We start from the raw sequence: 54,293 nt of genomic DNA, 5'->3' as shown, positions 1-54,293 counted from the left end.
GTCACGTCGTCCTCGGCGGTGTCGACGGTGAGGTTGAGTTCGCCGAGCCACTCGGCACGGGCCTCAGCCTCCGAGATTATCGTCCCCGACGTCTCGGCGGGCGGGTAGTACTGCTCGTCGTCGCCGACGAGGATGACGTCGATGTTGCCGTCGTCCGCGCGGGCGACGCGCTCGGCGTCACCGATGCCGGTGTGAGCCAGCGCGACGACCACGTCGACGTTCTCCTCGGCTCTCAGCCGCGCCGCGGCCTCGGGGCCGGCCTCGCTGACGTTGCGGACCGTGACGCCGTTGCCCGCGAAGTCGATGTTCGTCTTGCCGTACGTCGCGCCCCGGTCGACGAGGCCGATGACGCCGATGCGCACGCCGTCGCGCTCGACGACGACGTGGTCCTCGGCGCCCTGGAACGGCTCGCCGGTGTCGTTTCTCACGACGTTGGTCGCCAGCCACGGGAACTCCGAGTCGTTGCGGAACTCGGAGACGGCGTCGTAGCCGAAGTCGAGTTCGTGGTTGCCGACGACGTCGGCGGCGGGGTCGAGGTGGTTGAGCACGCTCGTCGCCACCCGCCACTGGCTCACCGGTGCGAGCGCGTGGGGGCTCACCTGGTCGCCGGCACCGAGCACCACGGTCGGGTTGTCGTGGGCCTGCCGGCGCTCGTGGACGAGTTCGACCAGCCGCGAGAAGTCGCCGTCCTGCGCGGCGGCGGTCTGTACGTCGTTGTACGACAGGACCGTCACCGTCGCGGTCCCGTCGGCCGTCTCCGTGGCGTTCTCGGTGGCCACGGCGGCCTGCTGTCCACCCCCCGCGGGCGCGGCGACGGCCGACGCGGGCACGCCGGCGGTCACCACGCACGCGAGCACCAGAAGGGTCAGGATGCGTCGCATCGGGCGTTTCTGCCGACAGGAATCTCTTAATTCTATCCCTTCCGGATTGAATAGAGAACCGTTCACGCCCCTGTCAACTGTTCACGAACGGACGCCTCCGGAGCGTCGCCCGCCCGCGTTCAGAACCGCACCGAGAAGTCACTGCCGCCCGAGTCACCGGTCGAGTTCGACGCCGTGGTGCCGGTGGGGAGCCTGCTCGACAGCCACGCGACGAACGCGTCGGGCGAGCGGGTCTGCACCCAGACGGTGCCGGGGCCGGTGAACTCGGAGACGAGTCCCTCGCCGGAGAACAGCGTCGACTTCAGACCGCCGACGCGGCGGACGTCCCACTCGACGTCACGGAACCCGACGACGTGGCCGGTGTCGACGGTGAGCGTCTCGCCGGCCGGCACCGCCCGCTCCTCGATGGCGCCGTAGCTGGAGAGCCACACGGGGCCGTCGCCCGACAGTCGCAGGAGGAACAGCCCCTCCCCGCCGAGAAACGAGCGGGCGCCGCCGAACGTGGTGTCCACCTCGACGCCGCCGCCGGCCGCGAGGAACGACCCCGACTGCGCGAACAACTCGCCCTGCCCGTCGCCGACGTGTTCGGTGACGACGTCGCCCGGGAGCGCCGACGCGAACGACACCGTCGCCTCCCGGTCAGGCGAGCGGAACGTGTTGACGAAGAAGCTCTCGCCGCCGACCAGCCGCTTCAGGGAGCCGAACACGCCGCCGCGGGCGCCCGTCTCCATCTCGATGCCCGTCTCGTGAGCGACCAGCGCCCCCGCCTCCGCGACGACCCGCTCGCCGGGCGCCAGCGCGATGGTGACCATCGCCTCCGAGGGCCGGTGGTGTATCTCGTGGTCCATGCACCCCGTTCGACGTGTCGGAGCAAAAACACCGCCGTGGCACGTGCTGGTCCGGAACTACCAGTCCCAGCACCACTATCAGGGTCGGCGTCGAAGCGCGGGCATGGACCCCGACCTCGACGGCCGCGTCGCGCTCGTCACGGGGAGCGCGAAGGGACTCGGACGTGCGTTCGCGCTGGCGCTCGCCGACTGCGGCGCCGACGTGTGCGTCCACTACAACACCAGCGACGACGCCGCCGCGGAGACGGCCGACGACGCCCGCGAGAAGGGCGTCGCCGCGATGGCCGCCAGCGCCGACGTGACCGACCCCGCCGACGTGGACGGGCTGTTCGACCGCGTCGAATCGCGGCTCGGCGGCGTCGACGTGCTCGTCAACAACGTCGGCAACTTCGCGCCCACCCACTGGGAGGACATCGAGTGGTCGCGCTGGCAGACCGTCGTCGAGACGAACTACTACGGGACGGTGCTGTGTGCGAAACGCGCCCTCCCGGGGATGCGCGACCGTGAGTGGGGGCGGGTCGTCAACGTCGGCTACGCCTCCGCGGAGAAGGGGCTGGTCTCGCCGAAGAACTTCCCGTACTTCGCGGCGAAGAACTCCGTGCTGATGTTCACGCGGATGCTCGCGGCCGACACGCAAGACGACGGCGTCACGGTCAACGCCGTCTCGCCGTACGTCGTCGAGAGCTCCGACGAGTTCCCCGAGGAGGCGCCGCGGGGCCGGTGGGCGCGCTACGAGGACGTGGTCGCACCGTTGCTGTTCTTCTGCTCCGAGGAAGCGGCGTACGTCTCCGGCGAGAACGTCGAGGTGGACGGCGGCTGGCTCCCCGAGGACGTGTAGCTCACACGACGCCGGCCGTCGCGAGCAGTATCCACCCGCTCACGACGACGAGCAGGACGCCGACGACGAAGGCGAGGACGCCGCCGCCGACGTTCCGGAGCGCCGTCCGCGTCTCCGAGTTCGCCGAGACGACGAACCGCTCGCCGCGGTGGTTCTCGACGGCGACGCCCCGGCCGGTGTCGACGGCGTGGCCGAGCACGTACACCTCCGTGCCGTCCTCGAGTCGCCGCTCGGTGAACCGGCGCTTCTCGTCGTGGACGCGGTCTCGGTTCTCCCGGCCGGCGAGGAACGCGGCGACGCGCTCGGGGGGGTCCTCGCCGGCCTCGACGACTATCTCGTCGGTCGCCGGCAGGTCGAGGTCCGTCGGCAGGCCCGACGAGAGCCAGCCCTCCGATTCGGTGGACGCGTCGCGGGGCGGTTCCGCGTCGACGCCGTCGCCGCGTTCGACGGGGTCGACAAGCGCCTCCCCGGTACCGTCGCCGACGGCGAACGGCACCGTCACGCCCCCCTGCGCGAGCGTGTCCCAGTCGCGCAAGGCGTCGCCGGGGTCGCGGTCGTGCTCCTCGACCTGCCACTCGTAGGCGACACAGTCGGTGCCGGTGAACGGCGTCTCGACGGTGTCGCGCGCGTCGACGGCGCCCTCCAGTTCGACCCGGCCGGTCGAGACGAACCCCGCGTCGCTCGTCGGCGTCGAGAGGATGGCGCGGACGTTCCGCACCCGGTCGACGGCGTACGCGACGAGACCCACCCCGAGGAGCAACAACACGACCCAGAACAGGCTCCCGACGAGCGTATCGAGGACGCTCATCGACCACCTCCGACGGCCATCAGTTGCCCTGGATGGCGTCGATGACCATGGCGGCGGCGACGACGGGTTCCTTCGGCACGTCGCTGGTGTCGTCGAGCGTTATCTCGTAGGTGTCGCGCAGGGAGAACTGGCCCTCGATGGACCCGACGTGGTCGCCGTCCGTGTCGGTTATCTCGTACTTGTGGGGGATGAGATAGCCGAACGGCAGGAGGTTGCGCGCCAGCGTCATCATCGCACCCCGGGAGTCTATCTTGGCGAGCGCACGCTCGTCGTCGGCGTCGCGGATGGTCCAGGTGTCCTGTAGTAGCGAGTAGTCGTTGTCGAGGATGACGAGTTCCTCGCCCGTCTGAGCGTCCGAGAGGACGTAATCGCCCGCCACGTCGATGATGCCGCCGGCCTTGACGGTGAACACGTCGGTGTCGTCGCCGTCCGTGAACGGGAACTCCTCTTTCAGTTTGAACATCTTCTGTTTCCCGCGGAGAACGACGTTGCCGGCCGAGTCGGTCGCCTTGTACTTGTTGCGTATCAGCGACTGGTCGACGGTGTAGCTGTCGTCCGTCAGTTCGATGCCGCTGATGTCGTACTGGTCGCTCATGCCTCCGCGTCCTCCCGGGTTGTTGATAAGTCCCCCGGCCTACCGGCCCGCGTAGTCCTTCTGTGGCACGTCGACGGTCGGCTTGTCTGCGTCCTGCCACGCGGTGAACCCCCCCTCTAGATGGGCCACGTCGGGGTAGCCCATCGCTTCGAGGCGCTCGGCGGCGAGCGCCGAGCGGCCGCCCTCGTTGCAGTAGAGCACGTAGCGGTTCTCGGGGTGGAAAAAATCCTTGTAGTACGTCGTCTCCGGGTCGGCCCAGAACTCCACCATTCCGCGAGGCGCATGCTCGACGTCGGGAATCGAGCCCTCTATCCACACCTCGCGGATGTCGCGGATGTCGAGCACGACTACGTCGTCGCGGCCGCGTTCGGCGTCCAACACGTCGACGGTGACGGACTCCACGGCCGCGTCGGCCGCCTCCGCGAGTCCCCACGCACGCTGGTCGAGGTCGAAGTCGGCGTCTGTCACGGCGCGTCGGTACGACGCCACCCATCCTGAACCCATCGCCCGGCGCGTCAGTCGGCCGCTCGTACCCCCTCGACCATGTCGGCGTACGCGGCGACGAACTCGGGCACGTCGTCGTGGTCGTGGAGTTCGCCGTGGGTGAGCCAGCGGACCGCCGCCACCTCGTCGGTCGCGCGGGGGTGGGCCTCGCCGCCGACGTGCTCACAACGGACGACGACGTTGAGACACGGCGTGCCGTCGTCGGCCTCGAACGTGCTGGCGTGGACGTACTCGACCGCACCGACTTCGATGCCGACCTCCTCCGCGAGTTCGCGCCGGGCCGTCGCCGCGATGGCGTCGCCATCGGTCGATTCCAGTTTCCCGCCGGGGAACGCGAGCACGCCGGCGGCGTGGTCCTTCTGTGCGCTCCGTTCGACGAGCAGGTACTCGCCGTCGCGGACGACGACGCCGTCGACGTTGACGACGCGGCCGTACTCTGCCATCATGGGTCGGCGTTCGCGGCGAGCGGCAAACCGCTATCGGTGGTGTGAGTCAGTGTGACACGGCCGGAGAACCCACCGCGTTCACCGGCGCTCGCGGTTCCCGATGGTCACCGGTCGCGTGGTCCGGATGCTTCCGGTAGTTGCGTCCCCTAACCGACAGGGTTTCCCGACCCCGAACCGTGGCACGCCTAATGACGAAGGAGCACATCGAGGTCCGGGGTGCAGAGGAGCACAACCTCAAGGACGTCGACGTCCGCATCCCGCGCGAGGAGTTCACCGTCGTCACGGGGCTGTCCGGCTCCGGCAAATCCTCGCTGGCCTTCGAGACGGTGTACGCGGAGGGCCAGCGCCGCTACATCGAGTCGCTGTCGGCGTACGCCCGCAACTTCCTCGGCCAGATGGACAAACCGCAGGTCGAGAACGTCGAGGGGCTCTCTCCGGCCATCTCCATCGACCAGAAGAACGCCGCCAACAACCCCCGCTCGACGGTCGGTACCGTCACCGAACTCCACGACTACCTCCGTCTCCTCTATGCGCGCGTCGGCACCCCCCACTGCCCGGAGTGTGGCCGCGAGGTGGGCGAGCAGTCCGCCCAGAACATGGTCTCGCGGGTGCTCGAGTTGCCCGAAGACACCCGCGCCAAACTCGCGGCGCCCGTCGTCCGCGACCAGAAGGGAGCCTTCGAGGACCTGTTCGACGACCTGGCGGGCGAGGGGTACGCCCGCGTCGAAGTGGACGGCGAGGAGTACGACCTCTCCCACGAGCGGCCCGACCTCGACGAGAACTACAACCACACCGTCGACGTAATCGTCGACCGCGTGACGGTCAGCGAGGAGGCCCGCTCGCGCATCACCGACTCGGTGGAGACCGCCCTCGAGGAAGCCGACGGCGCGCTGAAGGTCATCCTGCCGGACCCGCCCGAGGACGTCGACCTCGGGACGGAGACGCGGTCGACTGGCGACCTCGCGGGCGACGACCGCGACCGTCTCGTCGTCACCTTCTCGGAGGAACTCGCCTGCACGCACTGCGGCATCGACCTCCCCGAAATCGAGACGCGGTCGTTCTCGTTCAACTCCCCGCACGGCGCCTGCCCCGCCTGCGAGGGCATCGGCGAGACGAAGGAGGTCGACGAAGACCTCGTGGTGCAGGACCCCTCGAAGCCGCTGAAGGACGTGTTCGAGCCGTGGAGCTACAACCGGTCGTACTACCGGACGCGCATCGACAGCGTGGCCGCGCACTTCGGCCTGAGCGTCGACACGCCGTTCGAACAACTGGACGAGGACGTCCAGGAGGCGTTCCTCTACGGCACCGACGACGAGGTGGTGTTCAAACGGCAGACGAAGAACGGCACCCGCCGGAAGGAGAAGCAGTTCGAGGGCGTCATCCCGAACCTCGACCGCCGGTACGTCGAGACGGACTCGGAGAGCACCCGCGAGCACATCGAGGACTACATGGCGACGACGACCTGTCCCGACTGTGAGGGGACGCGTCTCCGGCCGGAGTCGCGGGCGGTCCTCGTGGCCGACACCGCCATCACCGAAATCAACCGCATGAGCATCGGCGACGCCCTGGAGCATTTCGAGGGGCTCGAATCCGACCTCTCGGAGCGCGAACGGACCATCGCCGAGGAGATATTCAAGGAGATACGTGCGCGCCTCGGATTCATGGAGGAGGTCGGGCTGGAGTATCTCACGCTCGACCGCGAGGCCTCGACGCTGTCTGGCGGCGAGAGCCAGCGCATCCGGCTGGCCACCCAGGTCGGCTCCGGGCTCGTCGGCGTGCTGTACGTGCTCGACGAACCCTCCATCGGCCTCCACCAGCGCGACAACGACAAACTGCTCGACACGCTGGAGGGCCTGCGCGATTTGGGCAACACGCTGGTCGTCGTCGAACACGACGAGGAGACGATGTGGCGCGCGGACAACGTCATCGACATGGGTCCCGGTCCCGGGAAGCGGGGCGGCGACGTGGTCGTCAACGGCGACGTTGCCGACGTGATGGCCGCCGACGCGTCCGTCACCGGCGACTACCTCGCCGGGCGCAAGGTCATCGACGTGCCCGACGACCGGCGCGACGCCGACGGCCACCTCACCGTTCGAGGTGCTCGCCAACATAACCTCAAGGACCTCGACGTGACGGTCCCGCTGGGCAACTTCACCGCCATCACGGGCGTCTCCGGGTCGGGGAAGTCGACGCTACTGCACGAGATTCTCTACAAGGGGCTCGTCCGGCGGATGAACGACACCGACGTGTTCCCTGGCGACCACGACGACATCGAGGGCATCGACGAGATAGAGAGCGTGCGGCTCATCGACCAGTCGCCCATCGGCCGGACGCCCCGTTCCAACCCGGCGACGTACACGGGCGTGTTCGACCACATCCGCGAACTGTTCGCGGAGACGAAGCTCGCCAAACAGCGCGGCTACGAGCGCGGCCGGTTCTCGTTCAACGTGAAGGGTGGCCGCTGTGAGGCCTGCGGGGGACAGGGCACCGTCAAAATCGACATGAACTTCCTGTCTGACGTGTACGTCCCCTGCGAGGAATGTGGCGGCTCCCGCTACAACGACGAGACGCTCGACGTTACCTACAAGGGCGCGACCATCGCGGACGTACTGGAGATGGAGGTCGACGAGGCCCACGAGTTCTTCGAGTCTCACTCCGGCATCCGGCGGCGTCTCCAGCTTCTGAAGGACGTCGGGCTCGGCTACATGCGACTCGGTCAGCCGTCGACCACCCTGTCGGGCGGAGAAGCCCAGCGCATCAAGCTCGCGGAGGAACTCGGCAAGAAGGACTCCGGCGACACGCTCTACCTGCTGGACGAGCCGACGACCGGCCTCCACTCCGAGGACGAGCGGAAGCTCATCGACGTGCTCCAGCGGCTGACCGACGACGGCAACACCGTCGTCGTCGTCGAGCACGAACTCGACCTGGTGAAGAACGCCGACCACATCATCGACCTCGGGCCGGAGGGCGGCGAACACGGCGGCGACCTCGTCGCCGAGGGCACGCCCGAGGCCGTCGCCCGGCAGGACGACTCGCACACCGGTCGCTACCTCCGGGACCTGCTCCCCGACGTGGAGATGGACGGGCCGCGGGCCGAGCGGTGGGAGAAGCGCGAAGCACTGGCCGAGGAGACCGACGCCGAGGAGGCGGAGGCCCGAGCCGCGGGTGACGACTGACTGCGGTCGCCGTAATGCCAATCGGCGACGACTGACCGATGTCGCCGTAATGCCAATCGGCGACGACTGACGGAGCGGCCGGGGCGATAGCGAACAGGCGACACCGTTCCACTCTCCGGGGTGTGGTGTCGCACAATCGCTGACCACCCCGGAGCGGGCGTCACGTCACGGCGAGGGTGGCCGTGCTTCCGTACTTGAACCCTCGCACGGTCGGGTGTCCTTAAGTTCGCGGGCGACGAATCGCCGTGCATGTCCACCTCCGTCGACGACGAGACCATCCTCGAGATACTGCGCTCGAACGACGCACCCCGGATGACGACTACCGAGGTCGCCGGACAGCTCCCGGTCACGCGGGGGACGACCCGCAATCGGCTCCAGCAACTCGTCGACGAGGGGCTACTCGAACGGACCACCGAGGGGAACAACGTCGTCTGGTGGCTCCCCGAACGCGAAGACGAGATAGCCGAGAGCGAGGCCGATGCCGAGAGCGAGGCTGAAGACGACGCGGAAACCGACGCCGAGGAACGTGAACAGAGCGAGGGCGACGAGACGAGCGACGAGAACGACGTCGACGTCGAAGCGGCCGAGCAGGCGAAGGCCGAGACCGACGACGGCCCGACCGAGGTCGAAGTCGAGGCCGTCGACGGCGACGACGATGACGGTGATGAGGAGAAAGAGGAGGAGGAGGCCGACGTGGAGACGCCCGACTCGGAGACTGAGACCCGCACCGCCGCCGACCGGCCGGAGCTCTCGGACGACGAGGAGGGACTGCGTACCGTCGCGGTCGTGGCGGCGGTCATCGTCCTCGTCCTGTTGCTCCGGAAACTGCTCGGGGGCGGCGACACCGAGGAGTAGATGACCGTCCACGCCGCGTTCCCCGACCGGGTGCTCGCCGTCGACGAGGGGACGGCGACCGACCTCGCCGATGTCGAGTGTCTCGCCGCCGGCGGCGGCGACGTGTACGCGGGAACGTGGGACGGGCTGTACCGCCGGACAGGTGAGGGGTTCGAGCGCGTGCTCGACGGCCACGTCACCGCCGTCACGCGCGGCGACGGCGCGTGGTGGGCCGGCACGGAACCGAGCGCCGTCTACCGCTCGACCGACGGCCGGGAGTGGGAGCGACTGCCGGAGTTGACGACGCTTCCCTCGTCGAACGAGTGGTCGTTCCCGCCGCGGCCCGACACCCATCACGTCCGCTGGCTGGAGCCCGACCCGAACCGCGCGGGCCGGTGGTACGTGGCCATCGAGGCCGGCGCGCTCGTGCGGACCGACGACGGCGGGGAGACCTGGCGCGACCGGGTGGCCGGCGCCCGGCGCGACACCCACGAACTCGCCACCCACCCCGACGCGCCCGGCCGCCTCTACTGTGCGGCGGGCGACGGCTACGCCGAGTCGACCGACGGGGGCGACTCGTGGACGTACCCGCAGTCCGGGCTGGAGGAGCGCTACTGCTGGAGCGTCGCCGTCGACCCCGCGGACCCCGACGTGCGCGTGCTGTCGAGCGCGCGGTCGGCGACCCAGGCCCACCGGCAGGGCGTCTCCTCGGTGTACCGGCGCGCCGACGACGACTGGACGCGAATCGACGACCTGCCGCACGGCGACGGCTGTTACCGCGCCGTCGTCCGCGCGCCGGAGCCGGGGCGGTTCCTCGCGCTGTCGAACCGCGGGCTGTTCGAGAGCGACGACGCCGGCGGGACGTGGGAGGAGGTGGTCGCCGGCGACCGACTGCCGGACGCGCCGCCGGCCGGCCTCGCCGTTCAGGTGTAGAACTCGAAGCGGGCGCCACCCGCCTCGCTTTCGGTGACCGACACGTCCCAGCCGTGCGCGTCGGCGACCCGCCGGACGATGGCGAGGCCGATGCCCGTCCCCTGCGCGTCGGTGGTGTACCCCTGGTCGAACACGTCCTCGCGCTCGTCGGGCGGGATTCCCGGCCCGTCGTCGGCGACGTAGAACCCCGCGCCGTCCGGGAACGCGCCGACGGTCACCGTCGGCTCCGAGCCGGCGTGTTCGCCGGCGTTGCGAAACAGGTTCTCGAACACGGCCGCGAGCCGCTCGGGGTCCGCGCGCAGTTTCGTGTCGTCGGGGAACCGGAACGCGATGTCGGCTTGCAGGTCCGCGGCGACCGTCTCGCTCGCCCCCTCGGCCACCTCGCGGAGCGAGACGGGTTCGAGGTCAGAGAGGTCCGCGCCCTGCCGGGAGAGCTTCAGCAGTTCCGCTATCATCCGGTCCATCCGCTCGTGGGCCTGCTTGACCCGCTCGAAGTCCTCCTCACGACCCGTCTGCTTGGCGAGGTCCATCCCGCTGGCCGCGACGCTGAGCGGGTTCCGCAGGTCGTGGCTGAGAATGCTGGCGAACTCGTCGAGCCGCATGTTCTGCCGCTGGAGCTGGGACGCGGTCTCCCGGAGCTGTGCGTGGTAGTAGCCCGCCGCGCCGCCGAACGTCGCCCCCACGGTGGCGGAGCTAGCGACGACGTAGGAGGGGTCGGATATCACCTCGCCCTGGAGTGTGATGACCGCCAGCAACCAGACCGCGAGCGCGCCCGTAACGAGGCCGCCAGCGAACGCCCACGCCGTGATGACGACCATCGCCTCCGGCGATTCGCCGCGCTCGTAGAGGTGGACCGCGAACACCAGGAAGAACAGCGCAAGCCCGATGGGGAGCCCCGACTCCACCAGCCGGAGCCAGAGGTCAGCGTCGCTGACGAGCACGTTGACCGCCGACAGCGCCAGGAGCCCCACACCGAGCAGTAGAAGCGAGGCTCGCTGGAGCGTCTCGTTCGATGCCGTCATCTGGTCCGTACCCATCTCGTTTCCCCGGAGGCCGCGACTCGTCGTGTCCCGGCCTCCGGACCCCCCGGCCTAATACTTACTGGCCCGGCGACGAACTGGAAGGTTCTTGGCCCACGGCGCCGTGCCACCGGTAATGCGCGACTTCGTCGTCGTGGGGGCCGGCCCCGCTGGCTCGCGGTTCGCCCGCTCCGCGGCCGAGTGCGGCCGGGACGTGCTCGTGCTCGAACAGGGCGAAGTCGGGAAGCCGCTGGCCTGCTCGGGCCACGTCTCGCTCGACGTCTGGGAGTACGTCCCCGACGCGGCCCGCGACGAACTGTTCCAGAACGCGATTCACGGCGCCCGCTTCCACCTCGGCGACGCCGACTCGCGGGCCTACCCGTTCTACCGCGACGACCCCATATCGAACGCCATCGACCGCGTCGGCCTCGACAAGACGCTGGCCCGGGCCGCCAGCGACGCCGGCGCGGACGTCCGCGACCGCCACACCGTCACCCGCGTCGAGGAGCACCGCGATTCGGTGACCGTCACCGCCCGCGGCCCCGACGGCACCGAGCGGTTCGAGACCCGCCTCGTCGTCGGGGCCGACGGCCCCCGCTCGCGGGTGCGCGACCAGTGTGGCCTCCCCGAACCCGACGAGTTCCTGCACGGCGTGCTCGGCTTCGACCCCGACCCGGACCACCAGGAGTTCGTCGACGTCCACCTCTCTGTGCCGACGTTCTTCGCGTGGCGCATCCCGCGCGGCGAGGCGGGCGTCGAGTACGGTCTCGCCGTCAGGCCGGGCGACGACGAGCGGGCCCGCTTCCGCGCGTTCTGTGACGACTACGGCGCCGACGTCGACGAGCGGTGCTCGGGGCTCATCCCGGTCGGCCCGCCCAAGCGCGTCACCGGCCGGCGCTCCCTGCTGGTGGGCGATGCCGCCGCCCAGACCAAGCCGTTCACCGGCGGCGGCATCCTCTACGGGATGCGCGCCGCGGACCACGCCGCCCGCACCGTCGACCCCGCTCGACCCGAAACGCTGGGCGACTACGAGGACGCCTGGCGCTCCGAGTTGCGGCGCGAACAGCAACTCGGCCACCTCGTCCGCGCCGGCTACTCCATGCCAGAACCCGTCCAGCGCGTCGGCCTCCGGGCGTTCTCCGGCGAGATCGGCGTCCACATGGACGAGCCCTCGACGCTGTTCTCCCGCGAGCAACTGAAGGCGCTTCTGTCGTGGGGCTGAGCTACCACGTCCGCGTCGGGAGCAGGTCCATCGCCCGCGCGACCCGCCGCTTGCCGTCGACGGGGACGACGACGCGAAGGTCGGGGTCGTAGTCGGCCAGCAGTTCCCGACACGACCCACACGGCGGGACGACGCTCGGTTCGGTCTCGTCCTCGCCGCGGGGGTACGCCACGGCGACGCAGGTGCGGAGGTCGTCGTGCCCGTAGCCGTCGGCGATGGCCGACCCGACGGCGACCGGTTCCGCACACATCGACGCCCGGCCGACCGACGCCGGCAGGCTCACCCCCTCGTGGACCGTGCCGTCCGCGAGTCTCACCCCGCCCGCGACGATGTGGGCACCGTCGAAGAACTCGGGGTCGTACGTCCGGTCGTTCGTCGCGGCGACCTGTGCTATCAGGTCCTCGTCGTCGTCGGTGAGTGGCGCCGTCTCCATACCCGAGTCTCGTCCGCGGCCGGCAGGTAGTTTCCGGTCGGGCGTGGACCGGTGTCACTCCCACCGAAGACTTATTCCGACGACCGGAAACCGCCGAGTATGCAGCGGTGGTTCCCGTGAGCGACGAACTCCCGGCCGAGCGCAGCGACGAACCAATCACGCCCGACCGCATCGCCGCGGACTGTCGGGACCTGGGCGTCGAGGCGGGCGACGTCCTGCTCGTCCACTCGTCGCTGTCGTCGCTCGGGCGGGTGCCCGGCGGCCCGCAGGGCGCAGTCGAGGGGTTCCGGGACGCGGTCGGACCCGACGGGACGGTCGTCGTCCCGACCCACTCGCCGCAGTTGATGGACCCCTCGCAGTTCTCGAATCCGCCGGTGCCGGAGTCGTGGTACGAGCCTATCCGGGAGTCGCGTCCCCCCTTCCGCCCGGACGCGACCCCCACCCGGGGGATGGGTGCCATCCCCGAGTGTCTCCGCGACTACGACGAGGCGGTCCGGAGCGACCACCCCATCTACTCGTTCGCGGCCATCGGCGCCGACGCCGAGCGACTCGTCGAGACGCACCCGCTGGAGACGGGACTCGGCCCCGGGTCGCCGCTGGAGGCGGTGTACGACCTCGGCGGCTCCGTCCTCATGGTTGGCGTCGACCCCGGACGGAACACTTCGCTACATCTCGCGGAGCACCGCGCCGACTGGGCGAAACCGACCGTGGAATCGGGCGCGGCGATGCGCGTGGACGGCGAGACGCGGTGGGTCGCGTTCGAGGAACTCGCGTACGACGACGGCGCGTTCGCCGACTGCGCGGCCGCCTTCGAGGCGGCACGCCCCGACGCGGTCGAGACGGGCGAGGTCGGCATCGCGTCGGCGACGCTGTTCGACCAACGGGCCCTCGTCGACTTCGCCGCCGAGTGGATAGGCGAACGGCGGGACTGACTACAGGTCCCGCTCGTGTTTCACGGCCGCGCGGTCGATGGCCTCGACGTCGTCGATGCCCGCGAGCCCCATCGTCAGGTCCAGTTGCGAGATGTGGTTCCTGAGGACGTTCTCGACGCCCGACTGGCCGGAGTGGGCCAGCCCGTAGGCGAACGGCCGGCCGAGCAACACCGTGTCCGCGCCGAGCGCGAGCGCCTTGAACGTGTGCTCGCCGCGCCGGATGCCCGAATCGAAGAAGACGGGCACCTCGCCGTCGACCTCGTCGGCCACGTCCGGGAGCGCCTCGAACGCGGTGATGGAGCCGTCGACCTGCCGGCCGCCGTGGGTAGAGACGCCGACGCCGTCCGCGCCGTGCTCGATAGCGAGACGCGCGTCGTCGGGGTGGAGGATACCCTTCACGATGACGGGGAGGTCGGTGCTGTCGTGGAGGAACTGCAAATCGTCCCACGTCAGCGAGGCGTCGCCGAAGATTTCGAGGAACAGGTCGACGGCCGCCTGCGGGTCCTCCTCGGGGGGTGCGTCGAGTTTCGAGCGGAACGCGGGGTCCGAGAAGTAGTTGGCGACGCCCTCGCCGTCGAGGAACGGGTAGTACCCCCGCTCCAGGAGGCGCTCGCGCCAGCCGAGCGTCGGCGCGTCGACCGTGAGGACGATGGCGTCGTACCCCGACTCCTCCGCGCGGTCGAGGAACGAGGCGGCGACGTCGCGGTCGGTCGACCAGTAGAACTGGAACCACTTCGGCGTGTCACCCAACTCCTCGGCCACCTCCTCCATCGGCGTCGAGGAGAGCGAACTCAGGATGAACGGCACGTCCATCTCCTTGCAGGCGCGGGCCGTCCCGCCCTCGGCCTCCTCGTGGAGCAGGCTCTGGACGCCCAGCGGCGTTATCATCACGGGGTACTCGTGGGTCCGACCGTACAGCTCGACGGAGAGGTCGCGGTCCGCGACGCCGCGCAACATCCGGGGGACGATGCGCCACGCCGAGAAGTCCTTGTTGCGCTCGAACGTCTCCTCGCTACCGGCGCCGCCGTGAACGTACGCCTTCGCGGTCTCGTCCATGCGCTCGAACGCCTCGGCCCGGAGCTCCTCGAACGAGACGGGGAAGTCGGGGGTCTCGCCCTCGTACATCCCCTTGCGGTACACCTCGCGGATATGCTTGACGCCGAACTGCTCGCCGTGCGTGTCCTCCGGCATGTCCGTCCCTGGACCACGCACACACATAGGTCTGTGTCTCACGGCACGCCCGGTCGATTTCACGGTTGGAAACGCGTGAAAACTTCAAGTCAGTTCACCCGAACACGTCGACCGATGACACGGTGTGCGTCCTGTGGCGCTGAGGAGGAACTGCTGTTCACCTGCAGTCACTGTAGCAAGCAGTTCTGTGCGACCCACCAGTTCCCACACCACGCCTGCGACCGGTTCACCACGGACGACGGCGGCCCGGTCGGATTCGAGTTCGGCGACGGCACGGTCATCGCCGACGACCCGGCCGGGGTGACCGACGGGACGACCGACGGCCCAGAGGCGGCGGGCGAGGACGACGGGACGCGCGTGCCCGGGCCGCGGGTCGAGGTCGCCCGGGACGCCGCCCGTGAGACCCGGCCGGACCGCGACGGCGGCGACGACCTCCCGCCGAACCGCGGGATGCCGTGGGAACGCGGGCCGAACTCCGTGCTCGAGTGGATGGAGGAGCAGAGCTATCCGACGTATCTGGCGAAGGTCGGCGGCCTCTCGCTGCTTCTCACCGCGGCGTACTACGCGGGCCTCGCGGCGACCCTGTACGGCTACGTCTGACCGTCGCCGTCCGCGTCCTCGACGTCCGGGCCCCGACCGTTCTCCGACCCCTCGACCTCCGGGAACAGCCGTTCGTACGGGGTGTGGCCACCGAGCCGCCGCACCTCCTCGAACGCGCTCTCGGCGCGGCGGCGGGCGGCCGCGACCGCCTCGTCGTCGGGGGTGAGCGACTCGCCGGCGGCGGCACGCTCCCGGCACCGCTCGTACAGGTCGTCGACGGCCGTCCGGTAGGCGTCCGCCTGCCGGGCGAGCCGGACCGTCCCGACCAGCGCGTCCTCGTACGGGGGCTCGACCGCGTACTCGAAGTCGGGGGCCGTACCGAGACGAACGACGGGCGTGGCGGCGCCGGCCTCCCGGAGCGCGCCCCGAAGGTCACGCGCCGTGGCGTCGGCCAACTCGCCCGCGACGACCACGTCGGCGGTGGCGCCGCGGACCCGCGCGTCGGCCAGCGTCGTCACCCGTTCGACGTCGAAGCCGGCCGTCGAGAGGGCGTCGTGGGCCGCCGTCCCCGCGTCGTCGGCGGCCGCGATGAGGACCGTCACGTCCTCCGGATAGCGCCGATAGCTATAGAAGGTTCGCCTCCCCGGAACCAGGTCGGCGGTAGGCGTGGCATACTGATCGTGCCACACCGCGTGGAGGAGATATGATTCCGATGTTCGTCGGCATCCCGGGCGGTCCCGAACTGCTTGTCATCCTGCTGGTCGCGGTCCTGCTGTTCGGAGCCGACCGCCTGCCGAAACTCGCGCGGTCCAGCGGCGAGGCGATGGGTGAGTTCAAGAAAGGTCGTGCGGCCGTCGAGGCCGAGATACGGGAGGCCGCCGCCGAACGCTCCGAGGCGGCCGACGCCGAGACGGCCGAGACGGCCGAGACGGCGACCGACAGCGCCTGACGACGGACCCTCTTTCTGTACGTTCGACTGCGGACGGACCGACTCCGCGTAGCCACTGGCTCCCTATCAGGGCGCGTCGCCGTCCCGCTCCGGCGGCGGGTCGATGGAGCGTGGCGACCCCCCGGTGCCGAGACGCGTGCGCCGGTCGTGGACGGCGTGGTAGCCCCCGACAGCGAGGAAGGCGACGGCGACGAACAGCGCGTAGCCGAACCCACCGACGGCGTCGAACGGGTAGACGCCGACGGCCGCGACGCTGACGAGCGCCGTCAGCACCGCCGCCAGGCCGACGTACACCTGCCCCCACGAGAGGTCGTCCGCGGGCACGACGTCGAGGTAGACGTCGAACTCGCGGACGTGGTCGGTGAGGCTGACGACCCCCCGGTCGCGGTCGTAGACGGCTACCCCGAGCTTGTCCATCTTCGGGAGATGCGTCTGGTGGAGCGCCGTGTACACGCGCTTGCGCTGTTTCGGCGTCACCGCGGCCAGTTCGACGTCGTTCTCCCACGCGGCCAACTGCATCGACAGGTCGCGGATGGTGACCGACTCGTCGACCTGCTTCAGGTAGTGGAGCGCGTAGCGACGGCGACGGCTCCCGAGCGTCTCGAAGACGGCGTCCGTCGACAGCCGGCCGGTGGTGCCCGCACCGGCCGCCCGCACTACTCCCCCCTCACCGGAGCCTGCCGCCCGGTCGTCCGCGCTTACGTCCTGCTGTGTAGACACGTGTTCACCCCCATAACAGCCTCTCAGAGGCGATATGGGAGCATATACGATTCCGTATTAACTCTGTCAGGAACGACTGGCCTGCACAATCGGTACCGCGACCTTACCGACGGTCGCGGGGGTCGCGGACCCGGACCCGGCGGGCGGCCCACAGCTGACAGCCGGAGGTCACGGCGAACGCGGCCAGCGTCGCCGTCGCCCACACCAGCGGGTCGACGGCGTCGACGAGCGGCGCGCCCGCGAGCGTGGCGACGACGAGACAGAGCCCGAGGATGCCGAGCGCGCGGTACAACTCGGCCCACGAGACGCCGAACAGCGCGACGGGCGTCGCGTAGCGGGCGACGTGTCGGCTGGCCGCAAGCGGCCGCACCACGCCGTCCTCGTGAGCGACCAGCCCGAGGTCGGTGAGCCGCGGGAGATGCGTCTGCCGGAGCGAGTTGTAGACGCTGTCGCGGAGCGAGCCTGGCGGCTCGCCGCCGGCCTCGACGGCGGCGACGGCGTCCGCCAACTCCCCCACGGGCATCGCTCCCTCGCGTCTGAGCAGGCGCAACGCGGTGGCGCGGCGGGGACTGCTCAACACGCGGTGGACCGTCGTCGGCGGAAGCCGGCGACGGGCGTACCTCAGCACGGCTCCTCGCACTCCATTACGTTAGGCAGTGACTTCTCCGGGGGATTTAGACATGGTTCGCGTACCGGAACGGAACCCCGCGTTTCGACCGACGGGAGCGCGTCGGCACGAACACCGTACCGGTCCCGACGGCCGCGTACGGGGAGCGTACCGCCCCGGCCAACGGCCCGATGAGCGCGACCGAACGCCGGGTTCGCCGACCGGTCCGCTCTCTTTACCTAACACCCCTGCAGTCCGAGAGGTCTCCAACCCGAGGACGCTGGGGGACCGGCCCGCACGGCCCGGGGGGAGACCACCATGACCGACGACCAACAGAACCTGTACGACCTCTCGCGCCGCAAGATGATCGCCGGACTCGGGGCCATCGGCCTCGCCTCCGCGGGGGCCGGCCTCGGCACCTCCGCGCTGTTCAGCGACCGCGAGGAGTTCAGCGACAACAGCATCACCGCGGGTACGCTCGACCTGAGCGTCACCGCGACCGTCGTGGGCGCGAACGCGTACTGGGCCGACCAGCCCGGCGTGCTCGGCCTCTCGGGAACGGCCGACGACAGCGAGGCCGTGGTCGGCCTCACGGTCGACGACGTGAAGCCCGGCGACTGGGCCATCATCTGCTTCGAAATCGAGAACGAGACCAACCCGGGCTACGTCCAGGTCTCGGTGACCGACCTCGAAAACGGCGAGGGCGCGAACCCGGAACCCGAGGGCGACACGACCGGTGACGGCGAACTGGGCGACGCCATCCTCGCGTCGCTCTGGCAGGCGTACGGCGGCCCGACCGACGGCACCTCCAGCGGCCAGAAGAGCGACCTCTCGGTGCTCGATGCGTGGACCAACGACGAGCCCGACGGGACGGTCAACAAGCCGTACGCGGCCGTCAGCGACGACGACTACACCAGCGCGGAGTACGGCCAGACCGTGGAGTCCGACATGGACTACCCCACGCTCAACCAGTTCGCCTCCTTCCTGGGAGGCGGCCAACTCATCAGGAAGAACGACGGCACGCCGTTCTACGTGACCAACGACGGCGCGGACCGCGGCGACGGGGCCGCGGAGTTCTGCCTGCTGCTGGAGATTCCGACGGCGGTCGGCAACGACATTCAGGGCGACACGGTGTCGTTCGACCTCGTGTTCGAGACCGAACAGGTCCGCAACAACGACGACCCGTTCAACGGCACGCAGGTGACCCCCTCGGGCACGCCGACCCCGAGCTAATCCGCGGCATCGCCATCTGACCGCGTTCACCCGCGGGCGTGACGCCCACGCGCCGCGGAGAATCATCATACCCACCAAACACCGACATGACCCAAGACACGGAACCACAACCGAAACTGTACGACCTCTCCCGGCGCAAGATGCTGGCCGGCCTCGGCGCCGTCGGCCTTGCCTCCGCGGGCGCGGGGTTCGGCACCTCCGCGCTGTTCAGCGACCGCGAGGAGTTCGCCGGCAACAGCATCACCGCCGGCGAACTCGACCTGCTGGTCGACTGGCAACAGCACTACAGCTACACGATGGGCGGCGACCCGGTCGTCACCTACGTCAACGCCCACCCGGACCACGACGGCGACGGCGAGCAGTCCATCGTCGATGACGGCGTGGTGGTCCGCTACAGCGACGAGGACCGGAACCTCCAGGGGCTGGACTGCGAGAACATCCCGCCGCTCGACCAGGCCGACTTCGGCTCCGACCCCGTCACGGGCGACGCGATGGACACGCTCGTCCAGTTCAGCGACGTGAAGCCCGGCGACGAGGGCGAGATAACGTTCTCGCTGCATCTCTGTGACAACCCCGGCTACATCTGGATGCAGGCGGCCAACGTCACCGAAAGCGGCGGCGCGACCAACGACGCCGAGGCGCTCGTCGACCCGGACAACCTCCCGGACCTCGCGGACGCCATCGAGGCGACGCTGTGGTACGACGAGGACTGCGACAACGTCCGCGACGGGGCCGACCCCGCGGACATCATGCTGACGCTCGACTTCTCGGGGTCGATGCTGTACGACCAGTACGGCGGCGTCGTCAGCACCGACTCGATCCAGGTCAACGGGACCACCTACGACGAGACGACGAAGATAGACCTCGTCGAACTCGGCGCGAAGGAGTTCATCGACTACCTGCAACTGCAGGGCTCCGACGTGCAGGTCGGCGTGGCCTACTTCGACGGCGAGGGGTCCTCGGACACCGAACCGCGGGTCGGCATCTTACAGGAGTTGACCGCTGACCTCTCCGTGGTCGACGCGGCGCTGTCCGACCTCCGGCAGAAGCTCGCCAACGTCGTCACCGGCGTCGCGGCCGACGGCGTCGGCTCCGACCCGAACGCGAGCGACCCGGCCGACGGCGACGGCGACCCGGACCCGTACTCGAACGCGAACGGCATCGCCACCGGCACCTACATCGGCGAGGGCGTCGACGCGGCGCAGGCCGAGTTGGCTAGCGTGCGCGCCCGTAGCGGCGTCGACTACGCCAACATCGTGCTCTCTGACGGCGAATCGTTCAACGGCACCGGTAGCACCACGTTCAGTTCGCCCGAGGACGCCGCCGACGACGCGCGTGCGACCGCCCCGGCCCCCGCGACGGACGTGTACACCATCTCGGTCGGCAGTGCCAACGACGCCGTCCTCCAGGAGATGGCCGGCGAGGCCGGCGACTCTGTCGGCGACGACCCGGCGTACTTCTACGACGTCGACGACCCCGTCAACGTCCCGAGCGTCTTCGGGAACATCGCGGCGCGGTTCGGCGGCGAGAAGATCATCATGCAGGACACGCTCGGCAACGTCATCGCGGAACTGGCCGACGGGAACGGCATCCCGCTGGACGGGAACCGCGCGACGGCCTACGACGAACTGAGCGACCCCGCGACCGACCCGGACCGCGACCCGTTCCGGGGCGACGGCGTGATGCACTGCGTCGCGCTCGCGTGGGAACTGCCCGTCGAGGTGGGCAACGAAATCCAGGGCGACAGCCTCGGGTTCGACCTCGGCTTCTACACCGAGCAGGCCCGCAACAACGACGGTAGCGGCCCGGTCGCTACCTGAGTGCGGCGACCACCGGCCCGCCCCACCCGCGGCGGACGGGGGTTCGACTCCCCCAGTGGGGTCTCCCCGGGGCGTCGTCCACCACCGGTACGGAGACCGTACCCTCGGTGAACCGACGGCCCGCTCCCCATACCTATCGGGGTTGCTCGCCACCCGAACAGTCAGAGACCGGCGGACGACGACGGACGCCGGGCGACCGCCCGACACGGGCGACCCACACCCATGCATTTCACACGACGACAACTGTTGGCCGGCGTCGGCGGCGCGGCGCTTGCAGGCGGCGGCCTCACCGCCGCCCGCGGCCGCACGCCGGCGTTCAGCCGCTACACGTACGCCGCCCCCGACGACGACACCGACGACGGCCGCCTCCGCGTCGCGTGGTACGAGACGTACAACGGGGCGTTCCTCGAACACCAGACCGGTACGGGTGCGACGTTCACGGACGCGCTCGACCCCGACGCCACCCCCGAGTACGTCACGGAGGCGAGCGGCCCCGTGGTGTCGCTGTCGAACGTCGCCCCCGGCGACGGCGGCACGCTCGTCGTCGGCCTCCAGGTGGTCGACCGCGACGACGCCGAACCGCTCGACGTCTACGTGCGCGGACGCGTCACGGCCGACGACGAGAACACGGTGAACGAACCGGAGCGCGCCGCCGGCGACGACGGAGGCACCGACGGAGAACTGGACAGTGCCGTCGAGATACGGCTCTGGAAAGACGGGATGCCGTTCGGCTCCTGCAACGGGAGCCTCGACGCCGGCGAGACGGTCGTCCGTGACGGACCGCTGGCGACGGCGTTCGACCCGGCGAGTCAGTTCGGCATCGGCGGCGAACTGCTGGTGGACTGTCTCGCCGTCGATTCGGTCCGCTGTGTGGCGTTCGACTGGTCGCTCCCGTCGACGGTCGGCAACGTCGTCCAGACCGACGGCGTCGCGTTCGATATCGAGTTCGGCGGCGTCCCGTGTGGCGGCAACAGCCCGTTCGCCGCGGAGGACGCGCGATGACCGACCTGAGTCGGCGGCGCGTGCTCGCGGCGCTGGCGACGGCCGGCGGGGCGGGAGCGTTCGCCGGCGGCGGCACGGCCGCGATGTTCGGCGACCGCGAGACGCTCGCGGCGACCGTGCAGGCGGGCGCGGTCGACCTCGCCATCGGCTACCGGGTGCTGTCGGGGCCGAACGCAGACCCCGGCGTCGAACGGGTGGTCGACGGGCCCGCGGTCAGGCTCCCCGTCTCGGAACTGTCGGCCGGTACCGACGCCGGGAGCGTCCTCCTCCAGGTGATGCTCCCCGCGGTCCCGGGCGGAGTCAACAACCCGACCGTGCCGTGGCTCCGGACCCTGTGTCCGCCCGCGTCGACGCTCGGGGAACTGCTGTTCGTCCGCGTGTCGTACGCCGACTGCGAGACGGGCGCCCGCGGAGGGCAACTCGTCTCCGGGTCGCTCCGGGAGGTGGCGGACGCGCTCCGGAACGGCGTCCCGCTGGACGCCGACCCTGCGACGGCGGCGTTCGACTGTCTCACCGACGAACTCTGTCTGCTCGTCGAGTACGAACTCGACGGCTATCTCGGGAGCGACGCGACCGACCTCTCCCTGGAGCTGTACGGGTACCAGTGTCGCCACACCGACCCGACCGTCTCGCCGTTCGCGCCCACGGAGCCGTGTCCCGCCGGCGACCCCTGCCCGTGCTGTGTGTACGTCGGCAAGGTCGAGTTCGACGACGACATCGCGGTCGGGACGTACCCGATGACGGAGGGCGAGACGGCGTACGCGCTCGACGTGTACGCCGTCGACGACCCGACCGACACGTCGGCGCTGGCGTTCCGCGTCCGCGGTCCGGGCGGACTCCGACCCACCCTCTGCCGGGTCGACGTGAAGGGCGCGAACCCGAACGCGACCGGCCTCGCGGACGACACGGCGACGTACGAGCCTGCGGGCGCGTACAGCGACGACACCGCCTCGCTCGAATCGGTCGACGACGAGGGCGCACCCGTGACCGGCGGCCTGCTGACCGCGCCCGGGGGGAAAGGCGTCAGCCACGTGAAGCTGTACGTCTGTGCCGCCTGCGACGACGGCGGAGACTGCGTGGAGTGTGGCGAGGGGGCCGACGACGCGAACCGCGTCGGCTCGCTGACGTTCCGCTACGACGGCGCGGCGACCGCCGGCGTCCGGGTCGAGGACCGCGATCGCGGCCAGGACATCATCGTCTACGACGCAGTCGTCGCGCCGGGCGAGACGTTCACCGTGACGCCGGCCGCCGGCGACCGCTTCCACCCGAACATCGGCCTGTACGTCGACCACGGCCGGCACGCGACGCTCCACACTAGCTGTTCGCAACCGCTGTACGTCGGCCAGCCGGTGGGCGAGTTCGTCATCGTCGCCGCGAGCGACGCCGACGGGCGGCCGCTGTGTGACGGAGGGGACCGATGACCGACGACGGCGGGCGCGCCCGTGAGTCGCGCCGGGAGACAGCAATGAATCAGACACGCATCCGCCGCGTGGCCGGCGTCCTCGGGACGCTACTGCTCGTGGCCATCGTCGTACCGTTCGTGGTGTTCGCCGTGCCCCAGCTCGTGGGCGCGGACCACGCGTTCGTCGTGCTCTCGGGGAGCATGGAGCCGAGCATCGCCCCGGGCGACGTGGTCGTCGTGGCCGGCGGCCCCGTCGCCGTCGGCGACGTCATCACCTTCCGGCGGGGCGGCGACGTGCCGACGACCCACCGGGTCGTCGAGGTGGTCGACGGCGCCTACCGGACGAAGGGCGACGCCAACGAGAACGTCGACGCCGGTCTCGTCCAGCCGGAACAGGTGCTCGGCCGGGTGGCGTTCGTCCTGCCGTTCGTGGGCCACGTCGTCCTCTGGGCGAACACACAGACCGGATTCCTGCTGTTGGTCGCGCTCCCGCTGGCCGCGCTCGTCGCGCTGGAGCTGTGGGAGCTCCGACCGGGAACGGGCGACCCCTCGAGCGCCGACAGTAGCGCGGACGACGCGAGCAACACGGCCGGCGCGGAGCCGCCGGCCACCGTCGCCGTCGCGCCGCTGGACCTGACGCTGACGTTCTGGACCCTGCTGGCGTTCGCCGCCTACGCCGGGTGGGTCGTCGTCGACGGCTGGCAACGGGTCGCGACGCTCTCGCCGCTGGCCGTGGCGGTGTTCACCGGGGCGTTCGTGGCGCTCCTGCTGGTGACCGTCCTGGCGGTGCGAGCGCGCGTCCTGGCACGGAAGCTTGCGGCGGCGAACGCGGACGACCGCACCGACCAGCCGGGCGCCGCCGCGTCCGAGGGAGGTGACTGAGATGGTCCGAGCCGTGACCGTCGCCGTCGCCGCTGTCGCGGTGTTCGCCGCCGCGGCGCTCGGCGGTGGCGCCGTCTCGGTGTTCACCGACACCGAAGCCGTCTCGGTGCCCGTCGCCGCCGACGTGCCGGTTCCGGACGTAGCCGAACCGCGTGCCGGCGGCGGAAACGAGCGCGTCGACATCGCCCGGCTGGCGACACCTGAGCCGACGCCCGAAATGACACCTGAGGCGACACCGGAGCCGACGCCCGAAACGACGGCGACACCACGAGCAACACCAGAATCGACACCACAGGCGACGCCGGATTCCACGCCGACACCCCCGGCGACACCGGACGCCACACCCGAAACGACGCCGGAGCCGACACCCCAGACGACGCCGGAATCCACGCCGACGCCCGAAACGACGCCGGAGCCGACACCACAGGCGACGCCGGACGACCCGGACGGTGAGTCGCCGTGATGACCGCGTCGGTCCGGCCGCGGGGCCGCCCTCGTCATCCCGTCCCCGGGATGCGGCCGGGGATGCGCCGGCGGAACGCACTGCTCGCGGTGGCGTATCTGTTCCTGTCGCTGGTGGCGGCGGCGCTCGTCGTTCTGCTGGTCGGACAGCCGGGGTGAACGCGGCCGGAGAACGGTCGGTGGACGGAACGGTCGGGAGTCAGCCGTCGAAGGGGAGCGTGTGACCCCGCATCCTCCAGACGAGTCGGGGGCCGTCGCCGTAGTAAGTCTTGTGTCGCTGTCGGCCGCGCGTCATACTCCTGTCCGTCGATTGTGGTGCGCCACGCGCCGCCCGGCGTTGGGGCTCGCCGCGTTGTTGTCGCGCTGTACGACCGGGGAATCAGTTCGGCCGTCGCGTGTCCGACCCCACGGGCGTCGACGCCGGGGACACGACGGCGACGAACCGGACCCTCACGGACGGCGGCGACCCCGAGTTCGCGGTCGGACCACGCGTCTCACCGAGAACTGACGGCTACGCCTCCTCCATCCGGGCGGCGAAGTCGTCGACCGGGATGACCGAGTAGTCGACCGACAGCGTGTTCTTGGTCGCGCGGATTTTCCCCACGAACGTCGAAATCTCGTCCAGCCGTCCCTCGACGATGAACAACTCGAGACAGTAGTGGTCGCCGACGTGGTTGTGGACGTTCGAGGTGACGAGGTTCTCGTGTTCGTGGCGGAGTTGCATCATCCGCTGTTCCGCGGAGGAGGTCTCGTAGTTGAACAGCACCGTCACGACGCCGATGAGGTCGCGTTCCTCCAGTTTCCGGTCCTCGAACTCGCCGAGCAGGTTCCGCGACGCCTCGCGGACTACCTCACTTCGCCCGGTGTAGCCGTGCTCTTCGGCGAACTCGTCCAGTCGCTCCAGCAACGACTCCGGCATCGACACGCTCACGACGGTCATGTTGTGAACCCAGGGGTCGAGAGTTGATAAAGATTCGATACCGCGCCGGTCTCAGCGCCCGAGCGCGTCGGGGAACCGCGCCGGCAACTCGGCGAGGGGCACGTCGCGCACGTCGAGGAACGTCCCGCCCGCGCGCTCGATACCGCCGTCGGTCGCCGGGTCGTCGCCGACGTGGACGAGGTCGGCGGCCTCGCAGTCGAGCTGTCGGGCGACGGCCTCGAACGTGCGGGCGTCGGGTTTGCGCCAGCCACAGCCGATGCTCGTCACCACGGCGTCGAACTCCCCCCGGAGGTCGGCGCGGACGAGCACCCGGCGGGCGAGTTCCGGCACCGAGACGTTCGAGCAGACGGCCACGGGACCGTGCTCGTGGGCGGCCGCGACGGCGTCGTGGGCACCGTCGCGCACCTCGACCGCGGGGTCGAACGCCGAGACGACCGCCCGGCGGGGAGCGTTGCCCGGCGCATCCACCCCCCGGGAGGCGAGCGCGCGGGCGACGTGAGCGGGCAGGGGCACCTCCGCGCCCTCGGGTGCGTCGACGTGCGACTCGGTGTAGGCGTCGTCCCAGTCGTCGGGCACAGCCACGTCGCGGGCGCGCAACTCGCGGGCGACGGCCGACGCCGGGTCGTCGAGACGCTCAACGGCGACGAGCGTCCCGAAGAGGTCGAAGCTGACGGGCACGGGTGGAGGGTACGCGCGGGTCGACTTCCCGTTGTCGGACGGGCGCTACCGCGGCGTCGTCGGAACGACGCCCGTGACCGCGAACGTCGCCCCCTCGCCGGGACCGTCGGGGTCGGCGTGGACCTCCCAGCCGTGTGCCTCAACGATTTCGCGGACGATGGCCAGCCCGAACCCGGTGCCCTCGTCGCCGGAGTGACCGAACTCGAACAGCCGGTCGTGGCCCCCCTCAGGCAGGCCCGGACCGTCGTCGGCGACGTAGAACCCCTGCGGGCGCGAGCCGACGGTGACGGTCACGTCGTCGCCGGCGTGCTCGACGGCGTTGCGAAACAGGTTCTCGAACAGCTGTCGGAGCCGCTCGGGGTCGCCCTCGACGGTGGGAAGCGACTCGACGGTCAGGTCGGCCTCGCCGGTGTCGACACCGCGCCACGCCGCCCGCGCGACCGCCGCCAGGTCGACCAGCTCCGTCTCCCCGAGCGCCTGCCCCTGTCGCGCGAGCCGGAGCAGGCCGTCGATGAGCCCCTCCATCCGGTCGAGCGACCGCTCGATGGCGTCGAAGTTCTCGGCGGCGCCGCGCTCGCGCGCGAGGTCGAGGTGGCCCTGCGCGACGTTGAGCGGGTTCCGCAGGTCGTGGGAGACGACGCTCGCGAACTGTTCGAGCCGGTCGTTCTGTCGTTCGAGTTGGCGCTCGCGCTCCTTGTGGTCGGTGATGTCCGTGTAGATGGCGAACCCGCGGGTCGACCGCTCGCCGACGGCGTAGGGGACGACGTGCAACAGGAAATCCCGAGGGCCGTCAGCCGCGACGCGGCGCACCTCGCCGTGGAAGCTCTCGCCCGACTGGATGAGCTGGTTGTACTCCTCGGCCTCGTCGTCGGCGCCGTCGGGGAGGATGTAGTCGTCGACGCACTCGCCCTCCACGGCCTCGCTGGAGAGCCCGAACACCTGCTCGAATGCGGGGTTGGCGTCCCTGACGACGGGCCGGTACTCCTCGAACTCGACGTAGATGGTCGGGTCGGGGATGTTCTCGAACAGCGCCGTCAGCCGGTCGTGGCTCGTCTCCAGCTGTTCGCGCTGGCGTAGCCGGCCGAGCGTCGCCGTGGCGTTCGCCGCGAGGAGGGCCGCGAGCTTCCGGTCGGTCTCGTCGAACCCCTCGGCGTCGAGGGTGCCGATGCTGAGCGTCCCGTGGTCGCCGAGCGGGAGGTACATCGCGGCGGCCATCTGACGGTGGCTCTCGGGGGCGTCGGCGAACTCCTCGACGACGACCGGCTCGCCCGTCCGTAACGCCCGCGCCGCCGGGGACGCCCCGTCGACGTCGTACGTCGGGCGGTCGCCCAGCACCTCCCGGGTCCGGTCGCGGACGGCGACCGGAACGAGTTCGCCGTCCCGGACGACACGGACCGCGTTTATCGGGTAGCCGAGCACGTCCGCGGCCGCCGCCGCGGTCACCGCCGCGACCCCCTCGACCGAGGTCTCGCCGGCCATCTCGCGGGTGGCGTCGTGGAGGTCGCGGAGCCGCTGGACGCGGCGCTTCCGCGCCGACACGTCGCGTATCACGCCGACCGTGCCGCGGAACTCGCCGTCCGGCATCGGCAACGGCGCGACGTGGTTCTCGACCGGGAGGTGGTCGCCATCCCGGGTCCGAATCGCCATCTCGAACGTGACCGTCCCGGGGGCGTCCGGCGACACCAGCCGCTTCACGGCCTCCTCGCCGCGCTCGATATCCGCCTCGTCCATCACGAGCGAGACGTGCTCGCCGACCAGTTCCTCGCGCCGGTAGCCGGTGGTCGACTCGCTCGCCTCGTTGACGAACCGGAACCGCCCGGCGGCGTCGACGACGTACAGCATGTCCCCCATCGTCTCGACCAGCCGCTGGTACTGGGTGCCCGCCTGGTCCGTCCGGTCGAGGATGCGTCCCGGCAGGGCCGCCGGCGGCACCTCACTCTCCAAGACGTAGTCCGACGCCCCTGCAGCGAACGCCGCGCTGGCGACGGACGCGTCGCCGTCGGCCGCGTACAGCACGACCGACACGTCGGGCCAGCGGGCCCGTACCCGCTCGCACAGGTCCACCCCGTCACCGTCCGGGAGGGCGGCCGCCGTCACGACGCAGTCGGCGCCCGGGAGCGAGGCGACCGCGTCCGCGATGTCGTCGGCTACCGTGACCGCGAACCCCGCTTCCTCGAGGGCGTCGGACACCGCCGCGTCCGTGCCGACGGACAGCACGCGGAACGAGTCCATCCTGGACAGGGTTCGGCGCTTTCACGGTTAAGTTTACGTGCCAAACGGGGGATCCAACCGAGCGAATCGCGTCAAACGACGAAACGGGCCGAACATAGATATGTCATCGGCTATTCATCAGGTCATGGACGAAGACTGTGGGACGCTACAACGGGTCTCGAGCGGCGTCCCCGGCCTCGATACGCTTCTCAACGGCGGTCTTATCGGAGAGCGTATGTATCTGGTCGCTGGCGAGCCCGGGACGGGCAAGACGACGCTCGGCATGGAGTTCCTGCGGGCCGGACTCGACGGCGGCGAGGACGTGCTGTTCATCCACGGCGAGGAGTCGAAGCGGAGCATCCTCGCCAACAGCGCCGAGTTCGGCATCGACCTCGCGGGCGCGGACTTTCTGGACATCGGGCCGGAGTCGGAGTTCTTCGCCGGGTCGAACAGCTACGACATCGTCGACCCGCAGACCGTCGAGGACGACCACGTCATCGAGGACATCCGCGAGGCCATCGAGCGACTCGACCCCGGGCGGGCGCTCATCGACCCGATAAGCCAACTCCAGTATCTCGAACCGAGCGAGTACCAGTTCCGCAAGCGCATCATCGCGTTCATGCGGTTCCTCCGGGACCGCGGCACGACGGTGTACGCGACGACGACGCCGGGGACGCATCTGGACGTGCAACTCGACTCGCTCAGCGACGGGGTCATCAGGCTCGAACACGAGAAGCGTCGGCGCCGCATCCGGGTACCGAAACACCGCGGCGTCGGCCAGCAGGACGGCACCCACGGGCTGGAGATACGCGACACCGGCATCGAGGTGTTCCCGTCGCTCGTTCCCAAGAACCACGAACGGACGTTCGACCCCACGAAGTTCACCACCGGCGTCGAGGCGTTCGACGACCTGCTCGGGGGTGGCATCGAACGGGGGACCGTCACAATCATCTCGGGGCCGACCGGCGTCGGGAAGTCGACGACAGCGACGATGTTCCTCCGGAACGCCGCCGAGAGCGGCGACGGCGCGCTCGCGTACCTGTTCGAGGAGTCGATGGAGACGTTCAGCTACCGGTCGGAGAGCCTCGGCCTCCCCGTCGAGCGACTGCGCGACAGCGGCGACCTCACCGTCGAGGACGTGAACCCGCTCACGCTCTCGCCCGAGGAGTTCGCCCGCCGCGTCCAGTACCAGGTCGAACAGCAGGACGCCCAACTCGTCCTCATCGACGGCATCGAGGGGTACAAGACCGCCATCAAGGCCGACGAGCGGCCGCTACGGCGGAAGCTCCACGCGCTGACGCGCTACCTCACCAACATGAACGTCACCGTCATCCTCATCGACGAGATAAGCGAGGTGACGGAGATGGGGAGCCCCACGAGCTCCAACGTCAGCTACATCGCCGACAACATCCTGTTCGAGAAGTACGTCGAACTCGACGGCCACCTGCGACGGGTCGCGGGCGTCCTGAAGAAGCGGGTCGGCCGCTTCGAGGAGACGCCCAAGGAGTTCACCATCGGGCCGGGAGGTATCGACGTCGAGCGGACGCTCACGAACGTCCGCGGCGTCCTCGACGGGAGGCCGGAACTGACCGATGACCGGTCGACGGACTGACCTCCGTGCCCGACATCCAACTCCTCGTCGCCGACGAGCAGAACCGCGAGGCGCTGGCGACGCTCGTCGGCGAGCGGTACACCGCCGTCTGCGAGCCGGAACTGCAACCCTGCGACCTGCATCTCGTCGACGACCGCTCGCTCCCCCAGTACCGCGAGGCGCTCGTCGCACACAAACGGGAGCAACGCCCCGTGTTCTGTCCGGTCGTCCTCATCCGACGCGACGACACGGCAATCGACGTCGACGTCGCCGACCCCGACCCAGGCCCCGACGTCGACCCCCCGCTCGTCGACGAAATACTGACCGCGCCCGTCGAGCGCATCCCGCTGTTCAGGCGGCTCTCGAACCTGCTCGTCCGACGGAGTCAGACGGAGACGCTCCGCGAGCGCAACGAGCGCCTCGAGGAGTTCGCCGGCAGACTGAGCCACGAGCTCAGGAACCCGCTCCAGATACTCGACGGCTATCTCGAACTCGTCTACCGACGGGACGACAGGGCACATCTGGAACGGTGTCAGCGCGCCGTCGACCGAATGGACCGCATGATAGAGAGCACGCTCGAACTCGCCCGGACCGGCGACGTCGACACCGACCTCGAACCGGTGTCGCTTCCCCGCGTCGTCGACGACTCCTGGGAAGCGACGGCGAGTGACGAGGCGACGCTGACCGTCGACACCGACCGGTGGGTCGCCGCCGACGAGGACCGACTCCGCCGACTGTTCGAGAACCTGTTTCGCAACGCCGTCGAGCACGCCGGCGACGACGTGACCGTCACCGTCGGCGACGTCGACGACGGGGTGTATCTCGAAGACGACGGGCCGGGAATCCCCGCAGACGAACGGGACGAGGTGTTCGACCAGGGGGCCTCGGGGAGCGGCGGAACCGGACTCGGGCTCGCGGTCGTCGAGGAGACCGTCGCCGCCCACGGGTGGAAGGTGCGAGTGACCGAGGGAACCGAAGGGGGAGCGCGGTTCGAGATTACCGGAATCGACGACGTGGACGAGGGGCAAAACCGCCACTGACGTACGTCGTGTCAGCAGAGAAAGTCCGCCCTCCCCGATTTGAACGGGGGACAAGTCGATCTACAGTCGACTGCTCTACCAGTCTGAGCTAAGGGCGGGCGCATACGGAGGGAGTCGGCTGTCGGACTTAACGGTTATCATCCAGAGCCGGCGGTGGCGTGTGAGACGTGTGTGACGCCCCGGCGGGTGCCGTCCGACAGACGGTCGTCAGACACAGCGGGAAGATTGAAATACCGGGCAACACAACCCGGAGAGGAGAGATGAGCAAGATAACGTTCCGGGCGGACGACGACCTCATCCGCCAGCTCGAGGAGTTCGACGCCTCCAAGAGCGAGGTGATGCGGGAGGCCCTCCGGGAGTATCTCGGAGAGGCCGACACGTCCGGAACGGCGTCGACGGCGTCCGACGCCGACACCGTCGACGACGTGCTCGCGGAGCGGGTCGACGAACTCATCGCCGAGCGACTCGACCGGTCGTTTACGCCGCGTAAACCACAGGATATCAACGTCAACATCTCGCTCGACGCCGAATCCGCCGACGCGTCGGTCGAGGAGGAGACGGAGCGTAAGACAACCGAGCCGGAGCCCGCGGGACCGTCCGACGAGGAGCCGCGCCCGTGTAAACAGTGTGGGGAGACCCTGGAGCCGTCTGCCGTTTACTGTGCGAACTGCGGCGAGAAAGCGTCCCACAGGGTGTTCTGCGAGTGCGGCGACGAGCTCCGCTCGGACTGGGCGTTCTGCCCCAGTTGCGGCCGTCGGACCCCCGCAGCGGACGTGCTCGGCGACACGTAAGACACGATTTACCGGGCGTACAGCGCCCTAAACGCCCGTTTTACGGCCGCGTCTTACGGCGTATGCAAACCTTTATAATCCCCCAGTCTGTGCATACGTCTGCGTAAGACGGTCGTCTTACAGCACGGGTCGACGATAATACGACCCATCGCCCTCGGGCGATTCGACGCTGTAAGACGCGAAAACGGGTGTGCACCGTTGCCGTCTTACTAATCAACAGGGGAAACACAATGGAGCGTGTGACACTACGGATTCCGAAGCAGCAGATCGAGGAAGTCGAACGGATGGTCGACACGGGAGAGTTCCCGAACCGGTCGGAGGCGATCCGATCGGCCGTCCGCGAGATGATCAACGAACAGAGCGACGGGCGCGACGGCGAGAAGCGCCGCCCGTGGGCGAAGGTGTAGCCGATGCAGGACCTCGTCAACTCCGCGCTGGAGAACGCCGAACAGGAGAAGCGCGACCTCTCGGAGGGTGACGGCGACGCCTCCGAGTTCGGCGACCCGCGCATCGCCATCGTCGGCGCCGGCGGTGCCGGCAACAACACCGTCAACCGCCTGTACAACATCGGCGTCGACGGTGCCGACACCATCGCCATCAACACCGACAAACAGCACCTGCAGATGGTCGAGGCCGACACGAAGATCCTCGTCGGCAAGTCGCTGACCCAGGGGCTCGGCGCCGGTGGCGACCCGTCGATGGGCGAGCGCGCCACCGAGATGGCCCAGGGCACCATCAAGGAGGTGCTCGGCGACGCGGACCTCGTGTTCGTCACCGCCGGCATGGGTGGCGGCACCGGCACCGGCGCGGCGCCGGTCGTCTCCAAGATAGCCAAAGAGCAGGGCGCTATCGTCGTGGGCATGGTCTCGACGCCGTTCAACGTCGAGCGTGCCCGCACGGTGAAAGCCGAGGAGGGCCTCGAGAAGCTCCGCAACGAGGCCGACTCCATCATCGTGCTGGACAACAACCGCCTGCTCGACTACGTCCCGAACCTGCCCATCGGCAAGGCGTTCTCCGTGATGGACCAGATCATCGCCGAGACCGTCAAGGGCATCTCCGAGACCATCACCCAGCCGTCGCTCATCAACCTCGACTACGCCGACATGACCTCCATCATGGGGCAAGGCGGCGTCGCGGTCATGCTGGTGGGCGAAACGCAGGACAAGAACAAGACCGAGGAGGTGGTGAAAGACGCGATGAACCACCCGCTTCTGGACGTCGACTACCGCGGCGCCACGGGCGGACTGGTCCACATCACCGGCGGTCCCGACCTCACGCTGAAGGAGGCCGAGGGCATCGCCCAGAACATCACCGACCGCCTCGAGGCGAACGCGAACGTCATCTGGGGCGCGCGCATCCAGGACGAGTACAAGGGTAAGGTGCGGGTCATGGCCATCATGACCGGCGTCCAGTCCGCGCAGATTCTCGGCCCGACGGCCCAGAAGACGGCCAACGCCGCCCGGGAGGCCGACCCCGAGGACCAGTTCGACGAGGCCGGCTCCTCGGCCGAGTTCGACGCCGGTGCGGCCGGCGGCGACTCCTACGGCTCGAGCGAGTCGACCGGCTACTCCACCGGCCAGACGGACGGCGGGAAGTCGTCGGTCGAGCAGAACAACGGTCTCGACGTCATCCGATAGGTCAGAAATCCTATCTTCGATTTTTGCGTTACGTATTGTGGTTTTAGTCATAACTGTATTATTGTGTATTCTGATATGAATGCCTCGTTCGGGCCGTGCGTCGCGTGTAATACAGACGGCTGACGGGTGTCGGTCGGACGTCGGTCGGGCGTCCGACCGTCAGTCCGCGCTCCCGCCGACGGCGTCGACGAGATAACATTTCCGGCAGACGTCTCGGTTCGTCGGCGCACCACACCGGCCGCACTCGCCCAACTCGGATTCGTCCTCGCGGAACCGGTCGCTGGCGACCCGCGCGAGTTCCTCGTAGCCGGCCATGATGGAGTGGCGCGTCCCTGGATGGTTCTCCTCCAACTGGAGCAGGAGGTCCTGTATCTCTCCGCGGTACGCCTCGCTCGCGTGGGGACACTCGGTGATGTGGGCCGGCAGGTCCTCGAGGTGTGCGTACAGCGCCACCTCTTTCTCGGGGACGTCGCGGAGCGGTTTCGCCCGCGGGACGAACCGGTCCTGCTCGGAGCGCTGGTCGAACGGACCGAGCGACGCGTCGAAGTGTTTCGCCATCTGCTCGACGTCGCCTTCGAGGAAATTCATCAGCGCGGTCTGGGCCTCGTCGTCGAGGTTGTGGCCCGTCAGCAGTTTGTCAGCGCCGAGTTCCTCGGCGTACGTCTCCAGCAGGTCGCGCCGGAACACCCCGCAGTACGCACAGGGCGCCATCCCCTCGGGGTCCTCGGCGGCAACGTCGTCCATCCGGACGCCGAACTCCTCCTCGTAGCTGACGAGTTCGTGCCGAATCCCGAGTTCCTCGGCGAGTTCGACGCACGCGTCGACGCTCGCGTCGCGGTACCCCTCGATGCCCTCGTGAATCGTCAGAGCGACCAACTCGACGCGGGGGTCCGCCTCGAACACGTCGTACAGGACCCGCGTGAGGACGACGCTGTCCTTCCCGCCGGAGAGCCCGACGACCCAGGTGTCGGGGTCCTGGGGCGTCGCGTCCTCGGGGAGGAGCGCGTCCTCGCGGACGCGGCGGCGCACCCGCTTCTCGACCGAGCGGGTGAAGCAGTCCCCGCACATGTGGAGACCCGAGTAGGCGGCGTGGGTCACCGCCTCGTCGCCGCACTTGTCGCAGTCCATACCCCGGGTTGCGCGTCGGCGGGGAAAACTCGCACGCTACGTCCGGAACGCTTCTCACCCCGGCGGCGCGACCCCGGGTATGCTCGCTGGCCTCAAGGCTCGCCTCTGGAAGCTCGCCTTCCGGCTGTTCCCCGCCTACCGCGGCACCGGCGGCCGGGTCACCCACCTCGAACCCGACTGGTCGCGCGTCGAGGTGACGCTCCCGCTGTCGTGGCGCACCCGCAACTACGTCGGCACCATCTTCGGCGGGTCGATGTACGGCTGTGTTGACCCCATCTACATGCTGATGCTCATCAAGCGACTCGGCGACGACTACACCGTCTGGGACAAGGCCGCCGAGATCGAGTTCAAGAAGCCGGGCGAGGAGACGCTGTACGCCACCTTCGAACTGCCCGACGAGGAAGTCCGGTCGATCCGGGAGTCGCTTTCCCCCGGCGAGTCGATGGACCGCGAGTACGCGGTCGAACTGGTGAACGAGGCGGGCGAGGTCCACGCCGAGGTGGAGAAGACGCTGTACGTCCGCCGCGACGAGTGACTTTTCCGGGAGCGCCGCGACCCCGTGGCGTGAACTTCGTTGCCCTGCTCGTCGGTGTCCCCCTCCTGTTCGCTGGCGGCTATCTCCTCCTGTTTTCGCTGACCGGCGACGACGACGGGATGGACGCGCCGCGCGCCGGCGACGCCGGCACCCTGTTGCATCTCGCGGGCGAGGCGGACGACCCCGCAGTCACGCGGCCGCTGTACGTCGTCTCCGCACTCCTGATGCTCGGGATGGGCGCGGTGTTCGTCTGGGCGGGGCTGTGAGACTGAAACCGTTTTCCGCACCCGCGGCCAAGAGCCGTCGATGACCGAGGCCGAGGGGATGGCCCGCGAGGCGGCCGTCGAGCGCGTCGAGGAGATAATCGAGACGGTCGAGTCGGAGCGGATGCCCGTCCCGGTTCGGGAGGTGTGGGTGTACGGCGACGTGGTGCTGGGCGTCGACCCCGTTCCCCGCGTCAACGTCTACGTCACGAAGGACCTGCTGTTCAAAGACGACCCCGACCGCGAAGCGGAGTTCCGGACGTCGCACGGCATCGAGGGCGTCGGCAAGACCGTCGCCGCGGCGTGGGCCGACGACCACCCCGAGTACCTGCGGGCGAACAGCAACGGCCACGCGGCCCCCGAAAAATGTCTCGCGGCCCACCTCCTGCGCGACGACGAACCGATCCACCTCGAAGTGTGCAACACCGGCTTCGAGAGCAACGTCACCCAGCGGTTGCAGGGGGCCATCGCCCGCGAGGACTACACGCAGATTCTCGACCCGCGGGGGGCACTGCTGTGGGCCGACACCGAGGACGGCCCGGTCCGGAGCGAGGAGGCGCTGGCGAAACTGCGGGACAACGAGTTCGTGTTGCCGACGCTCCCGCGGGCGCTGGAGATGCTCGGGATGGACGAATCGGACGCCGAGGCCGCCGCCGAGACGGTCCAGCAGTATCGGGCGGAACAGAACGGGGCGACCGTCCGGGGCGACGTCGTCTGACGGCCCGCGGATGCGGTGCCCCGAAAGGGGTGCCCTGACCGCGGCACGGGCGGAGCGGGTGCCAGAGCCCCACCCGGAGAGACGAGGCCGGCGACACCGGGACGTACCGTGGTGCCAGCGGTACTGTAGCGGTCGTCCGGCCCCGATGGCAGTAGGCAGAATCCGTACAAAACCGTTCTCCGAACTCTCACCCAAATTCGTTCTCACTCCATCGAGACGTACGTGAGAAACAGCAGCGCGAGGAACTGGAGCGCGCGCATCCCGACCACCGCGGTCTGGACGGTCGACCCCATCGCGTACAGCGCGCCGGCGCTGAAGAAGAAGTACACCGCCAGCGCGTTCTCGACGAGCAGCGCGAGCGCGAACGCGACCAGCCCCAGCGTCAGCCGAGAGCCGAACGTCCGGTAGTTGCGGTACCAGACGACTGCCAGCGCGACGAGCAACAGGCCGTTGAGCGCCGACAGCACCGTCGCCGCCAGCTGTGTGGGTGCCATCGCCATCATATCGCCTCCGTTATCTCCTCGAACGCCTCGCGGTGGCGCTCGAACCGGTCGGTCAGGAAGTAGAGCTTCCCGTAGTCGTCGCCGCCCGTCTCGACGACGTCGTGGTCGAGTAGCATGTCCAGGTGGTGTCGTACGGTGTTGTAGTCCACGTCGAGTTCCTCCGCGAGCTGGTTGGCGTTGCGGGGCCGGTCGTCCAGCGTCCGGATGATGCGCGCGCGGTTCTCGCCGCCGCGCGTCCCGGCCAGCAGATACCACAACGCCTTCTCCATCTGTGCGTTCGGTCTCTCGCGGGGCGGCTACAAAGTGGTTCGCCCGGCTGTCAGTTCCCGCCGTCCATGCCGGCGGGCGTCACCCGTACGCGAACCACGTCGCTCACGGCCGGGTACGCGTAGCCGTTCACATCGGAGATGGGCGCGACCGTCCCGCGTTCGACGAGGCCGACGCCCGCGCCCCGCTGGCGCTGGACCTGGTTCTCGCCGACGCCCGGCTCCTCGTTCAGTTCGGTGCCGGCGTCCCACAGCCCCACGCGGTCGGTGACGTCGCCCGACCGGGGGGCGTCGCCGTCGAACAGCGCCATCCCGTCCGCGCCGCCGAGCGCGTAGAACAGGTCGTTCGACGGGACGAACATCGTCACCAGCGAGAGGTACAGCGTCGGCTTCCCCGCACTCGCGGGTGCCGTGAACTCGTAGGCGTCGCCCGGCAGGAGCGGCGCGGGGCCGTCCGCACCCACCGGCGTCGTGAACGCGCCCGAGGCGACGACCGTGTCGCGGGCCGAAAGCGACTCGGCGAGTTTGCCGGGCATCCCGTCCTCCGCTATCTCCTCTAACCCGTTGTCCCGTTCCGGCTGGCCGCTGGAGAAGACCGGCTCGTCGGCGGTGTGGACCGCCCACGCGCCCGGTGACAGCGGTACCGGCTGGTCGGCCGCCTCGCCGTCGGCCGTCGTCTCCAGCGTCTCCGCGTCGGAGACGTTCTCGATGCGGACGCGGAACTCGCGGTCGGACTGCTGGCGGGTGGTCAGCGCCCCGACGGTGGGGACGGCGAGTGCGGCGGTGACCGCCGCGCCGCCGGCCAGGAACGCGCGGCGCGACCGGAGGGAGCGCCGCGAACTGCCGTCGCGGGGAGCAGAGCGACCCGCGAGCGCGCGGTCCGAGGGGTCGCCACTATCGTCGGTCGAGCGGCGCGAGTCGAGCGAGTCGTCGGATGGGGTCTCGTCCATGTGCTCTCACGTGCGCGGTGGCGCACACCCCACCCTGCGACGGTCGGGTAAAAGATAATTTTTCGAACAGTATCCCGGGTTCGAGCGGACTCCGTTCGGGGGGCGTTGGGACTGCGTCTAGATTTCGGTCGGTATCGAGGACGGCCGCCGTCCGTCTCCCGACCGGTCGACGTGGGTCACGCCTCCGGGTCGAACCCCTCTTCGAACACGAACGTCCCGTTCCGCTGAATCGTCTCGCCGTCCACCTCGATGTACGACTCCTCGCTCATGTCGACTATCATGTCGGTGTGGACCGCCGAGTCGTTCCGCTCGTTCTCCTCGCCGACGGTGTCCTCGTATGCCATCCCGATGGCGAGATGGACCGTATCGCCCATCTTCTCGTCGAACAGCATGTTGTAGGTGAACCGGTCGATGTCGCGGTTCATCCCGATGCCGAGTTCGCCGAGATACCGGGAGCCGTCGTCGGTGTCGAGCAGGCTGGTCAGCACCTCCTCGTTCTTCTCCGCCGAGTGTTCGACGACCTTCCCGTCCTCGAAGACGAGACGGGCACCGTTCACCTCGCGGCCCTGTGCCATCACCGGCTTGTCGAACAGCACCTCGCCCTCGACAGTCTCGTGGCGGGGGGCGGTGAACACCTCGCCGCCGGGCATGTTGTGCTCTGCGGCGTCGTTCTTCACGACGTTGCCGGCGATGCTCATCCGGATGTCGGTGGTGTCGCCGGACTTGATGTGTACCTCGTCGGCGTCCTCGAGGATGTCCACCAGTTGGGCCTGGTGCTCGCGGACCGCGTCCCAGTCTTTGTTGATGGCGCTCCAGACGAACTCCTCGTAGGCGTCCGTCGACATCTCGGCCTTCTGTGCGCCCGACGGCGTCGGGAACTGCGTCAGCACCCACCGCTTGTCCATCACCTGCTGCTGGATGGGCTTGTTCTCGGCGCGCCGCTTCTGGGTCTTCTCCGGCGGCACGTCGCTCGTCTCGGTCATGTTCCGCTGGCCCCGGACGTTTATCATCGCGTCCGCCTCCGTGACCTTCGCCAGCCCCATCTCGTTGAGTTCGATGTCGTCGGTGTCGACGGCGCGCATGTACGCGCGGTGGGCACGGTCGCTCCCCATCGAGACGTCGACTGTCGCGCCGAGTTCGCCACACCGCTCGGCGACGGCGACCAGCAGGTCCTCGGACGGCGGTTCGCCGCTGACGATGACGTTGTCCCCCTCCCCTATCTCGGCACACTGCTCGACGAGCACGTCCGCCTGCTCTCGGATGCGTGAGTCCATGCACACCTGTCGGGCCAGCGACCCCATAAATGACCGCAGAACGGCGTTTCTGTTTGGAATCAGTCAGGTATCGCCGTCTCCGCGACCTGTCCGGTCTCATCGAGGACGACCCGGATGCGGTCGTCGCCGGCCGCGAGGTCGAACTGGAGGCGGTACGGCTCCTCGGAGACCACCGTCGCCTCGCGTTCGCCCTCGATGAGCGTCCACGGGGGCGCGTGGTGGATGTCGACGCCGCGACGACGGAAGAACGACACCACCTCGGGGGCGAACGTGAGGAACGACCCGGCGCTGGCCCGCCACTCGCCGCCACACCGGGTACACTCCATCCGGTAGACGTGCATCTCGCTGTCCTCCAGCGGCTGTGTGGTCTGGTTCGTCTCCACGGGGCCGAAACACTCGGCACACCGGCCGGTCGCGGCGAGTTCCAGCCGCTGGTAGATGCGGAGCGTCGACACCTCCAACAGCGTCTCCATCTCCATCGACGCCGCGGCACCCGGCGGGAACCGGGTGACGAACAGCCCGTGGTCGTTTTCACAGCGCACCGAGAGGTCGCCGTCGACGTACTCGGCCGCGAGGTCCGCGCCGCACAGTTCGCAGGCCCCCTCGACGTCGACCGGCCCCTTCCGCTCGGAACCGGTGTACGCGCCCGCGATGACCGCCGCGACGATGGCGCTTCCCGCATAGGAGAGCCCGTAGCCGTCCGCGCCCTTCTCGACGAACGTGTCGACGAGTTTCCCGAGGTGGTAGTTGAACCGCCCGGAGTCGTCGATGCCCGTGCGCCGGCGCAACGCGGAGAACGACAGCGGCGTCTCCCCCTCCCGACGGGCATCGACGAGCGCCTGCATGATGTCCATCCGTGGCTCGGCGGCCAGCAACTCGAAGGCGGCCGCCGGGGTGACGCTCTCGGACATACCCGCACGTCCGTCCCGCCGGACAAAAGGGTTCGCTGGCGAGACGTTCTGTACTCAGTCCGACACGTCGCCGACCGCGACGTGGAACGGGACCACCTCACGGCGCCGGTACGTGCCGGCCTGCACCTGCTCGACCACCTCGCGGCCCATCGCCCGCCAGTCCGCCCGGAGCGCGTCGAGCGTCTCGCCGTCCCCGGCCATCTCCTCGCGGCGCTCGCGGATGGCGTCGCCGCGCGCCTTCCGGCCGGCGGCCTCCAGTTCGGCCTCCGAGTACGGGGGTTCGACCCGCTGTTCGTGGTCGCGGCGGTCCAGTCGGACGTTCCGCAAGCCCGCCGCCGCGAACAGGTCGTCCAGCCGCGACCCGAGCGCCACGTCGGTCCCGACGCCGTCGACGTACCGTCGGCGCGCCTCCCGGGCGAGGTCCGCCTCGCGGTCGACGCTCGACTCGACGGCCACCGCCGCGTTGTCCGGTTCGATAGCCGCGACCGACTCGCGGGCGACGCGGGCGAACTCCCGGAGCGCGCGCTCGGGGTCGGGGAGGTTGACGAGCAGGGCCTGACACACCACGAGGTCGAAACTGTCGTCGGGGAACGGGAGCGTGTAGGCGTCCGCGCGGACGGCGGGAACCTCGACGTGTGCGAGCAGAGCGGGGTCGCGGTCCGCGCCGACAACCCGACCCGGACACTCCCGTGCGAGGACGCGGCTGAGTTCGCCCGTGCCACAGCCCACGTCGAGGACGCTCGCCCGCTCGGGGAGACCGAGGGCCGCGAGCGCGTCGGTGTCGGCCCACAGCCCCTCGCGAGTGCGTTCGAGGTAGTCGGCCGAGAAGCGGCGCATGGGCGGCGTTCGGCGGCGACCGGCAAAAGCGACTCGACAAAGCACTTACCCGAGGCGACGGGATGCCCGACGATGCCCTCCAGACGTAGATTCCTCGCGGCCACGAGCGCGACGCTCGCGCTCGGCGGCTGTATCGACAGCATCGGCTCGCAACCGACGCCGACGACGCCCGCCGACCTCGGGGGCTCGTGGAGCCACGTCGACGCCGACGCACAGGGCTCCCGGGCGACCGACACCCCCGCGTTCGAGTCGCCGCCCGCGGAACTGTGGTCGGTGACGCTCGACGGCACGAACCCGCAGGTGCGTCTCGCGGACGGCCACCTCGTCACCGGCACGGACGCCCGCATCGCCGGTCGGTCGCTCGAGGACGGCACGCGTCGCTGGACGTACGCGTTCGAGGAGAGCGGCCACCTCGGCGCGGCGCTCGACGTCGAGACGCTGTACGCCACCGCCGGCGAACGAGAGCCGGAACTCCGGATGCTCGGCCAGCGGAACGACGGCGACGCCCCGATGGTGAACTGGGCCGACCCCGGGTTCACCTTCCGGCGAGCGGACCCCGAGTTGGTGGTCGCGACCGCCGAGGACGCGCTCGTCGGCCTCGACCCCTCGGACGGCAGCGAGCGGTGGCGGCTCTCGACCGACGACCTCTCGGTGTCGGCCGCCCGGTTCGGCGACGCCGCACTCGGCCCGGACCACGCCTTCGTCGCCGCCGAGAACTCGGGGTCGGTCGCGTGGGTGTACGGGCTGGACCGCGCGACGGGCGACCCGCAGTGGCACCACGAGGGGCCGAACCACGCGGCGAGCCTCACCGTCACGGACGACCGGGTGCTGGCCGGCGGGTTCTACGGCAAGGTACAGGGCTGGCGCCACGACGGCTCCGACGGCTGGACCGCGGAGACGACGCCGCCCGTCGGGAGCATCGCGGCCCGCGACGGTCGCGTGTTCGCGTCGAAGAACGGCCTGGGGGAGCAGGGCGACCCCGCGATAACCGCGCTCGACACCGACGGCTCGAAGCTGTGGACCCGGACGACCGGCGGCGTCTCCGCCGTCGACTCCGGGGCCGCCTACGTCGTCGACGACGGCGTCGTCGCCGTCGACCCCGCCAGCGGCGAGACGCGGTGGTCGCTCGACACCGCTCCGGGGAGCGTCGTCCCCGCGGACGGCGGCCTGTTCGTGCTGTCGGCGGCCGACGACGGGGTGACCCTCCGGCTGTTCACCTGACGGCTACGGGCCCGCCCGTCGGCTCGCGGGTCGTCACGTGCGTTCCTCCCCGCTCGTCAGTCGGTCCGAAGGCTCGTTTCACTCGCCCTCGTGGAGTTCGTGAACGCGCTCGATGTTCCACGCGAACGACTTCCCGTTCTCCGTCGGGGTTTCGAGCGCCATCGGTAGCCCCTCCTCGACGGAGCGGTCGATGAACGCCCGCATCCCGCCGACGCCGATTTCGCCCTCGCCGACGTGAGCGTGCTCGTCCTTGTTGGTCCCACAGCCGTGCTTCGAGTCGTTGAGATGGACGTAGACGAGCTGGTCCAGCCCGACCACGTCGTCGAACTCGGCGAACGTGTCGGCGACCCCCTCGGGCGTGGAGATGTCGTAGCCCGCCGCCCAGACGTGCGCGGTGTCGACGCAGAACGCGAGGTCGTGGTCGGTCTCCGCCTGAACACCGGCGAGATGCTCGAACTGCCCGCCGAGTTTGGTGCCGGAGCCCGCGTCGGACTCGATGGTGATGGTGACGCCGTCGGGGACGTCGAGTTCGTCCAGCGCGTCGCCCGCGTTGGCGAGCCCCCCCTCGACGCCCGCGCCGGTGTGAGCCCCGAGGTGGACGTTCACGTAGGGGATGCCGAGTTCGGCGGCGGCGGCGAGCTCCTGTTGCATCGAGTCGACGGACTTCGCGCGGAGGTCCTCTTTCGGCGTACAGAGGTTGACGAGGTACGAGGCGTGAATCATCCACGGCCCCACGTCGTTGGCGTCGCTCTCCGCGCGGAAGGCGTCGGCCTCCTCGTCGTCGATGGTGCCGTGGTCCCACACCTGTGGCGAGTGGGTGAATATCTGCCCGCAGTTGCCGCCGTATTCGAGCTGTTCGTCGACGGCGTTGGAGACGCCGCCGGCGATGGAGGTGTGGGCCCCGACCCGGAGTTCGCTCATGGACGGTGGTGGTAGTGGAGCCAGCAAAGGGGTGTCGGAAACGGGTGGCGCGGGGCGGCGCGGTCGGTACCGGCGACGCTACTCCCGAACCCCTCGCCCGTTCGGCGGTGTCGCTACCTGCCCGCCGGACACCAGCAACAGAACAGGCGCACGCCACCGCGAAACGGGGCGTTTCAGTCGTCGGTCGGGTCCGTGCGCTCGTAGGTCCACTCGTCGCTGCGGTACTTCTCCTCGGCGAGTTCCTGCGCCTGCTCCCACTCGGCGTCGGTCCAGACCCGGTCGCCGGCGGTGCCGTAGGGGTCGGTCGGCGCACCCGCCCACGCCGCGAGATGCTCCTCGAGTTGCCTGACGGCGTGCTCGCGGGCGAAGTCGAACGAGTCCATCGGCCCGATCTCGTCGGTCGAGTAGTCGGGGTTCTCGCGGGTGTCGGTCGCCTGCTCGTCGAGCGCGGTGACGCGCTCGCGGAACGCCTCGGGCGAGAGGTCCGAATCGAAGCAGGCGACGTGCTGGTCGGCCTGGACCGTGTAGCTGATGGAGCCGTGCTGGACGACCGCATCGCGCTGTCGGTACTGGGCGTTGCCCGAGAGCTTCCGGCCCTCGCCGGCGACGATGTCGTGGGCGGGGTCCAGCGCCCGCAGGTAGCAGGCCGGCTCGTGGACCGCCTCGGCGGGCTCGTCGGCGAACCGGGCGTCGACCCCGAGTTCCTCGAACGTGTCGAACAGCGGCTCGCAGAACAGCTCGTACGTCTCCATCAGGTCGCCGGGCACCTCGTCGTCGGGGGCGATGATGGAGTAGGAGATGTCGCCGTGGGTGTCGTGGTAGATGCCGCCGCCGCCGGTCGGCCGGCGGACGACGCCGACGCCGTACTCCTCGATGTGGTCCCAGTCGAGCGTCTCGGCGTCCTGCCGGTAGCCCAGCGAGAGCGTGCTCGGGAGCCACTGGTAGACGCGGACCGTCGCCGTTCCCTCCTCGGCGGCGGTGCGTGCGGCCACCTCGTCGAGCGCCATCGCCATCGCGCCGTCGTGAATCTCCTCGCGGACGAGCCGTGCGTCCGCGAACAGGCCGTCGCGGTCGGTCATACCCGGGGTAGCGGGGGGCGCGGCAAAGCGGTTGCGCTCGCCCGGCTCAGTCGGCGCGCCCGTCGCCGCAGGCGCTCTCGAACACCTCGGCGTGGAGCCTACTGGCGACGTGGTCCATCAACTCCCGCAGGTGGACCGCGTCCTCGCGGTTGTACGAGACGAGCGTCTCCAGCGCACCGTCGACGCCGCGCTCGTGGTCGCGCCACAGTCGCACCGCGTCCTCGCCGGAGATGTCCGGGCGGTCGCGCTCGATGCCCACCTCACCCTCGACGGCCTTCAGCCCGCCCGTCAGTCCGAGTCGCCGACAGGGGTACATCGCGTCGACGTGGGGCGAATCGACCGAGAGGTCGAACGACTGTTCGAGGAACGGCACGTCGAAGCGCGCGCCGTTGAACGTCACCAGAAGCGGCGCGTCGAGGTGGCGGGCGACCCGCTCGCGGGTCAAATCGTCGCCGGCGACGAGCGTCGTCGTCTCGCCGTCGCGGTGAAAGGAGACGGTCGTCACGCGGTCCCGGTCCTTGGAGAGTCCGGTCGTCTCGATGTCGAAGAAGACGGCGTCGTCACGGAAGTTCTCGTAGAGGCGCCACGACTCGTTGCTGGGGAACTGCTCGCCGAAAAAGCGGGCGTTCCCCGCGTCGAGATGACGGCGGCCGTCCTCGATGAACGACCGGATTCGCTCGCCCGTCGTGGCGCCCACCAGCGACGGGTCGAACTCGTCCCAGTGCGTGACGCCCTGTTCCCAGAGGCCGCGTTCGGTCGCCTCCCCGACGCCGCGGACGGGGATGAAACTGTTCTCGATGCGCACGCCTCTACTGGGCTACCGGGCGGCTAAAAGCTCTCGTTCCCGGGGAGATGCCGGAGATTCTGTATCGCGACATGTAATTTATAGACGCCACGCACCGGCACACAGCACCGCCCCACGGAACGCCGTTCGCCGCGCGCCCGGCCCGAGAGGGCTCAGACGACGAGCACGTCGTCGCTCGGTTCGTACTCCATCTCACGGGCGACCCGTTCTGCGACGCCGTCCCCGAACGCCCGGGCGACGAGATGGAAGGCGAGGTCCAGCCCCGACGTGACGCCGCCGGCCGTGAGCACGTCGCCCGCGTCGACCACGCGGGCCTCGCGTGCGTCGGCGTACGCCCGCAGGTCGTCGAGCGCCGAGTGGTGTGTCGTCGCGGGCACGCCGTCGAGGAGGCCCGCCGTCGCGAGCAACATCCCCCCGGTACAGACCGACGCCAGCGTCGTTCCCTCCGGGAGGCCGGCAAGCGCGTCCGGGAGCCGTCCGTCCTCGGCCTCGCGCCACGCACCCGGCGAGTCGCGGGCGTTCCAGCCACCCCCCGGCACGACGACGACCTCCGGGGTCGAGGCCCCGAACCGACCGTCAACACCCACCCGGAGGCCGTGACTCGCATGCACGCCCGTGCCGTCGAGCGACACCAGTCGCGCCGTCCCCGCTCCCGCGAACCGGCAGGCGTTCGCCCACACCTCGTACGGTGCGACGGCGTCGAGTTCGTCGAACCCCTCGTACACCACGATTTCGGCGTCCATGACCACGAATTCGTCCGATTCCGAGTTGAGCGTTGCGGCGAGGGGGCAGGCGAATAAACCAACGTCTGCGATAGAAAATCCGCGGCGCGTGTTCCAGTTCGGACGTGGAGGCCGCCCGCGAGACGTGTGCTCGCTACGTCACACCGCCGGAACGCGGTTCGTACTCCTCGTACGCGCGCGTCTCGTGGAGTTCGCGGAGCCGTTCGGCCACGTCGTACACGTCCTCGAACCCCGTGTACAGCGGCGCGGGCGCGACCCGGACGACGTTGGGCGGCCGGAAGTCGACGACCACGTCGCGGTCCTTCAGCGCCTCCGTCAGGCGGTACGCCTCCCCGTGTTCGATTGCGACGTGGCCACCCCGGTGGACCGGGTCGCGGGGCGACCCGACGGTGAAGGCGTCGGACAGGTCGTCGACCAGTGCGACGAGATACTCGGTGAGCGCGACCGACTTCGCCCGGATGCGGTCGATACCGGCTTCGTGGTGGACGTCGAGTGCGCCGTCGAGGGGGGCGGCCGCCAGCACGGGGACGGTGCCTATCTGGAACGCGCCCGCGCTCTCGGCGGGGGTGAACTCCCGGCGCATCTCGAACTGCGTTTCCTTCTCGTGGCCCCACCATCCTGCGAGCGCGGGCGTCGTCCCGACGTGTTCCTCGTTGCAGTAGAGGCCGGCGACCGCTCCGGGGCCGGCGTTGAGGTACTTGTAGTGACACCAGACGGCGAAGTCGACGCCCACCCCCGAGAGGTCGTGGGGCACCACGCCCACGGAGTGTGCGAGGTCGAATCCCGCGTACGCGCCGTGGTCGTGGGCCGCGGCGGTCAGCCGCTCGACATCGAGCAGTTGGCCCGACCGGTAGAGCACCGAGGGCATGAACAGCACGTCCACGTCCTCGGTAGCGAGTGCACGCTCGACGCGCGCCTCGTCGATGGTGCGGCCGTCGCCCGACTCGACGACCGTAAGGTGGTCGTCGGGGTCGAGCCCCCGCTGGCGGAGCTGTGCGCGAATCGCGTAGTGGTCCGTCGGGAAATCGAGGTCGTTCACGAGGACGGTGCCGGGGTCGTCGGCCGCGGCGGCGCTCCCCCCGTTCGCGAGGTCGAAGAACGTGCCGACGAGGGTGTGGATGTTGACCGTCGTCGACCCGCAGACGCACACTTCCTCGTCGCGCGCGCCCACCAGCGGCGCGACCTTCGCCCCGAGCCGTTCGCCGTAGTGGAACCAGTCGGGGTCGGCCTCGGTCCAGCCCTCGACGGCGTGTTCGCGCCACTGGTCGACGACGCGGTCGACGGCCGCCTCGCTCGCCTCGGAGAGAGCGCCGAGCGAGTTGCCGTCCATGTACGTGCCCGGCACGTCGAACCGGTCACGGAACTCGCGGAGGGCGTCGCCCTCGTCCGCCGCGCGTGCGGCCGCGCGTGTCATGTCTGGAACGTCCATACCGCCGGTCGGGCGGCCAGCCCCAAAGAGGGGCCGGAAGCGACGATAAACCCGATGTCGCGATACGAAATCCCACCCAGCGGCGAGCACGGGACACGCGCGCCACCGGGTGAGACGGGCGTCAGCGAGCGTTTAAGCCGCTCCGGAGCCGAACACGGCTGTTGCTCACCGACACACCCGGCATCCACCACGTCTCGGTCGTCGTCCGCGACGCGGCCGCAGTCCACCGGCTCTACACGGAGACGCTCGGCTTGCGCTGTGTCAAGCGGACCGTGAACTTCGAGGACAAGTTCACCTACCACCTCTACTACGGAAACGAGCACGGCGACCCCGGCACCGTGCTCACGTTCTTCCCGTACCCCGACGAGGTCGACGGCCGCGTCGGCCGCCCGCAGGTAGCGGCGACGGCGCTTGCCGTGCCGCCGAGGAGCCTCGACTACTGGGAGGACCGCCTCTCGGAGCGGGGCGTCGCCGTCGAACGCGACGAGCGGTTCGGCGACGCCCTCCTCCGGTTCTCGGACCCCGACGGCACGCGCCTCGAACTCGTCGGGACGGACGCGCCCGTCGACCCGTGGGACGAGGGGCCGGTACCGGCCGAGTACGCGATTCGAGGCATCCACGGCGTCTCGGTGCTCTCGGTCGACCCGTTTCAGACGGCGGGTCTGCTTGAGACGCTGGGGTTCGACCTCGAAGCCCAGGCCGGCGACCGGGTGCGCTACCGCGCGCCCGGCGACCACGCGACGGTCGTCGACCTGCTGGACCGCGAGGCCCCGTTCGGCCGGGAAGGGGCCGGCTCCGTCCACCACGTCGCGGTCCGTGCCGCGAGCGTCGACGAACTCCACGAGTGGCGCGAGCTGTTCGCCGAGCGCGGCTACGACGTCTCGCGGGTGAAGGACCGCCAGTTCTTCCACTCGCTGTACGTCCGCGAACCGGGCGGCATCCTGTTCGAACTGGCGACGGAATCGCCAGGTGTGGCCGCTGTCGAACCGCTCGACGCGCTGGGCGAGCGCCTGTACCTCCCGCCGCAGTTCGAGCCGGACCGCGAGATGATACGGCCACAGCTCCCCCCGCTCGACCCGTGACGCCCGACGACCCCCACGCCGACGGTGACCTCTTGACCGGTGGCGCGCCGCCGGCCGCCGCGGAGGCGGCCGTCGTCCTCCTGCACGGCCGCGGGGACTCCGCCTCGAACCTCCTGCGGCTGGCCGACGAGTTCCACGCCCACGGCCTCCTGCATCTCGCACCCGAAGCCGAGGGGCGACGCTGGTTCCCGTGGGCGCCGGAGAACGACCTCGCTCGCAACGAGCCATGGCTCTCGTCGGCCGTCGACGCCGTCGAGCGGGCGCTCGATACCGCCCGCGAGGCGGGCGTCCCCCCCGAGCGGACGCTGCTGTTCGGGTTCTCACAGGGCGCGACGCTCGCGGGCGAGGTCGCGGTGCGTCGCCCGCGCCGGTACGGCGGCGTGGCGATGCTCGCGGGCGGTCTGCTCGGGTCCGACGTCGCCGCCCGGACCGTCGACGGCTCGCTCGACGGGACGCCTGCGTTTCTCGGGTGGGGCCGCGACGACCCGGCGTTCGACCCCGAACGGGCCGACGCCAGCGCCGACGTGCTCGCGGCCGGCGGCGCGGCCGTGACCGACCGGAGGTACGACGACCTCGGTCACGCCATCAACGACGCGGAGACGGCCGCGGTCCGGGCGCTCGTCGACGACCTCCTGTAAGCGGCGGTCCCACCCGCGTCAGCGCCTCACCGCTCGTGTTCCTGCCAGCCGCCGGCATCGACCACGGCGAACAGTTTCCGCCAGTTCTCGTCGTCCTCGCTCTCGGGGAGCTGGTCCCGGAGCTGTCGGAAGTCCGAGTCGGGAACGACCTCGCTCACCAGGTCCACGACGACCTGGGCGTGGTAGGCTGCGTCCGTCGGCTCGCTCCCCTCGATGTCGCTGACCCGGTCGACGAACTCGCGCCAGTCGAACCGCTGGCCGTGTTCGTCGACGCCGTCCGTGAGATACCACTTCACCTCCATCGGGAGGGAGGCGGCGAGGTCGGCGGCGTTGCCCGCCGGGATGCGCTGGCCGAGCGTCGACAGCGTGGCGCGGGTCGCGCGGACCGCCTCGCCGGTGCCCGGGAGTTCGAGCCGGTGCTGGACCGCGCCGATGAACTCGTCGAAGTTCATGCGGGGCGGTGGAGCGCGCGCCGGCATTACTATGCGCCGGTTGTCGCCAGAGTGACCGGCATCGGCCGCCGGTAAGCCGGGCGTACCGGCTACCGCTGTGAGCCACGGAGGATGAGCGGACCGATGGCGAGCGTCCGCTTCGCCACGGTGGCGATGCGCGCGATGTACGCCACCAGAAGCAGGAACGGGAGCAGACAGACGGTGAAGGTGACCGACACGAGCCACAGCGTGTTCGTGAGTCCGAACGTGGTCCCGGGAACCGGGCCGGAGCCGAAGAACGCGAGCATCCCGCCGGCGACGACGAGCGCCGGCACCGCCGCATAGAGGATGAGTTGCGAGAGGTCGATGAGCGCCCACTGGAAGTACAGCGTCTTGATGTGCTCGCGGGCGGGGCCGAACATCGACAGCGCGGTCTTGAGGTCACTGAGCAGGGTGTCGGTGTCCTCGCTCATCTCGTCGGCGTACTCGTGTTTCAGTCGCTCGACCTGGAATATCTTCCAGCCGTAGTTGAAGTCCAGCGCGGCCCGCAACACGTCGTACTCGCCGAACGTCCCGCCGTCGAGTTCGTCCCGCACCTCGTCGGCGTTGCCGGTGAGGCTGTCGGTGAACTCGTCGACCTCCTCGCGGAGTTGCTGGTTGTCGCTCCCCGAAACCGAGTCGCGGACGGCCTCCGCCCGCCGCTCCGACATCTCGACGATGCGCCGGAGGAACGCCGACGGGTCGACCGGCGAGGGACCGCCGAACATGTTGGAGGTGTAGTCGCGGAAATCCATCGTGTTGCTCATCCGCTCGTGCTGGTCGCCGAGCGGCCCGTTCTCCTGTGAGATGACGAGCTGACTGATGGTCAACACGAGCGTGGTGCCGGTGATGATGGCCCCCAGCAACGTGGAGAACATCGTCTCCTTCGTGTCGCCGTTCGCGAGGTTCTGGGGTACGTCCGGCACGAGGATGCCGACCGCGAGAAACGCCGCGAACACGCCGACGGCCAGCCCCGCGGTGATGACCAGCCGGTTCGCCGTCAGCATTATCCAGAGCTTGATGCGGCTCTCGTCGGCCCGCTCCCGCATCGTGTTCGCGGTGCTTATCTCCTCGTCCGCGTCGGCGTCGATGTCCGTATCGGAGTCGGCGTCGGCGTCGATGTCCGTGTCGGGTTCGACGCTCACGCCTCCTCACCCTCCACCGGTCGCTTCAACACGAGATACTTCGTCCCCCCGCCGACGTACTCGACGGTGGTCACGAGCTCCCACCCGTCACCCCCGAGTTCGTTGAGTGCCTCTTTCGGGTCGACCGCCTCCTTCTTCGTCGACCCCCGTGGCGGCCGAAGCGTCTCGTACTCCCAGCGCGTCCGGTCCTCGCCCATGAGCCGTCGTATTCACTCCGGCCGAAAAAAGCCCCTCCACCGACACGGCAACCTTCACCCTCCCCCCGGCCGAACCACGCCGCATGGACCGCGCCGACGAACTGGACCCCGAGGCCGCCGAAATCGTCCGCGCGTTCGAGGCCCAGGGACTCCCCGAGTGGCACGCACTCTCGGTCGAGAGCGCCCGACGGCTCGAGGACGAACTGTTCGGCGCCGACCGCACGACCCCCGTCGACTACGTCCGCGACCTCGCGGTCGACGGCCCCGCCGGGGAGATGCCGCTCCGGGTCGTCCGTCCCGAGGCGGACGGCGAACTGCCGGTCGTCGCCTTCTATCACGGCGGCAACTGGGCGCTCGGCACGCTCGACTCCGTCGAGGACGTCTGCCGGGAACTGGCCGCCCGCACCCCCGCCGTGGTCGCCGCCGTCGACTACCGGCTCGCGCCCGAACACCCGTTCCCCGCCGGCCTGGAGGACTGCGTGGCGGCCTACGAGTGGCTCCGCGAGCACGCGGGGGCGTTCGGCGGCGACCCCGACCGGGTGGCCGTCGCCGGCACCAGCGCGGGCGGCAACCTCGCGGCCGCGACGGCGCTGTACTGCCGGAAGTTCGACCGCCGACCACCGGACCACCAACTGCTCTGTTACCCGATTACGGACCGCGATTTCTCGCGTGCCTCGTACGCCGAGAACGGCGACGGCCCCCTGCTCACGCGGGGCGCGCTGGACCACTACTGGGACCTGTATCTCCGGTCGCCCGTCGACGAACACAGTCCGTTCACCCGCGTCCTGCGGGCCGACCACGCCGACCTGCCGCCCGCGACGGTGGTGACCGCGGGGTTCGACCCCCTGCGCGACGAGGGAGCCGCCTACGCCGACGCGCTCTCGGGGGCGGGCACGCCGGTCCAGCACCACCACTACCCGGCGATGCCACACGGCTTCCTCTCGCTGTCCGACGAAGTGGCCGCCGCCGACGCGGCGTTCGACGACGCCGCGGCGACGCTGTTTTGAGGCGGGGTCGTATCTCGAAATCACCAGACACGGCGCGTATCCAACCACCCAGTGTCGCCCGCGTCCGCCAGAGGATTAGACTAGTCTAATCCTTTGCTTAGAAGGCAATCTATTTACGTTTAGCCATACCACCCACAGGTAGCTATGACCACGCTACTGGCCGTGCCACCGGACGGTACGGGCCGGCTCGAACCGCACCGCCGACCGCGCCACACCCGCTCCACCGAGCCATGATTCCGCTCCAGCTCCCGCCGGGCACGTTCGGGCCCGCCGTCCAGGAGGCGCTCAACATCCTCATCGGCTCCTGGCGCGAGGCGTTCGTGCAGGTGTCGGGGTTCGTCGCCGTGACGGTCCTGCTTTTCAGCCTCGTCCAGTACCGGTTCGACGGGAAGCTCACCGCCTGGCTGAAGAACCACGAGCGCGCACAGCCGCTCGTCGGCGGCCTGCTCGGGCTGACGCCGGGCTGTGGCGGCGCCATCGTCGCCATGCCGCTGTACATCCGCGGCACCGTCAGCTTCGGAACGGTCGTCGCGGCGCTGGCGGCGACTGCCGGCGACTCGGCGTTCGTCATCCTCGCGCTCGCGCCCGAGGCGGCGCTGTACGCCTACGGGCTGGCGTTCGTCTCCGCGGTGCTGTTCGGCTACGCCATCGACCTCTGGGGGCTCGGCGTCGGCCGCGTCGACGACGCCGTCGAGCGCATCGGCCGGCCGATGACCGACGGCGGCTTCGCCACCACGAGCGTCGCCGACGGCGGGCCGAGCATCCCCGAGTACGACGCCCCCGCCGGCCGCGACCACGGGCACCACGACCACCACACCAGCACGCCGTGGTATCTCCCGCGCCGGTCCCGGCTTCTGGAGCGGGCGAGCCACGCGCTCCACGTCCTCTGGTGGGTGGTCGCCGCGGGCGCGCTGGTCGCCGGCGTGCTGTATCTGGCCAAGGGCGCCCAGGAACCCGCGTGGGAACTCGCGGCCACCTACGACGGCCTGTTCACGGTCGCCGGCCTCGTCGGCTCCACGCTGTCGTTCGGCCTCTACTTCGGTGCCCGCCACTACATCGGCGACGGCGCGACCGGCCGGATTCCGGACACGTTCGCCAGCGCGTACAAGACGTTCCAGCACGCCGCCATGGAGACCGCGATGGTCACCGTCTGGGTCGTCGGCGGCTACCTCGTCTACTCGTACGGCATCGCCCTGCTCGGCGTCGACATCGGGATGCTCGCGAACCAGGCGGGCGTGCTCGCGCCGATTGCGGGTGCCGCGCTCGGCCTCGTCCCCGGCTGTGCGGCCCACATCGTGTTCGCCACCCTCTACGCCGAGGCGGAGGCCATCCCCTTCTCCGCGCTGACGGCCAACGCCATCAGCCAGGACGGCGACGCGCTGTTCCCGCTGATGGCCATCGACATGAAGGCCGCCGTCGTCGCCACCATCTACACGACGATTCCCGCGCTCATCGTCGGCGTCTCGGTGTACTATCTCTGGCCGTTCGCCCGGTTCGGGTTCGGGGTGTGAGAATGTACGACGCCGTCCTCGTCCCCGTCGACGGAAGCGACCACGCGCTGGCGGCGGCCCGCCACGCGCTCGGACTCGCGGAGACGTACGGCGCGACCGTCCACGGCCTCTACGTCGTCGACACCGGAACGAGTTGGCTGACCGTCTCGAAGAACGAGGTACGCGAGGGGCTCCGCGAGGTGGGTGAAGCGGAGGCCGAGCAGGCGCTCTCGGACCTCGAAGCGGTGGCCGCCGACTACGACGCGGACCTCTCGACCGAACTCCGCGAGGGCGACCCCGACGAGGAGATACTCGCGGCCGCCGACGCCCACGAGGTAGACCTCGTGGTGATGGGCACCCACGGGCGCGAAGGGTTGCGCCGACGCCTCGTCGGGAGCGTCGCCGAACGGGTCGTCCGGGAGGCCGACCCCCCGGTGATGACCGTCACCGCCGGCGGCGACTGACGCCCGGCCTAACAGCAACCGGGCTCACAACAGCAGCAGCCACCGCCGGCGGCGGCGCGAACCGCCCGGGCGAACGCTTCCGCGTCGATACAGTCGGAACAGCAGTCCTGAGAGGACATACACGAACGAGTAGGGACGCGAGGAACAAGTACGTCGCAGTGGCCGCCGACTCGGGGGGTTTCCGCGTGGAAAGCCGGCGGGCGACTTTTGGCTCGCCGACCCCATCGGCGGGTATGGACGACCACGTCTGGCACGGCATCCACGACCTGCTCGGGCGCAAGTGGACGAGCCACGTCCTGCTGGCGCTCGCCGAGGAGTCACGCGGGTTCAACGCCATCGAGCAGGCGTTCCCGGGGCTCACGCCGAAGGTGCTGTCGACGCGGCTCGACGAACTCCGGTGTCGGGGGTTCGTCGAGCGCGAGGTGCACGCGACGACCCCGCCCGAGACGACGTATCGCCTGACTGCGGCGGGACGAGCGTTCGCCGACCGGCTCCGCGCGCTGGAGGGAACCGTCGAACCGTGTAACGACGACCAGCGGTGCGTCACCGTCGCGGACTGCTGCTGATTTCGTATCGCGGCCGGAGGTTTATGACAACCGATTGTCGCACGTACGGCTGACGTGCGTCCGACAGCGAGGGGAGTTGCGTGTGCTTTTGCCGCTGGGCGCCAACTCGTTGATATGGTCCAGAACGTCGCCGGCCAGATGGCCGAACTGGAGCCCGAGGATTTCTATCTGCTGTCGGGGCTCGAACAGGGGATGCGGTTCTCTCGGTGGGTCGCGGAGGGGAAACTGCCGGAGTTCTCGCGGCTCGACGGCGACGAAGTCGACTACCGGCTCGACCGCTGTGAGCGCCGGGAGCTGGTCGAACGCAAGACCATCCAGTACACGGGGTTCCGGCTGACGTTCGAGGGGTACGACGCGCTCGCGCTTCGGACGTTCGCCGAGCGGGACACGCTGGAGGGCGTCGGTGCGCCGCTGGGCGTCGGCAAGGAGTCGGACGTGTACGAGGCCCGCTCGTACAAGCCGCTGGCGCTGAAGTTCCACCGCGAG

General features: G+C 69.8%; 62 protein-coding genes and 1 tRNA gene (2 of these 63 running past the window's edge). 32 read left to right on the top strand and 31 right to left on the bottom strand.

The window, feature by feature from the left end:
* Both NL112_RS07015 and NL112_RS07010 read right to left on the bottom strand, forming a co-directional pair.
* Nucleotides 1-881, bottom strand: partial view of a bifunctional metallophosphatase/5'-nucleotidase gene (locus NL112_RS07015; RefSeq protein ID WP_255151922.1) — the start only. Its footprint begins 1,066 nt before the window's first position; the window shows 881 of its 1,947 coding nt (coding positions 1-881); the start codon lies at nt 879-881; its stop codon lies off the left edge, out of view.
* A 119-nt stretch (nt 882-1,000) separates the two neighbouring features.
* Nucleotides 1,001-1,729, bottom strand: coding sequence for a TIGR00266 family protein (locus NL112_RS07010; RefSeq protein ID WP_255151921.1), 729 nt, complete (start codon nt 1,727-1,729; stop codon nt 1,001-1,003).
* 103 nt (nt 1,730-1,832) lie between these two features.
* On the opposite strand from NL112_RS07010, the gene NL112_RS07005 reads away from it, so the two are divergent.
* A complete protein-coding gene (locus NL112_RS07005; protein WP_255151920.1) occupies nt 1,833-2,567 on the top strand; it encodes an SDR family NAD(P)-dependent oxidoreductase in 735 nt (244 codons plus the stop codon).
* Nucleotide 2,568: 1 nt separating this feature from the next.
* On the opposite strand, the gene NL112_RS07000 is transcribed toward NL112_RS07005, so the two are convergent.
* Genes NL112_RS07000 through NL112_RS06985 form a run of 4 tightly spaced genes read right to left on the bottom strand, consistent with a single transcriptional unit; the run spans nt 2,569 to nt 4,920 of the window.
* On the bottom strand, nt 2,569-3,375 hold the full coding sequence (locus tag NL112_RS07000) for an E3 ubiquitin ligase family protein (RefSeq protein WP_255151919.1): 807 nt from the start codon (nt 3,373-3,375) through the stop codon (nt 2,569-2,571).
* 19 nt (nt 3,376-3,394) lie between these two features.
* Nucleotides 3,395-3,970: an LURP-one-related/scramblase family protein gene (locus NL112_RS06995; protein ID WP_255151918.1), complete on the bottom strand. Its 576-nt coding sequence runs from the start codon at nt 3,968-3,970 to the stop codon at nt 3,395-3,397.
* 39 nt (nt 3,971-4,009) lie between these two features.
* A complete protein-coding gene (locus NL112_RS06990) occupies nt 4,010-4,438 on the bottom strand; it encodes a rhodanese-like domain-containing protein (RefSeq protein ID WP_255151917.1) in 429 nt (142 codons plus the stop codon).
* Nucleotides 4,439-4,485: 47 nt separating this feature from the next.
* Complete coding sequence (locus NL112_RS06985; protein ID WP_255151916.1) at nt 4,486-4,920, bottom strand: NUDIX hydrolase; 435 nt, start codon at nt 4,918-4,920, stop codon at nt 4,486-4,488.
* Nucleotides 4,921-5,108: 188 nt separating this feature from the next.
* Here NL112_RS06985 and uvrA point away from each other — a divergent pair, with 188 nt between their 5' ends.
* The 3 genes from uvrA to NL112_RS06970 all read left to right on the top strand — a co-directional run bounded on the left by uvrA (nt 5,109) and on the right by NL112_RS06970 (nt 9,863).
* Entirely contained in the window at nt 5,109-8,096 is a 2,988-nt protein-coding gene (gene uvrA / locus NL112_RS06980; RefSeq protein WP_255151915.1) for an excinuclease ABC subunit UvrA, read from the top strand.
* Nucleotides 8,097-8,345: 249 nt separating this feature from the next.
* Nucleotides 8,346-8,951: a winged helix-turn-helix domain-containing protein gene (locus NL112_RS06975; RefSeq protein WP_255151914.1), complete on the top strand. Its 606-nt coding sequence runs from the start codon at nt 8,346-8,348 to the stop codon at nt 8,949-8,951.
* Complete coding sequence (locus NL112_RS06970; RefSeq protein ID WP_255151913.1) at nt 8,952-9,863, top strand: WD40/YVTN/BNR-like repeat-containing protein; 912 nt, start codon at nt 8,952-8,954, stop codon at nt 9,861-9,863.
* Here the strand turns inward: NL112_RS06970 and NL112_RS06965 are convergent.
* On the bottom strand, nt 9,854-10,900 hold the full coding sequence (locus NL112_RS06965; RefSeq protein ID WP_255151912.1) for a sensor histidine kinase: 1,047 nt from the start codon (nt 10,898-10,900) through the stop codon (nt 9,854-9,856). The genes NL112_RS06970 and NL112_RS06965 overlap by 10 nt on opposite strands.
* A 118-nt stretch (nt 10,901-11,018) precedes the next feature.
* On the opposite strand from NL112_RS06965, the gene NL112_RS06960 reads away from it, so the two are divergent.
* A complete protein-coding gene (locus NL112_RS06960; protein ID WP_255151911.1) occupies nt 11,019-12,104 on the top strand; it encodes a geranylgeranyl reductase family protein in 1,086 nt (361 codons plus the stop codon).
* 1 nt (nt 12,105) lies between these two features.
* On the opposite strand, the gene NL112_RS06955 is transcribed toward NL112_RS06960, so the two are convergent.
* Complete coding sequence (locus NL112_RS06955) at nt 12,106-12,537, bottom strand: cytidine/deoxycytidylate deaminase family protein (protein WP_255151910.1); 432 nt, start codon at nt 12,535-12,537, stop codon at nt 12,106-12,108.
* 116 nt (nt 12,538-12,653) lie between these two features.
* Between NL112_RS06955 and NL112_RS06950 the strand changes: the two genes are divergently transcribed.
* A complete protein-coding gene (locus NL112_RS06950) occupies nt 12,654-13,469 on the top strand; it encodes an AAC(3) family N-acetyltransferase (protein ID WP_255151909.1) in 816 nt (271 codons plus the stop codon).
* Here the strand turns inward: NL112_RS06950 and NL112_RS06945 are convergent, their stop codons facing one another.
* The gene (locus NL112_RS06945) at nt 13,470-14,660 is read right to left on the bottom strand and encodes a lactate 2-monooxygenase (RefSeq protein WP_255151908.1); all 1,191 of its coding nucleotides are present in this window, start codon (nt 14,658-14,660) and stop codon (nt 13,470-13,472) included.
* 114 nt (nt 14,661-14,774) lie between these two features.
* Here NL112_RS06945 and NL112_RS06940 point away from each other — a divergent pair, with 114 nt between their 5' ends.
* The gene (locus NL112_RS06940) at nt 14,775-15,260 is read left to right on the top strand and encodes an AN1-type zinc finger protein (RefSeq protein ID WP_255151907.1); all 486 of its coding nucleotides are present in this window, start codon (nt 14,775-14,777) and stop codon (nt 15,258-15,260) included.
* On the opposite strand, the gene NL112_RS06935 is transcribed toward NL112_RS06940, so the two are convergent.
* Complete coding sequence (locus NL112_RS06935; protein ID WP_255151905.1) at nt 15,251-15,802, bottom strand: hypothetical protein; 552 nt, start codon at nt 15,800-15,802, stop codon at nt 15,251-15,253. The two genes, NL112_RS06940 and NL112_RS06935, sit on opposite strands and share 10 nt — an antisense overlap.
* Before the next feature lie 101 nt (nt 15,803-15,903).
* Here NL112_RS06935 and tatA point away from each other — a divergent pair, with 101 nt between their 5' ends.
* Nucleotides 15,904-16,149, top strand: a complete 246-nt coding sequence (gene tatA, locus NL112_RS06930; protein ID WP_255151904.1) for a twin-arginine translocase TatA/TatE family subunit — start codon at nt 15,904-15,906, stop codon at nt 16,147-16,149.
* 66 nt (nt 16,150-16,215) lie between these two features.
* Here tatA and NL112_RS06925 read toward each other — a convergent pair whose 3' ends face one another.
* Nucleotides 16,216-16,869: a DUF7344 domain-containing protein gene (locus tag NL112_RS06925; RefSeq protein WP_255151903.1), complete on the bottom strand. Its 654-nt coding sequence runs from the start codon at nt 16,867-16,869 to the stop codon at nt 16,216-16,218.
* A gap of 103 nt (nt 16,870-16,972) precedes the next feature.
* Nucleotides 16,973-17,497 (bottom strand): DUF7344 domain-containing protein, encoded by a 525-nt coding sequence (locus NL112_RS06920; protein ID WP_255151902.1) that lies wholly within the window; start codon nt 17,495-17,497, stop codon nt 16,973-16,975.
* A 297-nt stretch (nt 17,498-17,794) separates the two neighbouring features.
* Between NL112_RS06920 and NL112_RS06915 the strand changes: the two genes are divergently transcribed.
* From NL112_RS06915 to NL112_RS06880, 8 genes are all read left to right on the top strand, one after another.
* Nucleotides 17,795-18,709 carry a SipW-dependent-type signal peptide-containing protein gene (locus NL112_RS06915; RefSeq protein ID WP_255151901.1) on the top strand — a complete coding sequence of 305 codons (915 nt, stop codon included), beginning with the start codon at nt 17,795-17,797 and terminating at the stop codon, nt 18,707-18,709.
* 86 nt (nt 18,710-18,795) lie between these two features.
* Nucleotides 18,796-20,529 (top strand): SipW-dependent-type signal peptide-containing protein, encoded by a 1,734-nt coding sequence (locus NL112_RS06910; RefSeq protein ID WP_255151900.1) that lies wholly within the window; start codon nt 18,796-18,798, stop codon nt 20,527-20,529.
* 222 nt (nt 20,530-20,751) lie between these two features.
* Nucleotides 20,752-21,531, top strand: a complete 780-nt coding sequence (locus NL112_RS06905; RefSeq protein ID WP_255151899.1) for a hypothetical protein — start codon at nt 20,752-20,754, stop codon at nt 21,529-21,531.
* Nucleotides 21,528-22,952: a DUF7467 domain-containing protein gene (locus NL112_RS06900; RefSeq protein ID WP_255151898.1), complete on the top strand. Its 1,425-nt coding sequence runs from the start codon at nt 21,528-21,530 to the stop codon at nt 22,950-22,952. Before NL112_RS06905 ends, NL112_RS06900 begins: the two co-directional genes overlap by 4 nt.
* Nucleotides 22,949-23,815 (top strand): signal peptidase I, encoded by an 867-nt coding sequence (locus tag NL112_RS06895; protein ID WP_255151897.1) that lies wholly within the window; start codon nt 22,949-22,951, stop codon nt 23,813-23,815. The genes NL112_RS06900 and NL112_RS06895 overlap by 4 nt, the downstream gene beginning before the upstream one ends.
* Before the next feature lies 1 nt (nt 23,816).
* Nucleotides 23,817-24,278, top strand: a complete 462-nt coding sequence (locus NL112_RS06890; protein ID WP_255151896.1) for a hypothetical protein — start codon at nt 23,817-23,819, stop codon at nt 24,276-24,278.
* On the top strand, nt 24,278-24,436 hold the full coding sequence (locus NL112_RS06885) for a hypothetical protein (protein WP_255151895.1): 159 nt from the start codon (nt 24,278-24,280) through the stop codon (nt 24,434-24,436). The genes NL112_RS06890 and NL112_RS06885 overlap by 1 nt, the downstream gene beginning before the upstream one ends.
* A gap of 236 nt (nt 24,437-24,672) precedes the next feature.
* On the top strand, nt 24,673-24,840 hold the full coding sequence (locus NL112_RS06880) for a hypothetical protein (RefSeq protein WP_255151893.1): 168 nt from the start codon (nt 24,673-24,675) through the stop codon (nt 24,838-24,840).
* On the opposite strand, the gene NL112_RS06875 is transcribed toward NL112_RS06880, so the two are convergent.
* From NL112_RS06875 to NL112_RS06865, 3 genes are read right to left on the bottom strand one after another with little or no spacing between them, the layout of a single operon-like run.
* A complete protein-coding gene (locus NL112_RS06875) occupies nt 24,789-25,217 on the bottom strand; it encodes a CopG family ribbon-helix-helix protein (RefSeq protein ID WP_255151892.1) in 429 nt (142 codons plus the stop codon). The genes NL112_RS06880 and NL112_RS06875 overlap by 52 nt on opposite strands.
* A 51-nt stretch (nt 25,218-25,268) precedes the next feature.
* The gene (locus tag NL112_RS06870; protein ID WP_255151891.1) at nt 25,269-25,895 is read right to left on the bottom strand and encodes an HAD family hydrolase; all 627 of its coding nucleotides are present in this window, start codon (nt 25,893-25,895) and stop codon (nt 25,269-25,271) included.
* A gap of 45 nt (nt 25,896-25,940) precedes the next feature.
* Nucleotides 25,941-28,127 carry a PAS domain S-box protein gene (locus tag NL112_RS06865; protein WP_255151890.1) on the bottom strand — a complete coding sequence of 729 codons (2,187 nt, stop codon included), beginning with the start codon at nt 28,125-28,127 and terminating at the stop codon, nt 25,941-25,943.
* Nucleotides 28,128-28,251: 124 nt separating this feature from the next.
* Here NL112_RS06865 and NL112_RS06860 point away from each other — a divergent pair, with 124 nt between their 5' ends.
* Both NL112_RS06860 and NL112_RS06855 read left to right on the top strand, forming a co-directional pair.
* Nucleotides 28,252-29,718 carry an ATPase domain-containing protein gene (locus NL112_RS06860; RefSeq protein WP_255151889.1) on the top strand — a complete coding sequence of 489 codons (1,467 nt, stop codon included), beginning with the start codon at nt 28,252-28,254 and terminating at the stop codon, nt 29,716-29,718.
* 5 nt (nt 29,719-29,723) lie between these two features.
* Nucleotides 29,724-30,737 (top strand): sensor histidine kinase, encoded by a 1,014-nt coding sequence (locus tag NL112_RS06855; RefSeq protein ID WP_255151888.1) that lies wholly within the window; start codon nt 29,724-29,726, stop codon nt 30,735-30,737.
* 24 nt (nt 30,738-30,761) lie between these two features.
* On the opposite strand, the gene NL112_RS06850 is transcribed toward NL112_RS06855, so the two are convergent.
* A tRNA-Tyr gene (locus NL112_RS06850) sits at nt 30,762-30,835 on the bottom strand.
* A gap of 162 nt (nt 30,836-30,997) precedes the next feature.
* On the opposite strand from NL112_RS06850, the gene NL112_RS06845 reads away from it, so the two are divergent.
* The 3 genes from NL112_RS06845 (at nt 30,998) to ftsZ (ending at nt 33,165) form a co-directional block, all read left to right on the top strand.
* The gene (locus NL112_RS06845) at nt 30,998-31,528 is read left to right on the top strand and encodes a double zinc ribbon domain-containing protein (protein WP_255151887.1); all 531 of its coding nucleotides are present in this window, start codon (nt 30,998-31,000) and stop codon (nt 31,526-31,528) included.
* Nucleotides 31,529-31,758: 230 nt separating this feature from the next.
* Nucleotides 31,759-31,935 carry a transcriptional regulator CdrS gene (gene cdrS / locus NL112_RS06840; protein ID WP_255151886.1) on the top strand — a complete coding sequence of 59 codons (177 nt, stop codon included), beginning with the start codon at nt 31,759-31,761 and terminating at the stop codon, nt 31,933-31,935.
* A gap of 3 nt (nt 31,936-31,938) precedes the next feature.
* On the top strand, nt 31,939-33,165 hold the full coding sequence (gene ftsZ / locus NL112_RS06835) for a cell division protein FtsZ (RefSeq protein ID WP_255151885.1): 1,227 nt from the start codon (nt 31,939-31,941) through the stop codon (nt 33,163-33,165).
* A 159-nt stretch (nt 33,166-33,324) separates the two neighbouring features.
* Here ftsZ and ncsA read toward each other — a convergent pair whose 3' ends face one another.
* Nucleotides 33,325-34,293, bottom strand: a complete 969-nt coding sequence (gene ncsA / locus NL112_RS06830) for a tRNA 2-thiolation protein NcsA (protein WP_255151884.1) — start codon at nt 34,291-34,293, stop codon at nt 33,325-33,327.
* Nucleotides 34,294-34,372: 79 nt separating this feature from the next.
* Between ncsA and NL112_RS06825 the strand changes: the two genes are divergently transcribed.
* Genes NL112_RS06825 through NL112_RS06815 form a run of 3 tightly spaced genes read left to right on the top strand, consistent with a single transcriptional unit; the run spans nt 34,373 to nt 35,809 of the window.
* The gene (locus NL112_RS06825) at nt 34,373-34,828 is read left to right on the top strand and encodes a DUF4442 domain-containing protein (RefSeq protein WP_255151882.1); all 456 of its coding nucleotides are present in this window, start codon (nt 34,373-34,375) and stop codon (nt 34,826-34,828) included.
* A gap of 29 nt (nt 34,829-34,857) precedes the next feature.
* On the top strand, nt 34,858-35,094 hold the full coding sequence (locus NL112_RS06820) for a hypothetical protein (RefSeq protein ID WP_255151881.1): 237 nt from the start codon (nt 34,858-34,860) through the stop codon (nt 35,092-35,094).
* Between the two features lie 58 nt (nt 35,095-35,152).
* Entirely contained in the window at nt 35,153-35,809 is a 657-nt protein-coding gene (locus NL112_RS06815; RefSeq protein WP_350356161.1) for a DUF7095 family protein, read from the top strand.
* Nucleotides 35,810-36,012: 203 nt separating this feature from the next.
* Here the strand turns inward: NL112_RS06815 and NL112_RS06810 are convergent, their stop codons facing one another.
* The 6 genes from NL112_RS06810 to NL112_RS06785 all read right to left on the bottom strand — a co-directional run bounded on the left by NL112_RS06810 (nt 36,013) and on the right by NL112_RS06785 (nt 40,550).
* Nucleotides 36,013-36,303, bottom strand: coding sequence for a DUF8036 family membrane protein (locus NL112_RS06810; RefSeq protein WP_350356157.1), 291 nt, complete (start codon nt 36,301-36,303; stop codon nt 36,013-36,015).
* A gap of 5 nt (nt 36,304-36,308) precedes the next feature.
* The gene (locus NL112_RS06805; protein WP_255151879.1) at nt 36,309-36,581 is read right to left on the bottom strand and encodes a winged helix-turn-helix domain-containing protein; all 273 of its coding nucleotides are present in this window, start codon (nt 36,579-36,581) and stop codon (nt 36,309-36,311) included.
* A 50-nt stretch (nt 36,582-36,631) separates the two neighbouring features.
* On the bottom strand, nt 36,632-37,528 hold the full coding sequence (locus tag NL112_RS06800; protein ID WP_255151878.1) for a spondin domain-containing protein: 897 nt from the start codon (nt 37,526-37,528) through the stop codon (nt 36,632-36,634).
* 176 nt (nt 37,529-37,704) lie between these two features.
* On the bottom strand, nt 37,705-38,802 hold the full coding sequence (locus NL112_RS06795; RefSeq protein WP_255151877.1) for an aminopeptidase: 1,098 nt from the start codon (nt 38,800-38,802) through the stop codon (nt 37,705-37,707).
* Nucleotides 38,803-38,861: 59 nt separating this feature from the next.
* Nucleotides 38,862-39,713: a DUF7351 domain-containing protein gene (locus NL112_RS06790; protein WP_255151876.1), complete on the bottom strand. Its 852-nt coding sequence runs from the start codon at nt 39,711-39,713 to the stop codon at nt 38,862-38,864.
* Between the two features lie 54 nt (nt 39,714-39,767).
* Nucleotides 39,768-40,550 carry a class I SAM-dependent methyltransferase gene (locus NL112_RS06785; protein WP_255151875.1) on the bottom strand — a complete coding sequence of 261 codons (783 nt, stop codon included), beginning with the start codon at nt 40,548-40,550 and terminating at the stop codon, nt 39,768-39,770.
* Between the two features lie 72 nt (nt 40,551-40,622).
* On the opposite strand from NL112_RS06785, the gene NL112_RS06780 reads away from it, so the two are divergent.
* Nucleotides 40,623-41,771: an outer membrane protein assembly factor BamB family protein gene (locus tag NL112_RS06780; protein ID WP_255151874.1), complete on the top strand. Its 1,149-nt coding sequence runs from the start codon at nt 40,623-40,625 to the stop codon at nt 41,769-41,771.
* A gap of 78 nt (nt 41,772-41,849) precedes the next feature.
* Here NL112_RS06780 and NL112_RS06775 read toward each other — a convergent pair whose 3' ends face one another.
* The 5 genes from NL112_RS06775 to kynU form a co-directional block, all read right to left on the bottom strand.
* The gene (locus tag NL112_RS06775; RefSeq protein WP_255151872.1) at nt 41,850-42,692 is read right to left on the bottom strand and encodes a deoxyribonuclease IV; all 843 of its coding nucleotides are present in this window, start codon (nt 42,690-42,692) and stop codon (nt 41,850-41,852) included.
* Nucleotides 42,693-42,865: 173 nt separating this feature from the next.
* Nucleotides 42,866-43,771: a lipoate--protein ligase family protein gene (locus tag NL112_RS06770; protein WP_255151871.1), complete on the bottom strand. Its 906-nt coding sequence runs from the start codon at nt 43,769-43,771 to the stop codon at nt 42,866-42,868.
* A 46-nt stretch (nt 43,772-43,817) separates the two neighbouring features.
* Nucleotides 43,818-44,576, bottom strand: a complete 759-nt coding sequence (locus tag NL112_RS06765) for a ribonuclease H-like domain-containing protein (RefSeq protein ID WP_255151870.1) — start codon at nt 44,574-44,576, stop codon at nt 43,818-43,820.
* 152 nt (nt 44,577-44,728) lie between these two features.
* Nucleotides 44,729-45,319, bottom strand: coding sequence for a DJ-1/PfpI family protein (locus tag NL112_RS06760; protein WP_255151869.1), 591 nt, complete (start codon nt 45,317-45,319; stop codon nt 44,729-44,731).
* Between the two features lie 133 nt (nt 45,320-45,452).
* Nucleotides 45,453-46,748: a kynureninase gene (gene kynU / locus NL112_RS06755; protein ID WP_255151868.1), complete on the bottom strand. Its 1,296-nt coding sequence runs from the start codon at nt 46,746-46,748 to the stop codon at nt 45,453-45,455.
* A 161-nt stretch (nt 46,749-46,909) separates the two neighbouring features.
* On the opposite strand from kynU, the gene NL112_RS06750 reads away from it, so the two are divergent.
* Together NL112_RS06750 and NL112_RS06745 are read left to right on the top strand one after the other, a co-directional pair.
* Nucleotides 46,910-47,830, top strand: coding sequence for a VOC family protein (locus NL112_RS06750; protein ID WP_255151867.1), 921 nt, complete (start codon nt 46,910-46,912; stop codon nt 47,828-47,830).
* Nucleotides 47,827-48,468 (top strand): alpha/beta hydrolase, encoded by a 642-nt coding sequence (locus NL112_RS06745; RefSeq protein WP_255151866.1) that lies wholly within the window; start codon nt 47,827-47,829, stop codon nt 48,466-48,468. The genes NL112_RS06750 and NL112_RS06745 overlap by 4 nt, the downstream gene beginning before the upstream one ends.
* A 26-nt stretch (nt 48,469-48,494) precedes the next feature.
* Here NL112_RS06745 and NL112_RS06740 read toward each other — a convergent pair whose 3' ends face one another.
* From NL112_RS06740 to sp36, 3 genes are all read right to left on the bottom strand, one after another.
* Nucleotides 48,495-48,920 (bottom strand): DUF2267 domain-containing protein, encoded by a 426-nt coding sequence (locus tag NL112_RS06740; protein WP_255151865.1) that lies wholly within the window; start codon nt 48,918-48,920, stop codon nt 48,495-48,497.
* A gap of 89 nt (nt 48,921-49,009) precedes the next feature.
* A complete protein-coding gene (locus NL112_RS06735) occupies nt 49,010-50,083 on the bottom strand; it encodes a DUF7972 family membrane protein (protein WP_255151864.1) in 1,074 nt (357 codons plus the stop codon).
* Nucleotides 50,080-50,280 (bottom strand): Sp36 family protein, encoded by a 201-nt coding sequence (gene sp36, locus NL112_RS06730; protein ID WP_255151863.1) that lies wholly within the window; start codon nt 50,278-50,280, stop codon nt 50,080-50,082. Before sp36 ends, NL112_RS06735 begins: the two co-directional genes overlap by 4 nt.
* Before the next feature lie 83 nt (nt 50,281-50,363).
* Here sp36 and lipP1 point away from each other — a divergent pair, with 83 nt between their 5' ends.
* The 5 genes from lipP1 to NL112_RS06705 all read left to right on the top strand — a co-directional run.
* Entirely contained in the window at nt 50,364-51,287 is a 924-nt protein-coding gene (lipP1, locus tag NL112_RS06725; protein ID WP_255151862.1) for a LipP1 family hormone-sensitive lipase, read from the top strand.
* A gap of 230 nt (nt 51,288-51,517) precedes the next feature.
* A complete protein-coding gene (locus tag NL112_RS06720; protein WP_255151861.1) occupies nt 51,518-52,798 on the top strand; it encodes a putative manganese transporter in 1,281 nt (426 codons plus the stop codon).
* 2 nt (nt 52,799-52,800) lie between these two features.
* A complete protein-coding gene (locus NL112_RS06715) occupies nt 52,801-53,241 on the top strand; it encodes a universal stress protein (protein WP_255151860.1) in 441 nt (146 codons plus the stop codon).
* Nucleotides 53,242-53,474: 233 nt separating this feature from the next.
* Nucleotides 53,475-53,807, top strand: a complete 333-nt coding sequence (locus NL112_RS06710) for a winged helix-turn-helix transcriptional regulator (protein ID WP_255151858.1) — start codon at nt 53,475-53,477, stop codon at nt 53,805-53,807.
* A 114-nt stretch (nt 53,808-53,921) separates the two neighbouring features.
* Nucleotides 53,922-54,293 carry the 5' end (the start) of a serine/threonine-protein kinase RIO2 gene (locus NL112_RS06705; protein ID WP_255151857.1) on the top strand. The gene runs 537 nt beyond the window's last position, so only the first 372 of its 909 coding nucleotides appear in the window; the start codon lies at nt 53,922-53,924; its stop codon lies beyond the right edge, outside the window.

This window comes from Halorarius halobius (genome assembly GCF_024298865.1).
GTDB classification, from domain to species: domain Archaea; phylum Halobacteriota; class Halobacteria; order Halobacteriales; family Haloarculaceae; genus Halorarius; species Halorarius halobius.
Note: the sequence above shows the minus strand (reverse complement) of the source record. Positions and strands in the feature narration are given on the sequence as shown.

What these genes read in the sequence shown, in the direction of transcription:
- NL112_RS07010 (WP_255151921.1), bottom strand. Translation starts at nt 1,729, where the DNA reads ATGGACCACGAGATACACCACCGGCCCTCGGAGGCGATGGTCACCATC.
- NL112_RS07005 (WP_255151920.1), top strand. Translation starts at nt 1,833, where the DNA reads ATGGACCCCGACCTCGACGGCCGCGTCGCGCTCGTCACGGGGAGCGCG.
- NL112_RS07000 (WP_255151919.1), bottom strand. Translation starts at nt 3,375, where the DNA reads ATGAGCGTCCTCGATACGCTCGTCGGGAGCCTGTTCTGGGTCGTGTTG.
- NL112_RS06995 (WP_255151918.1), bottom strand. Translation starts at nt 3,970, where the DNA reads ATGAGCGACCAGTACGACATCAGCGGCATCGAACTGACGGACGACAGC.
- NL112_RS06985 (WP_255151916.1), bottom strand. Translation starts at nt 4,920, where the DNA reads ATGATGGCAGAGTACGGCCGCGTCGTCAACGTCGACGGCGTCGTCGTC.
- uvrA (WP_255151915.1), top strand. Translation starts at nt 5,109, where the DNA reads ATGACGAAGGAGCACATCGAGGTCCGGGGTGCAGAGGAGCACAACCTC.
- NL112_RS06975 (WP_255151914.1), top strand. Translation starts at nt 8,346, where the DNA reads ATGTCCACCTCCGTCGACGACGAGACCATCCTCGAGATACTGCGCTCG.
- NL112_RS06970 (WP_255151913.1), top strand. Translation starts at nt 8,952, where the DNA reads ATGACCGTCCACGCCGCGTTCCCCGACCGGGTGCTCGCCGTCGACGAG.
- NL112_RS06965 (WP_255151912.1), bottom strand. Translation starts at nt 10,900, where the DNA reads ATGGGTACGGACCAGATGACGGCATCGAACGAGACGCTCCAGCGAGCC.
- NL112_RS06960 (WP_255151911.1), top strand. Translation starts at nt 11,019, where the DNA reads ATGCGCGACTTCGTCGTCGTGGGGGCCGGCCCCGCTGGCTCGCGGTTC.
- NL112_RS06955 (WP_255151910.1), bottom strand. Translation starts at nt 12,537, where the DNA reads ATGGAGACGGCGCCACTCACCGACGACGACGAGGACCTGATAGCACAG.
- NL112_RS06945 (WP_255151908.1), bottom strand. Translation starts at nt 14,660, where the DNA reads ATGCCGGAGGACACGCACGGCGAGCAGTTCGGCGTCAAGCATATCCGC.
- NL112_RS06940 (WP_255151907.1), top strand. Translation starts at nt 14,775, where the DNA reads ATGACACGGTGTGCGTCCTGTGGCGCTGAGGAGGAACTGCTGTTCACC.
- tatA (WP_255151904.1), top strand. Translation starts at nt 15,904, where the DNA reads ATGATTCCGATGTTCGTCGGCATCCCGGGCGGTCCCGAACTGCTTGTC.
- NL112_RS06915 (WP_255151901.1), top strand. Translation starts at nt 17,795, where the DNA reads ATGACCGACGACCAACAGAACCTGTACGACCTCTCGCGCCGCAAGATG.
- NL112_RS06910 (WP_255151900.1), top strand. Translation starts at nt 18,796, where the DNA reads ATGACCCAAGACACGGAACCACAACCGAAACTGTACGACCTCTCCCGG.
- NL112_RS06905 (WP_255151899.1), top strand. Translation starts at nt 20,752, where the DNA reads ATGCATTTCACACGACGACAACTGTTGGCCGGCGTCGGCGGCGCGGCG.
- NL112_RS06900 (WP_255151898.1), top strand. Translation starts at nt 21,528, where the DNA reads ATGACCGACCTGAGTCGGCGGCGCGTGCTCGCGGCGCTGGCGACGGCC.
- NL112_RS06895 (WP_255151897.1), top strand. Translation starts at nt 22,949, where the DNA reads ATGACCGACGACGGCGGGCGCGCCCGTGAGTCGCGCCGGGAGACAGCA.
- NL112_RS06890 (WP_255151896.1), top strand. Translation starts at nt 23,817, where the DNA reads ATGGTCCGAGCCGTGACCGTCGCCGTCGCCGCTGTCGCGGTGTTCGCC.
- NL112_RS06885 (WP_255151895.1), top strand. Translation starts at nt 24,278, where the DNA reads ATGACCGCGTCGGTCCGGCCGCGGGGCCGCCCTCGTCATCCCGTCCCC.
- NL112_RS06875 (WP_255151892.1), bottom strand. Translation starts at nt 25,217, where the DNA reads ATGACCGTCGTGAGCGTGTCGATGCCGGAGTCGTTGCTGGAGCGACTG.
- NL112_RS06865 (WP_255151890.1), bottom strand. Translation starts at nt 28,127, where the DNA reads ATGGACTCGTTCCGCGTGCTGTCCGTCGGCACGGACGCGGCGGTGTCC.
- NL112_RS06860 (WP_255151889.1), top strand. Translation starts at nt 28,252, where the DNA reads ATGGACGAAGACTGTGGGACGCTACAACGGGTCTCGAGCGGCGTCCCC.
- NL112_RS06845 (WP_255151887.1), top strand. Translation starts at nt 30,998, where the DNA reads ATGAGCAAGATAACGTTCCGGGCGGACGACGACCTCATCCGCCAGCTC.
- cdrS (WP_255151886.1), top strand. Translation starts at nt 31,759, where the DNA reads ATGGAGCGTGTGACACTACGGATTCCGAAGCAGCAGATCGAGGAAGTC.
- ftsZ (WP_255151885.1), top strand. Translation starts at nt 31,939, where the DNA reads ATGCAGGACCTCGTCAACTCCGCGCTGGAGAACGCCGAACAGGAGAAG.
- ncsA (WP_255151884.1), bottom strand. Translation starts at nt 34,293, where the DNA reads ATGGACTGCGACAAGTGCGGCGACGAGGCGGTGACCCACGCCGCCTAC.
- NL112_RS06825 (WP_255151882.1), top strand. Translation starts at nt 34,373, where the DNA reads ATGCTCGCTGGCCTCAAGGCTCGCCTCTGGAAGCTCGCCTTCCGGCTG.
- NL112_RS06815 (WP_350356161.1), top strand. Translation starts at nt 35,153, where the DNA reads ATGGCCCGCGAGGCGGCCGTCGAGCGCGTCGAGGAGATAATCGAGACG.
- NL112_RS06810 (WP_350356157.1), bottom strand. Translation starts at nt 36,303, where the DNA reads ATGGCACCCACACAGCTGGCGGCGACGGTGCTGTCGGCGCTCAACGGC.
- NL112_RS06805 (WP_255151879.1), bottom strand. Translation starts at nt 36,581, where the DNA reads ATGGAGAAGGCGTTGTGGTATCTGCTGGCCGGGACGCGCGGCGGCGAG.
- NL112_RS06800 (WP_255151878.1), bottom strand. Translation starts at nt 37,528, where the DNA reads ATGGACGAGACCCCATCCGACGACTCGCTCGACTCGCGCCGCTCGACC.
- NL112_RS06795 (WP_255151877.1), bottom strand. Translation starts at nt 38,802, where the DNA reads ATGGACTCACGCATCCGAGAGCAGGCGGACGTGCTCGTCGAGCAGTGT.
- NL112_RS06790 (WP_255151876.1), bottom strand. Translation starts at nt 39,713, where the DNA reads ATGTCCGAGAGCGTCACCCCGGCGGCCGCCTTCGAGTTGCTGGCCGCC.
- NL112_RS06785 (WP_255151875.1), bottom strand. Translation starts at nt 40,550, where the DNA reads ATGCGCCGCTTCTCGGCCGACTACCTCGAACGCACTCGCGAGGGGCTG.
- NL112_RS06780 (WP_255151874.1), top strand. Translation starts at nt 40,623, where the DNA reads ATGCCCTCCAGACGTAGATTCCTCGCGGCCACGAGCGCGACGCTCGCG.
- NL112_RS06775 (WP_255151872.1), bottom strand. Translation starts at nt 42,692, where the DNA reads ATGAGCGAACTCCGGGTCGGGGCCCACACCTCCATCGCCGGCGGCGTC.
- NL112_RS06770 (WP_255151871.1), bottom strand. Translation starts at nt 43,771, where the DNA reads ATGACCGACCGCGACGGCCTGTTCGCGGACGCACGGCTCGTCCGCGAG.
- NL112_RS06760 (WP_255151869.1), bottom strand. Translation starts at nt 45,319, where the DNA reads ATGGACGCCGAAATCGTGGTGTACGAGGGGTTCGACGAACTCGACGCC.
- kynU (WP_255151868.1), bottom strand. Translation starts at nt 46,748, where the DNA reads ATGGACGTTCCAGACATGACACGCGCGGCCGCACGCGCGGCGGACGAG.
- NL112_RS06740 (WP_255151865.1), bottom strand. Translation starts at nt 48,920, where the DNA reads ATGAACTTCGACGAGTTCATCGGCGCGGTCCAGCACCGGCTCGAACTC.
- sp36 (WP_255151863.1), bottom strand. Translation starts at nt 50,280, where the DNA reads ATGGGCGAGGACCGGACGCGCTGGGAGTACGAGACGCTTCGGCCGCCA.
- lipP1 (WP_255151862.1), top strand. Translation starts at nt 50,364, where the DNA reads ATGGACCGCGCCGACGAACTGGACCCCGAGGCCGCCGAAATCGTCCGC.
- NL112_RS06720 (WP_255151861.1), top strand. Translation starts at nt 51,518, where the DNA reads ATGATTCCGCTCCAGCTCCCGCCGGGCACGTTCGGGCCCGCCGTCCAG.
- NL112_RS06715 (WP_255151860.1), top strand. Translation starts at nt 52,801, where the DNA reads ATGTACGACGCCGTCCTCGTCCCCGTCGACGGAAGCGACCACGCGCTG.
- NL112_RS06710 (WP_255151858.1), top strand. Translation starts at nt 53,475, where the DNA reads ATGGACGACCACGTCTGGCACGGCATCCACGACCTGCTCGGGCGCAAG.